Source organism: Enterococcus sp. DIV1375a (genome assembly GCF_051712205.1).
GTDB classification, from domain to species: domain Bacteria; phylum Bacillota; class Bacilli; order Lactobacillales; family Enterococcaceae; genus Enterococcus; species Enterococcus faecalis.
Genome location: NZ_JBIOOM010000001.1, coordinates 2305001 through 2362671, shown reverse-complemented (window position 1 = coordinate 2362671; position 57671 = coordinate 2305001). Strand labels below are relative to the sequence as shown.

The following is a 57671-nucleotide window of genomic DNA, read 5'->3' as shown; positions in this document are numbered from 1 at the left end:
TTTATTGGTGCTGTGGGAAATGATGGCGCTGGAGCTATGATGACTGATTTAATGAGTCAAGATGAAATTAATTTAACTGGGGTCACCACTTTAGAAAAAACAGCTACTGGCCAAGCCTTTATTATGGTAGATAACGCTGGTGAAAATAGCATTATGATTTACGCGGGAGCCAATAACGCCTTTACGCCAAAACAAGTCCAGGAACATCAAGAAATTATTGAAAAAAGTGATTTTGTGATTGCCCAATTTGAAAGTGCGATTGATAGTACGATTGCAGCGTTTAAAATTGCTAAAAAAGCAGGCGTCAAAACGATTTTAAATCCCGCACCTGCGTTAGAACAAGTTCCTGAAGAATTACTAAACGTTACAGATATGATTGTACCAAATGAAACAGAAACCGAAATTTTAACAGGCATTAAAATCACAGATGAAGCGAGTATGCGTAAAGCCGCAGAAGCACTTCATCAATTAGGGATTGAAGCAGTAATTATTACAATAGGTAGTAAAGGCGCCTTTTATGACGTCAATGGACGAAGTGGTATTGTGCCTGCTTTTAAAGTGAAAGCGGTTGATACAACGGCTGCTGGCGATACTTTTATTGGCGCATTAAGTAGTATATTAGAGAAAGACTTTAGCAATTTGGAAGAAGCTATTCGTTATGGAAACAAGGCATCCTCACTGACTGTTCAACGTTTTGGAGCCCAACCTTCGATTCCTTATCAACACGAATTGGCAGACAAATAAAAAGGAGCGAGCGACATGAAAAAAACAAAAGTTATTAATTCAGATATTTCCCGCGTTATCGCACAAATGGGTCATTTTGATAAATTAAGTATTGGCGATGCAGGCATGCCTGTGCCTCGAACTACAGAAAAAATTGATTTAGCAGTTACCAATGGTGTCCCTAGTTTTATGGAAGTTTTAAACAATGTTCTTGAGGAATTGGCAGTTCAACGAATTTATTTAGCAGAAGAAATTAAAACAGAAAATCCTGATATGTTGACAGCAATTGAAACTCGTTTACCAGAAACTCCCATCAGTTTTATTCCTCATACAGAAATGAAACAAGAATTAAACAACTGCCATGCATTTATTCGGACAGGGGAAATGACCCCTTACGCAAATATTTTATTAGAAAGTAACGTTGTCTTTTAAACGAAAGAGGGGAAATAGAGATGAATGCGACTGCATTATTAATCGGTTTAGGACCGCTTCTAGGTTGGGGGCTTTTCCCAACAATCGCTTCAAAAATTGGTGGTCGTCCAGTGAATCAAATTCTCGGTACCAGTTTAGGAACATTAATTTTTGCCGCTATTTTTTCAATGATTAATGGTTTAGCTTTTCCAACGGGCATGGATTTATTCTTTTCAATTTTATCTGGTGTCGGTTGGGCCTGTGCGCAAATCATTACATTTAAATGCTTCACGATGATTGGTTCATCACGTGCCATGCCAGTAACGACCGCGTTCCAACTTTTAGGGGCTTCTCTCTGGGGTGTCTTTTTCTTAGGAAACTGGCCAGGTGCGACAGCCAAATTGTTAGGCGCATTTGCCTTAGTGTTAATCATGATTGGTGCCAAAATGACGGTCTGGTCTGAAACGGAATCCGCTGAGAGTGCTGGAATTATGAAAAAAGCAGTTCTTCTATTAGCTGTTGGTGAAATCGGCTATTGGGCGTACTCTGCAGCACCACAAGCGACGGCAATTGATGGCATGCATGCCTTTTTACCACAAGCAATAGGCATGGTAATTGTGGCAGTTATTTATTCAGCAGTTGTCACTATTAAGGGTGGGGAAACATCCCCATTTATAGAAGCCGTTTCCTACAAACAAATTTTTTCAGGCTTTTTCTTCGCCTTTGCAGCGTTAACTTATTTAATTTCAGCGCAGCCAGATATGAACGGCTTGGCAACGGGCTTTATTCTATCCCAAACATCAGTTGTGCTTGCAACGTTGACAGGTATTTGGTTCTTAGGTCAAAAGAAAACAGCCAAGGAAATGACCGTAACGATTATCGGCTTAGTTTTGATTTTGGCAGCAGCTACGATCACAGTGATGATTTAAAAAAGTATTCAACGACCTATTATTCAGGGCGTTGAATACTTTTTTTTATTTGTTCTAAAAATAATGCAGCAGCTGTGGAAAGAACCGTATTTTTGCGCCAAATTAAATTAATTTTGGCTGTTAAAGCAGGATATAGCGGGATAAAACGTAAATTTGTTTGCTTTGTTTCTAGAATACCATCAATGCTTAGGGCGCTACCTAGACCAGCTTCTACCATCAGTGAAGCGTTGTAAAGTAAGTTGTAGGTCCCAACGATTCGGAACTGATCTAGACTTGCTTCGAGCCAATCAGAGAGTTGGCTCGGAACTTGTGCTTGTCGAGAAATAAATAAAGGTTCTTCTTTTAAATCGGCTGCAGTAATAACATTTTTAGTGGCTAAGGGATGGTCCTTTACAGTAATTAAGCCCCATGTATCTACAACTGGTAATGTTAAATAGCTATATTTTTGTTTAGGTGCAGGCTCAATAATTAAACCAAAATCTAATAATCCTTTGTCTAGCCGTTCTATTACATCATCTGCATTCCCACTGTATAAATGAAGGTGAATATCAGCTGAGTGCTGGCTTGTTATTTGTTGTAGTGCATTCGCTAAAAAAGACATAGCTTTTGTTTCGCCGCCACCAATCGTGATTTCGCCATTAATGAATTCATTTTGCGACAAGTTGGTGACTGTTTTATTCGCTAAGCTTAAAATATCTTGCCCTTGTTTAGCTAAATATTCTCCTTCAGGTGTTAATTGTATTTGTCGATTTCCTCGTATAAATAATGTCACGCCTAATTCTTCCTCTAATTCTTTTAATTGCTTAGATAATGTTGGTTGTGATACATGCAATTGTTTGGCTGCGCCACTAATCGTTTTTTCTTGGACCACTGCTAAGAAATAGTGAATCACTCGTAATTCCATTACTTTCCCTCCTATAACTAAAACGCATACTTATCTATTTATTATAAGTATTAGACAGAGGAGTTGTCACGTATTACGATAAATTTAGCAAAAGGAGGCGATTAGGAATGCTTACAAAAAATCTCCAAGAACTAATTGCAACAGGTAGCATTGATAAAGATGAACCACTATTTCAACTTATTCATCAGATTCAAGAGGAAAATAGTCGCTATTTAATAGAATTAAATCAACAAGCCTATACACATAATGAAGTAAGGAATCTTCTTGCCACGATTATCCAAGACAAAATTGACGAAACCGTTACGATTTTATTGCCTTTTTATACAGATTTTGGACGCAATATACATTTTGGTAAAAATATTTTTATTAATCGGGCAGCTATGTTTGTTGATTTAGGGGGCATTATAATTGAAGACAATGTTTTAATTGGTCCGCGCGTTAATCTCTTAAGTGTCAATCATCCGGAACTACCAATGAAACGGCGAGGCGTATTGCTAGCACCAATTACCATTAAAAAATTTGCGTGGTTAGGCGCGGGTGTCACTGTTTTACCAGGTATTACGATTGGTGAAAATGCTATCGTAGCAGCTAATGCGACTGTAACTAAAGATGTGCCAGCTAACGCTATTGTTGCAGGAACACCAGCTAAAATTATTCGTTGGATTCAGGAAGATAAGGAGGAAATATAATGAAATCATTATCAGAAAAAGTTATTGTTATCATGGGCGCTTCCAGTGGCATCGGTGAGGCAACAGCCCGTTTACTTGCCAGAAAAGGAGCGAAGTTAGTCATTGCAGCACGTCGACAAGAACGTTTAATTGCTATAAAAAAAGAACTTCCTGAAGCAACGATTCTCGTGCAACAAGCAGATGTAACGAAAGAAGAGGAAGTTCAGCGTGTAATCAAGCTTACAATGGAAAAATATGGACGAATTGATGTTCTTTTTAACAATGCAGGAGTTATGCCAACGGCGCCTCTTATTGAAGCACCAAAAGGAGAATGGCGTCAAATGCTAGATATTAATATTATGGGTGTTTTAAATGGCATTGCGGCAGTTCTTCCAATTATGGTTGAACAAAAATCAGGGCAGATTATTGCTACTGATTCTGTGGCAGGACATGTCGTTTATCCAGATTCGGCTGTCTACTGTGGAACAAAGTTTGCTGTTCGAGCAATTATGGAAGGATTGCGACAAGAACAAAGAGAGAATAACATTAAATCAACGATTATTTCACCAGGTGCTGTACAAACAGAACTTTATCAAACAATTTCTAATCGAGTAGTAGCTGAAACGTTACATCTAGAACAGTTAAGTTGGGGCTTAAAGGCGGAAGACATTGCGCAAGCAGTGGTCTTTGCCATAGACACGCCAGATCGTATGTCAATCAGTGAAATGGTTGTTCGCCCGACCACACAAACGATTTAATTTAAAAAGTATTCCTAGAAAGGAATACTTTTTTTAATCGTGATTGTTCGTTTTTTACAGAATTTAGAATTTGATATTTACTTATTTGTTGGTTTATTATATGATTAAACACGTTGTTTCATTAATAAATTGAATATTTTACGAACATTGTAAAATGTTTAGATTTTAGGAGGACGGAACATGAAAGAAAAAATAAGTTCATATTTTGAACTTGAACAATTGAATACGAATATGAAACGAGAAATGTTAGCTGGTTTCACCACATTTATCTCAATGGCGTATATTTTGTTCGTTAATCCAACCGTACTTGGTGCTTCTGGCATGGACGAAGGCGCTGTTTTTACTGCCACCGCTTTAGCGAGTGCCTTAGGTTGTATTTTAATGGGTGTGTTGGCGAAATATCCGATTGCGACAGCACCAGCTTTAGGAATTAATGCATTCTTTGCTTATTCAGTCTCTGTTGGTATGGGGATTCCTTGGCAAACGACATTAGCAGGCGTTTTTGTGGCTTCATTGATATTTATTTTAATTACAATTTTTAAATTACGCGAGCTAATTATTGATGCAATTCCTGCAGACTTGAAATTTGCCATTTCAGGTGGGATCGGGTTGTTTATTGCTTTTCTTGGTTTAAGCCAAGGTGGCTTAATTGTGGCTAATGATGCGACACTCGTTGGCTTAGGACCTTTGAATGTTGGTTCAACGTGGGTTACCATTGTCGGCTTAGTCGTAACTGCAATTTTGTTAGTTCGTCGAGTACCGGGTGGTATTTTTATTGGGATGGCGATTTCAACGATTGTTGGTTTAGCGACAGGCGTTATTCCAATGCCTGATAAGATTATTTCAAGCGCGCCAAGTTTAGAACCAACATTTTTAGTGGCGTTAGGACATGTGAAAGATATCAATACGATTCAAATGTGGGTCGTGGTTTTAACGTTCCTATTAGTAACATTCTTTGATACGGCTGGTACGTTGGTGGGCTTAGCCAATCAAGCAGGTTTTATGAAGGACAATAAAATGCCGCGTGTGGGGAAAGCTTTAGCCGCTGATTCAACAGCGATGTTAGCTGGTTCTCTATTAGGGACATCACCAGTTGGCGCGTATGTCGAATCATCTGCGGGGATTGCTGTGGGTGGTCGTTCAGGAATCACAGCTATTACAACCGGGATTTTATTTATTTTCAGTTTGCTATTTTCTCCTTTGTTAGCAGTTGTCACTTCGCAAGTTACAGCACCAGCGTTGATTATTGTTGGTGTTTTGATGGCACAATCCTTAAGCAAAATTAAATGGAACGAGATGGAAATTGCGATTCCTTCCTTCTTAATCTTGTTAGGAATGCCATTGACATACAGCATTTCAGATGGGATTGCCTTAGGCTTTATCTTCTATCCAATTACAATGATTGCGGCAAAACGCGGGAAAGAAGTTTCGCCAATTATGTATGGCTTGTTCTTTGTTTTTGTCGGATTCATGTGGATCCTGAATGCGCAATAAGCAAGAGAGAAAGTTATCAAATAGTTGATTCATAAGACAATGAACTTATGAATCAACTATTTTTTTCGACTAAGCACTAGAAAAACGCCCCTTATTTGATGTATAATTTGCAAAGACATTGACCTGTGAAGATACAGGAACAGAGAGGAATTAATTGAGTGAAGTATACAGAAATTATGATTTCAGGTAGTAGTTTCTGTTGAAATGTATTGAGAATACTGGTTTTTAAGGTCTTTTTTCGTACAGTAAATAAGTTCAAAAAGCAATGATTGTTAGCTCTTGTGTTAGCAGTTGTTGCTTTTTTTAATTGGAGACAATGTAATCTATGGAAATCAATTACTATTAAAAAAACTTGAAATATGTTAAGTGTTTTTACCGACAAACATTAATAGAAATTCTATCTGATAACATAGAAAATTACGTTGAATTTCAGATAATACAGAGAATTAAGTCTCTGTATAGGAGCAGAATAAAATACAAAAAATACTTCCGTAATTAAGAATGTTTCATTTAATTTATCAAAGAATATTGCCTGTAAATCATCCGTACACGATTGAACAAACATACACCTTGAATGTTTGTTCAATCGTGTATTTTTAGTATGTATAATATTAGGATGTATTAAATATCTTACAAAATTGATAGATGTTTAAATATTTTTATCTATTGTATTAGGACTACGCTTCAAGTATAGTGGTTGATGTTCTAAAATTTTGTTGATTTCCTACTTCGTATTTGAGTCCTATCTTTATTGGAATCTTATTTTTGGTATATACAACTCAAAATATAGATGATAAGAAGGAGGAATTTATATGAAACTAGATAAATTAAAAAATCTTGTATTAAGCCAAACACAATTAAAGAGCTTGGTTGTAGTTTATAATCTGTATCCTAGAGGCAAACAAATGAATGAGCTAGAAAATCTCTGCCAAGTTTCTAAAAATGAATTAAAGAGAGTCCTAAAAGTATTGGATGAAGAAGTCAAAAGCCTTCACTTCTTTGATAAGGTTAACAATATAATAGTAGTTAAAGATAAGTTTGTCTCATTTAATTCTGAAATAAATGAAGCAACTTATACAATGTTGCTTATGCAGTTAAGAAAAAAATATTTACTTTCTTCAAGTGTTTACAAAGCATTGCTATTCGTATTAGAACAACGCTATTTTTGTTTGCAAGAATTAGCTGATCACTTGTTCTATAGTGATTCTTATACGTATAAAATAATAAAAAGATTGAAAAATTTTTTCTATTACTTAGAAACAGATTTAAAATTAGTGAAAGTTAATAAATCTGATCTTTATATTGAGGGGCGTGAATCTTCTAAAATAATTTTTCACTATTTATTAGTCATGTTAGTTTCCCATGGAAATGATTGGGTATTTCAAGACAGTGAAAAAGAAGCGCTGTTATCTTACCAACCCCCAAAAATTTTAGATAGCTTAGAGTTACTCAGCGACTGTAATAGAGATAAAATTTTGAATATTTTAGCAATCTATAAAATAACCTCTCACGTTAAGGACCCTTTACTTTGCCTATCTAAAAATATTATTGAAATAGGTGAACTGATGGATAACGATGGTGAATTTCCATTTTATATAAATCAAACTGTCGACGTATTCAATGATGATCGAAACATTCATTTCTTATTTATGGTTCATTATTTCATACAAGAATTACGTGATAGAAGTCAGAAAATTCTAGTTGGAAAGAATTATACGACACTTGAAGAAAATGAAATCATACAAACGTGTATGTATTTTCTAGAGGATATCAAACAAAACTTTTCGATATCTCAAGATTGTTACTATGAACTGCTATATACGTTATGTAAAAGGTTAGTTATTGTTCATCATTTAGGGTTGCACCAGTTTATGTTTGAGAGACATACTGTAGAATTTAAAGGTGTTGTTGATAGGCGTGTTGAAGTATTATTTGATAAATATTTTTATGGTTATCAAAATGAAAGGTCATACGCAAAATTAAAATATAGCCTAATTCCTTTAGTCACTAGTTATGTGAAGTTAGCTGTGGAACAGCCTCTAAAAATATACGTTGAATTCCAACATCATTCAGAAGACAGAATGATTGTTGTGAATGCATTAAAACACAGATATAGTACAAAAATTTTAGAAATAGTAGAAAGGTATGAATTGGCAGATATTATTATTTCTGATACCCCTTCGACCTCTTTTAAAGAAAAAACTTATTTTTTAATTCGTCATGCTTTAGATCCACATACTTGGTGTTCTTCCATCGTTGAATATGTTAACAGTATTTTAAATACTAAATAAATTTAAGCGAAACCTCAATTAATAAAATTTGAGGTTTTTTTTGTGTATCAATATACAGCTGAACCTTACTAGTTATCACAGAAGACTAGTCTTTCGACTTAGACTATCAGACAGGTTTTTATCCAAAAAGTAACAAAACTAAAAAAAACACGATAAGACTTTGGCGGAAAAAGATGCTATTTTTACGTGGGGTATCAGTATACACATAATCATCTATTTATTCAGGCAACTGTTTGATAAAGGATAAAGATTCATATACCAAGTGGATAATAAGTCAACACTATGATTTTAGATAGTTACTAGCATTAAATACTGTATCTCATAAGGATAAATAGGTGTATACCAAACATATATGTCTGGTGTGTAAGCACAAAATATTACTATATCCATAGTAGATGTATAAGAAAATTCTCCCTATTTTTATTTTGAAGCAAGAACAGACTGACATATGTGTTTGGTTATCTTATTAAAGTAAAGGAGGAAATACAGTAAATTACACACGAAAAAGTCATTATGTGTAGGGAACAGCTATGCTATGACAGACAAGTTATTTTGAGGATAATTCTTGTCCATACAAAGAAAGAGTGGAAACTAGCTAGATTTTTTAACAGACAAACAAAACAGGAGGAGAAATATACGTATGAAAAAACTATTTTTAGGAACCAGTTTAGTTATTACTTCGCTTTTCGTTAGTGCTCAAATCACACACGCGGAAATGAAAAGTGAAGCAGAATCAAAAAGTACAGTAAAGACAGTTGTAGGTGAAACTACTGAACCGACGCCTCCAGTAGATCCCACTGATCCGGAAAAGCCAAATCCAGACCCAGAAGTACCTGGTACAGGAAATACTGGACCTCTTACAATTGATCATGTTTCTAGCATTGATTTCGGAGAACAGGAAATTAAAGAGAAAGAAGCTATTTATAATGCGAAGACAGAACATCCTTATGTACAGGTAACTGACCGGCGAGGCACTGGAGCTGGTTGGACACTAAAAGCATCTATTGATGAATTTAACAATGAAGATAAGACAAAAATATTAAAAGGAGCAGAACTCTCTTTAAAAAACGGTAGCATTAAATCAACAAATGGAAATGTATCTGAAAAACCTCTAGGATATGATGTCAACTTGAACAAAGACATGCAAGTAATTATGCAAGCGGGAACAGATCAAGGCATGGGGACCTGGCTAGATGTATTTTCTGGAACAAAAGATGATAATGCGAATGTACAATTAAAAGTACCAGCTGGTTCAGCGAAAGCTAAACAAAACTATTCAAGCGTTATCCGTTGGGAATTAACCGATGCACCAGCTTAATAAAATAGGTTCTCTAAAGCTGATAACTAGTTATTAGCTTTAGAGAGTAAATTACATACATCATATAGATTAGTTAGAGGTGAATAAATATGAAAAAGTTAGTTGTGCTCTTAGTTATATTAAGTGGATTTTTAATCAAAGAGGACGGATACGCTTCTAATACACAACAAAAATCAAATGCTGAAAGTCAAGTCACAATTACATTTGTAGAAAGCTCAGAGAAGCAAGAACAGGTGGAAAGAAAAGATTCTCAGAATATGGGGTTAGATAAAAATTCAAAAACGCTTTTGCCTAGTACAGGTTCAAAAATGAGTGGGCTATTATTCACATTGGGTATTTTAGCATTTTTTCTAAGTGCTACTATTCTATCGATACTAAGAGCTAATAGGAGGAATAACTAATGAAAAAAATCATCTATTCACTCTGTATCATTTGTTTTATCACAATACTATCGGCTGATAGAGCCTGTGCAGCGGACATGGCGTATAGTGTCAAGGCGAACTTACCAGAAAATCAGCGAAACAACGAACATACGTATTTTGATTTATTCATGAAACCTAAACAAAAGCAAACAATCAGCATTATCTTTGAAAATCATTCGGAAAATCCAATTGAATTAGAAGTGAATTATCACACAGCACAAACGAATGACAATGGTGTCGTTGATTATAAAGGAACAAAAGAAAGAAAAGATAATAGTTTAGCCTACGATTTAAAAGAAATTATCACAGGTGACCAAATCATAAAGCTGAATAGTAAAGAAAAAAAAGAAATACCTTATACTATCACAATGCCTGAAAAAATTTTTGAAGGAGTTCTTTTAGGTGGGTTCCATATTCATAAGAAGGACAAAGAAGCTTCTACGAATCAGAAAGTTCAAATAAAAAATGACTATTCCTATGTTATCGGGTTACAGCTGACAGAAACAGAGAAAAAAGTAACACCAGAATTAAAACTAAACACTGTTGAGCCTGGTTTAAACAATTATCGAACAACATTGTTTGCGAATCTTCAAAATACTACTGCAACAATGATTACAGATATGACTGTTACCGCTGAAGTCTATAAAGAAAATAATGCGGAAGTCCTTCGCAAAACTGTCAAAAAAAATCAATCAATGGCTCCAAATTCAAACTATGACTTTCCAATTTCATGGGATAATCAAGCATTTCAACCAGGTAAATATAGATTGAAATTAAACGCAGTTGATAAGGTAGGGCACAAGTGGTCATTTAATAAAGAATTTGAGATAAAAGATAATGTAAAAAAATATAATGAAGACGCAGTCAATATAAAAGATTCAACTAATAAAAATAATTATATAGTGTGTATTTTAGCGCTCATGCTTATTTTAACTGTAGGGGTTATTATCTACTTACTGTTAAAAATAATAAAGAAAAAGTGAGGTAGAACTATTCATATGAAAAAAAAGTTTATACTACTTCTATTTGTACTGATTTTCTCTATTAAACAAGAAGAGGTGGTTTTTTCGGAAACCAAAACCATATCTACTCAAGCAGAAATGATAGAACCTTATGGCGATACAGTTGGTCAAATGGATATAATAAATCCTTATTATATCGAGGAAGGAGAGTCTTTTAACTACGAAAAGGTTATTTTAAAAGCAGTAGATAACAAGGGTTACGACATTCCTATTTCTGAAATTGAATGGGCATGGATGAATGATCCCCTTGACACAAGCCAAAAGGGCAATAGTGCACTAGTTAAATTTCATTGGAAAAAAGACAAGAATCCTATTCAGTTCTATGTTTCAGATATTAGAGTTGCACATGATTTAGTCTTGGAAACAAAAGATACTACAATATACCAAGGAGTAATATGGAATCCACAGAATAACTTTGTGAAAGCATATGATGAAGATGCAAAGCCTGTTTATTGGTTTGATAGTCGAATTAAGACTAATAATGCATCCATTAATACAAACAGACCCGGTGTCTACTATCAAATATATACTTTGAAAGGACAAAATAAAGAAGTGTTCTCTTCATTTACAGTAACGGTGAAAGAAGACAAAACAAAAGCAGAATTAAAAGACACAAAATTATACGTAGGTAAGAAATGGGACTTAGGAAGTGTCTTTGAGAATGTAGTAGACAAAGATGGGAATCCCATTAAACCAGAAGAAATAAAACACGTTTGGATAGATGGTCAAGAAACAAGAGAAATAGATACCAGTAAGCCGTATAAGCATATTGTACATGGATAGATGTCAATAAAGTAGACACAAAAAGAGAAGATACTTAAAGACATTCAAAGTAAAGAGCCTCCTTTTCATTTGGTGTAAGCATATCTAATGTTCCGTGAGGACGTTTGGTGTTATAGAATCCTTCAATGTAAGCGAAACAAGCCAAACGTACTTCTTCGATTGAATGGAATGAACGGCGATTTAATTCTTCTTTTTTCATATATTTAAAAAAAGCTTCGGTAACGGCGTTATCCCACGGATAACCTGGTTTTGAAAGAGAATGGACAATCGGATGATGCTCTATAAACTTTCTAAATTCAAAAGAGGTATATTGAGACCCTTGATCTGTATGAAAAAGAACAGGATTCATTAATTTTCGAGAATGAAGTGCTTTTTCTAATGTTTGAATGGCTAGTTTTGTATCAATCGTTGATCCTACGGTCCAAGCAATTACTTTTCTAGAAAACAAATCTAAAACGACACACAAATACGCAAATGTTTTCTTCCCGATGGGGATATAAGAAAAATCACTTGTCCAAACTTGATTTGGTGCAGGTGGATTGAACGCTTGGTTTAGATGATTTGGCCGTGTCAAAGAAACCTTGTTTTTCCTTTTTTTGAAAACAGGCTTTACTGTAGACATTTTTGGGAGGTCCATTGCTTTCATCAAGCGATAAACACGACCAATACTAATCGAAATGCCATAATCACGCAAAAGAATCTGGCGGATTTTTGCAGCGCCAAGACGTTTTTGAGAAGAAGTATAAATTTCTAAAATCACTTTTCTTAGGTGTTGATTTTCTTTTGTTCTTGGGGCTACTTTTCCAGAAAAGCGTTTGTAATAAGTGGAACGATTGACTTTGAGTACACGACAGAGTGTAACAATACTGTGTTCATATCGAAGAATGTGTATGGCTTTTAATCGTTCGTCAAGCGAGGCGTGAATATGGCAATCGCTTTTTTTAGGATTAAATTTTCCTCCTCGAGTTGCGCATTTCGTTTTTGTAGCTGTTTGATTTGACGGGCCGTAAGGATCGTGTCATCGTCAATTTTTACTTCGGAATATTGTTTGACCCAACGAGCAATTGAAGAAAGAGCAATGCCGTACTCCTTAGCTAAAGCATTTTGAGTTTTACCACTTTCGTGAAGTTTCACAATGGATTTTTTAAACTCTTCATCAAATTTACGTGGTGATTTTCTGTTGTTTCCCATATTAAAAAGTCCTTTCAAAATTTGTGTCTATTTATTTAAGAGTATACCAAAAAATGTGTCCACTTTATTAGGATACATGCACAATACAGGTATAATTGAAAATCATTTATCTATCTTTAATGAGGTACAGATAAATGCTATTGAAACGGTTGATTTACAAAAATTGATTAATTATTTATCTGGTGAGTATAAAACTAAAACAGGTGAAAGTTTATCTCCAGAGTATATTAATTTGATCATTTGTAATATTCAATCCGTATTTGAGCGAGCTTTTATTTTTGGGTTTATTGATGAAGATATATCAAAAAAAGTAAGTAGAGTTCGTGTTGAAGAGAAAGAAGTTAACATTTGGACTATAGATGATATGCAAAAAGTAATGCTGCTTAGTGATGAAAGCGATAGTTTATTGTTCTTTAAAAAAATGTTTTTTAGATTTTTATTCATGACAGGTCTTCGGCTAGGTGAAGCCTTAGCTTTGAATTGGGAAGATGTTGATTTTGACAGTAAAGTTGTTTATATTAATAAGACGATGCTTGTTAAAAATAAAAGAGAGTTTAGAACTACAACGCCAAAAACAAAAAGTAGTATTAGAACCGTATCTCTTGACGATGAAACGCTACGGCTTTTTGAAATATGGAGAGAACAGCAATCTCCTTTAAAAATAAACCTTATATTTTCTATAGATGGTGGAACATTGGCTAAGTCTACAACGCATGGCTGGCTTAAAAAAATTTGTGACTTAGCAGATGTGCCAGTGATTAAGATACACGCTTTAAGACATTCTCATGCTTCTATGTTAATTGCCCTTAAGGAAGATTCACTGGTTATTAAGGAAAGATTGGGTCATAGTCGTATAACAACTACTTTAGAAAAATATGGGCACCTTTATAATGGAAGAATGAATGATGTTTCTAAGAAATTAACTGATTTAAAAATTTAGAATAGTAATTGTTAGCTTTATTGTTAGCAAATATAATGAAAACTAATTGTAAGCTTTGTTTTAAAGCGATTTAGAAAGGGATTAATAGAAAGTGAAATATACAGAAATTATGGTTCGCTATGGCGAATTATCAACTAAAGGAAAAAATCGTAAAACGTTTATCATGCAGTTAGCACAAAATGTGAAACGTGCGTTAGCTGATTTTCCAGCATTGAAAATCCATGCAGATCGAGATAGAATGCATATTTTATTAAATGGGGAAGATAGTGAAGAAGTGATTCCGAAACTAAGTAAAGTGTTTGGAATTCAAAATTTTTCGCCAAGTATTCGTATTGAAAAAGAAATGCCAGCGATTCGTGCAATGGTTCAAGAGGTTGTTCGGGAAGTTTATACGCCAGGTAAGACGTTTAAAATTACTGCTAAACGTTCGGACCATTCATTTGAACTTGATTCAAATGGCTTGAATCAAGAATTAGGTGGGGCAGTTATTGAAGCCATTCCGGAAATTCAAGTACAAATGAAAAAGCCTGATATTAACTTAAGAATTGAAATTCGTAAAGATGCGGCGTATTTATCTTATGAAACGATTCGCGGTGCGGGTGGATTACCAGTGGGCACCAGTGGTCGTGGTATGTTGATGTTGTCAGGAGGCATTGATTCACCAGTTGCAGGTTATTTAGCTATGAAACGTGGCGTGGAAGTGGAAGCTGTCCATTTTGCTAGTCCACCTTATACAAGTGAACAAGCGTTACAAAAGGCTAAAGATTTAGCTGAAAAATTAGTCCCTTATGTAGGAACTATTCAATTTATTGAAGTGCCCTTTACAGAAATTCAAGAAGAAATAAAACGAGTTGTTCCCCAAGGCTACTTAATGACCATTACACGACGTTTAATGTTACGCTTAACAGATGCAATTCGTGAAATGCGGAAAGGTTTAGTCATTATTAATGGTGAATCGTTAGGACAAGTGGCTTCGCAAACACTTCAAAGTATGGTAGCAATTAATGAGGTTACCTCAACACCGATAATTCGACCCGTTGTTTCAATGGATAAGACAGAAATTATCGAAATTGCCGAAAAAATTGACACGTTTGAATTAGCCATCCAACCCTTCGAAGATTGCTGTACAATTTTTGCGCCACCGCAACCGAAAACACGACCTCGCTTGGATAAAGCGCAAGATTATGAAGCGCGCTTAGACTTGGAAGGTTTAATGGCTCGGGCCTTAGAAGGACTCAAAATTACAGAGATTTCAGCAGAAACAGCGAAAGATAAACAAGAAGACGAATTTGCAGATTTCCTATAAGAAATAAATACAGTGACGGTCGCTTAGACGTCACTGTATTTATTTTGTACTTATTTCACAAACAAGTTGCTCGGAGAGGGGAACCGTGATAAACTGAATATGTGAAGTAGGTAACAAGGAGGACAGAGGATGGAGAAAAAAATGCCTAAAGCAACGGCAAAACGTTTGCCGGTTTATTTACGTTATTTAAAAATGTTAGGGGATTCTGGTGTTAAACGCATTAAATCACGAGAGTTTAGTGAAATGATCCAGATTCCTTCTGCAACGATTCGGCGTGATTTTTCCCACGTTGGTGAACTGGGCCGAAGCGGTTATGGTTACGATGTGCCGTATTTAATTGAGGTATTTAGTAATATTTTAAATACGCAAGAAGAAAAAAGAATTGCTCTGATTGGTTGTGGCAATTTAGGCAAGGCATTATTAAAAAATAATTTTAGACGCAACGAGAATTTGAATATTGTCTGTGCTTTTGATAATGATTCGGCTTTAGTTGGCACCACGATTAATGGATTATTAGTTCATGATATGTCTGAGTTAGAAGCATTCGTTCGACAAGAAGGGGTCACGGTAGCCATTTCTACAGTACCAAGTCACCATGCCCAAAAAGCCATCGACAAAATTGTACAAGCGGGTGTGACTGCGATTTTAAATTTTGCGCCAGACCGTGTCAGTGTGCCAGCCAACGTTAGTGTGCAGTATATTGATTTAACAACGGAACTGCAAACACTAATTTATTTTAATGAAACTTTTTCACTAGCAAATAGCCCAAAGCAATAAAATTGTCTTCATAAAAATCCTCTACTATACTTATTATTGAAAGTGGAAAAGGAGGATTTCAGAATGAATGTTACAAGAAAAGGGCACGTATTAGAATTGACAGGTGAACAGCCTAAAGTTGGCACAAAAGCCCCCGTCTTTTCTTTGAAAAATTTAAACAACCAAGAAATCAACTTGGCAGATTATAAAGGTAAAACGGTTTTAATTAGTGTGGTTCCTGATATCGACACACGTGTTTGTTCACTGCAAACGAAACGTTTCAATCAAGAAGCGGCGAAATTAGACGGTGTTCAGATTATCACGATTTCCAATAACACAGTTGAAGAACAAGCAAATTGGTGTGCCGCTGAGGGTGTCGAAATGGAAATGCTTCATGATACTGAAGACTCATTTGGTGCAGCTTATGGTTTGTATATTCCAGAAATGGGCCGTTTAGCACGTGCTATTTTTGTGATTGACCCAGAAGGAACGTTAGTTTATGAAGAAATCGTCTCAGAAGTTTCGTCGGAACCCGATTATCAACAAGCGTTAGAAGCTGCAAAAAAAGTGTAATCCCTCTAGATTACAAATTGACTTTGCTTGCGCTTCATTGTAGAATGAAGCAAAGACAGCGAACAAGAGGAGTATCATTGGCGTCGTTTTAGAGAAAAAGTCGTTCAGGTGCAAGACTTTTACACAACCAGTGAGAAGGTAGCTTGTGAGTCAATGGTTTGAACACAGTCACAGTACGTTAGTAGAACGATTCGTTTCGTGAACGTTATCTCACGAATGAGTGGCATTTGAATGAATTCAATTCAAATGCAATTTAGGTGGTACCGCGTAAATAAGATGAATCTACGCCCTAAAATACGAAAGTATTTTAGGGCGTATTTTAGTGTTTAGCCCAAAAAAACTCATTTGTAAAATAATTACCGCTCCAAATCGCGTATTTTAAGAAAGAAGGGGAAAAAATGTCAGAAGAAAAAAACTTACCAACGAAATATCAACCGACAGAAATCGAAGCTGGCCGTTATCAAAAATGGCTAGATCAAGATTTATTTAAACCAAGTGGCGACAAAAAAGCGAAGCCCTATTCAATTGTTATTCCACCACCTAATGTAACAGGGAAGCTACACTTAGGGCATGCTTGGGATACAACATTACAAGATATGATTATCCGCCAAAAAAGAATGCAAGGCTTTGATACGTTATGGCTGCCAGGAATGGACCATGCCGGAATTGCCACACAAGCAAAAGTAGAAGAGAAACTAGCACAACAAGGAATTTCACGTTACGACTTAGGTCGTGAAAAATTTGTTGATCAAGTGTGGGAATGGAAAGAAGAATATGCTTCTCACATTCGTGAACAGTGGGCAAAAATGGGCCTTTCTTTAGATTACAGCCGTGAACGTTTTACTTTAGATGAAGGGCTATCTGAGGCCGTTCGTAAAGTGTTTGTCTCTCTTTACGAGAAAGATTTGATTTACCGTGGTGAATATATCATTAACTGGGATCCGAAAGCGAAAACAGCATTGTCTGATATCGAAGTAATCCATAAAGATATTGAAGGAGCTTTTTACCATATGAGCTACCCATTATCAGATGGTTCTGGCGTTGTTGAAATTGCGACAACGCGTCCTGAAACAATGTTGGGAGATACGGCGATTGCGGTCCATCCAGAAGATGAACGGTATCAGGAACTTATTGGTAAGACAGTTGTCTTGCCATTAGTCGATAAAGAAATTCCAATTATTGCAGATGACTATGTAGATATGGAATTTGGAACAGGGGTTGTAAAAATAACACCTGCCCATGATCCAAATGACTTTGAAGTCGGTAATCGTCATGACTTACCTCGAGTAAATGTTATGAACGAAGACGGTACGATGAATGAACTGGCTGGAAAATATGAAGGAATGGATCGTTTTGCTGCACGTAAAGCGATTGTCTCTGACTTGAAAGAATTAGGTCGCTTAATTAAGATCGAAACAATGAATCACAGCGTGGGCCATTCAGAACGAACAGGCGTTGTCGTGGAACCTCGTTTATCGACCCAATGGTTTGTAAAAATGGGACCATTAGCTGAAAAAGCAATAGAAAATCAAAAAACAGAAGACGCTGTTGAATTTTATCCACCACGCTTCAATCAAACATTTTTACGTTGGATGGAAAATGTACATGACTGGGTTATTTCGCGACAATTATGGTGGGGCCATCAAATTCCTGCTTGGTATCACAAAGAAACGGGCGAGATGTATGTTGGGATGGAAGCGCCAGCCGACAGTGAAAATTGGGTTCAAGATAGTGACGTCTTAGATACATGGTTTAGTTCTGCTTTATGGCCATTTTCAACGATGGGTTGGCCAGATGAAGCAAGCGAAGATTATCAACGTTACTTCCCAACAAGCACATTAGTTACTGGCTATGATATTATTGCCTTTTGGGTAAGTCGTATGATTTTCCAAAGCTTAGAGTTTACAGGCGAACGTCCCTTCCAAAATGTCTTAATTCACGGCTTAATTCGTGATGAGCAAGGACGCAAAATGAGTAAATCATTGGGGAATGGGATTGACCCAATGGATGTCATCGAAAAATATGGCGCAGATGCGTTACGTTGGTTCTTATCAAATGGTTCAGCACCTGGTCAAGATGTTCGTTTTAGTTATGAAAAAATGGATGCTTCTTGGAACTTTATCAATAAGATTTGGAATGCAAGTCGTTTCGTTATCATGAATGTAGAAGGTATGACTGCTGCAGATATTGACTTTAGTGGTGAAAAGACTGTCGCTGATCGTTGGATTTTAACGCGCTTAAACGAAACAGTCGCCCGTGTCACAGAATTATTTGATCGTTTTGAATTCGGTGAAGCAGGTCGCCAATTATACAACTTCATCTGGGATGATTTCTGTGATTGGTATATTGAAATGAGTAAAGAAATTCTTTACGGAGACAATGAAGCAGCTAAACAAACAACACGGAGCATCTTGGTGTACACATTGGATCAAATCTTACGCTTATTGCATCCAATTATGCCGTTTGTAACAGAAGAAATTTGGGAAAAAATTCCGCATCAAGGTGAGTCATTGGTTGTGGCAGAGTACCCAGTTGTTCATGAAGAATTTAACGATGAAGCAGCAGCTCGAGGAATGGAAGTTCTGAAAGAAGTTATTCGTTCGGTTCGGAATATTCGAGCAGAAGTGAATACACCACTTTCTAAACCAATTACTTTGTTAATTAAAACAAACGATACAGAAGTAGAAGAATTTTTAACAGCTAATACTAGCTACTTGGAACGCTTCTGTAACCCAGAGGAATTAGTCATCAGTCGTGAAATAGAAGCACCAGAATTAGCCATGTCCGCTGTTTTAACAGGCGCAGAACTATTCCTACCATTAGCTGGGTTGATTAATATCGAGGAAGAAATTGCTCGGTTAGAAAAAGAATTAGACAAATGGACAAAAGAAGTCAAACGTGTGCAAGGCAAACTTTCAAATGAACGTTTTGTGTCAAATGCACCAGATGAGGTCGTGGAAGCAGAACGTGCAAAAGAAAAAGACTACCTTGAAAAACAAGAGGCTGTCAAAGAACGGATTGCCCAATTACGTTCAATCTAAAAAAGAAAAGACAACAAAACCAAACGTTGGTTTTGTTGTCTTTTTGTTATAATTTGCCAAATAATTGAAACAAATACAACATTAAGTAGCTGTAAGTAGCCACAGACCAGAATTTCAATAAAAGAACAATTTTCATGAATTCTTTTAAAGAAATATCTGTAATTCCCGCCACTAAACAAACAATATCATCTGGAGCGAAGGGGACTAACATAGTAAAGATTAAGAGCTTTTTGACATTGTGTTCATTTTTGTCTAAAATCTCTTCAAATTTTTTGTATTTATTGGGTGAAAGGATTATTTTTACAAAGCTACGTCCATAGTAACGAACCAGTAAAAAGCCAATAAACTCACCAATAATCAATCCAAGATAGCTATACAAAAGGCCTTGCAAATTGCCAAACATCAACATTCCTGCAACAGAAGAGATTCCTCCAGGTAGAATAGGAATAATCACTTGGACGATTTGTAAAAGAATGAAACACAGAACCGCATAGTTACCAAACTGTTTAATAAAAGCTTGCAAGGAAGCAACAGAATGAAAAATTCCTCTGGAATATCCCCATAGAATTAAGCCGAAGAAAAGCACCAGTCCAACTAGGGGTAACCACCGAATGAGTCCATTTAAAAATTTTTTCTGATTAGTCATGAGTGGCCTCCTGACGTTTTCGACGGTATTTTTTAAACCCAAGATAACCAGCCGTTCCCAGTAAAATCGTTCCGCTGACGGCAGTGCCGAGATAAATCATTCTTGGATGATAGGCAAAGGTTAACTGCTGTTTGCCAGCTGGGACTTCAACAGCTAAAAAGCCACCTAGAATGCGTTGTGTTTTTAAGGGTTCTTTTTGTAGCGACGATTTGACTTGCCAATCTTGGTCATAAGGAATGGACGTATACAGTAACTGAGTGTCATTTCCAGGTACATTCAGTGCGCCATTTAAATGGCCTTTTTTAGTTGCATTCACGTGAAGAGCTTGTTGGCGTAATTTGTCAACCGCACGATTAAAGGCTGTTTGGTCTAAAGTTTGAAGTTGCCAATTGGTTAAATCAACCACTTGTTCAGCAGTTAGTGACAGGGTCACGGTAGTTCCTTTTTCAAAATGCCCTAAATTGAACAGTTGATTGGTTGCAATATAAATCGGCGTCGAGATAACTTGTTGGTTTACCTTCAATTGTGTAACTTTTTTCCATTTTAAATTCGGAATATAAAGATGCAAGTCACCAGTGCTATTCACTTTAAAGGTTGCTTCAATTGTTTCGTTGGTATGATGAGGTTCATTTATCAACGAAGCTGTTTTAAAGTAAGGTTTATCCGTCGGCACGAGCGTTTGCAGGAGTTCTTCTTGGGCATCTAAAGGATTATTTTTTGCTAATTTTAACTTGGTTAATGCGGTTGGCGCCAAAAAGCCCATACCAATCGCTTCATCATTTTCCATGATTTTCGTGGAACCAACTGTTTTTAGCAATTTTTCACTCGTAGGTTTTTCAATTGGTAAAAAGTCATATTTCACATTTAAAAGTAAATTGGTTAGTTGTGAATTATCCACATAGGCAATCCGGCGATCATTTTTTCGATATAAACCTAGCGCACTTAATGTGTCTTGGGTAGTGGCAGTTAAAGTCGAAGTATAGCTAGAAACGCCAGCATAGCCATAAAGTAAAGGATTATTGTAGCCGTTATTGATTTCACGGAACCCTGTTTCTTTGGAAGGAATGACTTGTTTCATGCGATAAAGTTCTGGTGCTGAGGCCATTTTTTCATCGATTAATTGGCTGTGTTTTCGGTAATCTTGGGCAAATGTTGCTTGGCTACCAAAGGGCATATGTTTAAAAGAAATCCAGAAATTCGTTGTTAATTCTGTGCTGACCAGTAAGAATAAAGCCACGACTACATAGTTTCTTAAGGCCTTTTTGTGTGCTAAACGCAAGCAAAAGAAAATCAACCAAATAAAAAGTAAACTTAGCCATAAATAATTGATCGAAATTAAGAGATTTTTTTGTGGACCATAATACAAAGATCCGTAGCCAATGACTAACAGCAGACTAAAAATAATAGGTGCGGTCCAAGGAATGGTCACTTTTTTAAGCCAAACTTCATAGGCAAAGACAATCAATAAAAAGCTAAAGATAAAGACATTTCGGTAAGGGAACCCAGCTGGGCTTTGAAACATGTGCCAGACAGTGTTAAAGGCTTCTAACCAAAAGCTTAAAAAGAGAATGAATAAAAGAATTGCTGAAGCTATTCTTTCTTTTAACGCAATTTGTTTCGTTTGAAAATAGGCAACACAGAGGAGTGTCACAAATAATCCAGCAAAAACGGTTGGTAAATGGTCTAAACGCAACTCATAATTAATAGAACCTAAGCCTAATTGCGAGAAGAACGAAGTGTTGAACTTAGGCGTTAAAAAGAACGTCGAGACATCAAAATCTGCTTTTTTTGTATAGAGCATTCCTTCTGCTGCAGGTAATAATAAAAAGCTAGTTGCGGTTCCTGTTAAAAAAGAAACGAGGATGAATAACGGACTTTGTTTAAAAAATTGCCGAATAGCATGGGCTTGGGTATTCTTTTTAAAGAACCAATAGATACTGTACAAAACAGCAAAGAGACAAATCATATAACCCATGTAGTAATTCGTCACAATCGCTAAAAACAGGGTTATACTGTATAAGCCCCATTTGCGTTGATCCCATAAACGTTGGAGTCCCAATATGATAAGCGGGAATAGAATCAGTGCATCCAACCACATAAAGTTTTGGCTATAGACGGTGACAAAGCCACAGAAACTATAGGACGTTGAAAAAAGTAACGTGGTGCCATCAACTTTTTGATAGGTGTATTTTAAATAGCTAAACATCGTAGTGCCCATCAAGGCAAGTTTTAAGGTAATAATCCATAAAATTGCTATAGGTAATTGTTCATAAGGAAAAAAGAAAGCCAACACATTAAAAGGGCTCAGTAAGTAATAGGCTGCCAAAGGAACAATCGATTCACCAATCTCATTGGAAAAAGAGTAGAATGTAGTTATTCCCTCGTGAAAAGAGCGTTTTAAAAAACTCAAGAAAGGCATGTATTGTGTGCCTAAATCACTAACTAATAAGTTGTTGTCACCAAAAGGCGCAAGTTGTAATGTCATCCATACAAGCAACAGAAGTAAAAACGGCAAGAAAAAACTTCCTAACCATAAAAGCTTCGATTTGTTTTTCATCAAAATAAGTCCACCTTTATAAAAAAATCATGAATAAGCGTGTTGAACGCTCTAAAAATAGTTTTTAATTGGCTGGCTGGAATGAACCATCCAGAATGTTAGTTTACCATAAGTTCATTAATGTATCCGCTAATAACGCAAAATTATGAAAAATGCAAAAAGTTTTCAAGAAAAAGTTTCAATTGGTTATTAGTGAAAAAGTCACCTAACTTAGTTATAATGTAGAAGAAGACAAGGAGTTGGACAAGATGCAATTAACAATAGAAGAAGCCATTGAATGGATTCATAGCCGGTTACCCTTTGGTTCAAGACCTGGTTTGGATCGGATTAATGCGTTATTAGAAAAAATTGATCATCCAGAAAACAAAGTGCCAACGATTCATATCGCAGGAACCAATGGTAAAGGCTCAACCGTGACATATTTACGCTGTCTATTAGAAGAAATGGGCTTGAAAGTCGGAACCTTTACCTCTCCTTATATTGAATCATTTAATGAAAGAATTGCGATAAATGGTCAACCAATTTCAGACGAACAATTGATTACCTATGTGGAAAAGTATCAACCAATCATTAAAGAATTAGACCAAATCACTGAAGTGGCTGGAATTACAGAATTCGAAACATTGACAGGAATGGCCTTGGACTATTTCGTGAATGAACAAGTGGATATCGCCGTTGTTGAAGTTGGCTTAGGTGGATTACTTGATAGCACCAATGTCGTGAAGCCATTATTGACGGGAATTACGACAATTGGGAAGGATCACACAGAAATTTTAGGTGAAACAATTGCTGAAATTGCCTATCAAAAAGCGGGTATTATTAAAGAAAAAGTCCCAGTAGTAACAGGCAACATTTGTGCTGATGCGCTAGCAGTCATTGAAAAAGTCGCACAAGAAAAACAGAGTCCAATTTTTCGTTTTGGCAAAGAGTATCAAGTGGAATATCTACATCCTGATACACAATGGGGGGAAGTATTTAATTTCTATGGAGAAATGGGCAAACTGACAAAGATTAAAGTTCCCTTGTTGGGGCGTCACCAAGTAGAAAACGCGGCGGTAGCTATTCAATTATTTGACAAGTATTGCCAACTACAACATTTGCCGTTTAAAGAACGAGACATTACTCAAGGGTTAGCTAAAGCGCAATGGCCAGCTCGAATGGAACGTCTTAGTGATGAACCGTTGATTGTTTTAGATGGTGCCCACAATGATCATGCAGTAAAACGCTTAGTTGAAAACTTGCGCAAAGAGTTTCCACAACACACGATTCATATTTTATTTTCAGCTTTAGCAACTAAAGATGTGGATGAGATGATTCAGGACTTAAAGCAAGTACCGAATGCGCATCTTTACTTAACTAGCTTTGATTACCCTAAAGCTATTGCACTTACAGAAATGGAAAAATATGAAGACGATTTAACAGAAATTGTGTCTTTATGGCAATTTGGCTTAGGCGAAATTTTAGAAAAAATGTCGACAGATGATTTATTATTAGTAACAGGTTCATTATATTTTGTTTCTCAAGTAAGAGAATTACTTTTAACTATAGGAGGAAATGATGAAGAAATTTGATGGCGTAATTTTTGATATGGATGGGTTGCTTTTTGATACGGAGTTGATTTACTATACATCTACTCAAAAAGTAGCAGATGCAATGGGGTTACCATATAGTAAAGAAGTCTATTTAGACTATGTTGGGATTTCCGATGAAGAAGTACAAGAGAATTACCGACGTATTTATGCATCCTATGGTCACGACACAGTGGAAGAATTTATCCGCCGTTCTTATGATGATACCCTGCAAGAGTTTCGATCTGGTAACGTCCCTTTAAAACCAGGGGTGGTGGAATTCCTCGACTTTTTAGATGATCAAAAAATTCCTCGATTAGTTGCTTCAAGTAACGTCCGTCCAGCAATTGAAATGTTATTAAGCCATGCTGGGATTCAGGATCGTTTTGTAGGGATCGTTTCAGCAGAGGATGTTAAACGAGCAAAACCGGACCCAGAAATTTTTCAAAAAGCTCGTCAACTTTTAGGAACAGAAGCCCCGAAAACCTTGATTTTCGAAGACTCATTTCATGGGGTAAGTGCGGCTCATAGTGCGGGCATTCCAGTGATCATGGTACCTGATTTATTGCAACCAACTAAAGTTATCCAAGAGAAAACATTACATGTCTTGGAGAGTTTACATCAAGCGCCACATTATTTAAAATAATAAAAACAATACTCCTTTGCGTAGTTTATTAATGACTAGCAAAGGAGGTTTTTTATGCAAGTATCGGATCTGTTTATTCGTGAGATGCCGAGTGATTGTTTACCACGAGAACGGCTCTTAGCGATAGGAGAAAAAGCATTATCGAATCAAGAGTTGTTGGCGATTCTGTTACGTACTGGCTCAAAAGAAGCAGACGTGATGACTGTTGCCGCAACGCTGTTAAAACAGTTTAAGCAACTTTCTTATTTGCAGCAAGCCACGTTGAACGAGTTAATGGCTATTAAAGGCATTGGCCAAGTGAAAGCCATTGAATTACGTGCGGCTATTGAATTGGGGTGTCGAATTTATCAAAGTAGTCAAATCAAATTTGGCAAAGTTACGTCCAGTCAACAAGTCGCTCAACGATTACTCCAAGAGATGAAGGGGCTGCAACAAGAACATTTAATTTGTATTTACTTGAATACCAAGAATGACATTATCCAACAGAAAACGATTTTCAAAGGTTCACTGAATCAAAGTATTGCTCATCCACGCGAAATTTTTCGGGAAGCGGTTAAATATTCTTCTGCTCGCATACTATTAGCTCATAATCATCCATCTGGCAATCCGACACCGTCTCCACAAGATATTCAATTTACCAAACGAATGGAAGAATGTGGCGAAATGATGGGGATTCAATTGTTGGATCATATTATTGTTGGTGATAGCGGATACATTAGTTTGAGAGAAGAGAATTTTTTTGCTTCAGAATGAGGACAATTCTTGCAAAAATATTTTATCACGTGTAAAATGAAAGGGTAATCTTGTTTGGAATTATGTAGACTTTTTAAATTTTTTTAAATATTCTATTGGAAGCGAGCAAAGTTACGACTATTTATGTGCAAATGCACGAGGAGGAACAAAAGAATGGAACAAGGAACAGTAAAATGGTTTAACGCAGAAAAAGGTTTTGGGTTTATCTCACGCGAAGACGGAAGCGACGTATTCGTACACTTCTCAGCTATCCAAGGTGATGGTTTCAAAACTTTAGAAGAAGGTCAAGCAGTGACTTTTGATGTTGAAGATTCAGACCGTGGCCCTCAAGCAGTTAACGTAGAAAAAAACTAATAAAAAATAATCCAAAAACACCTAACGCATGTTAGGTGTTTTTTTGTTAGAAAAAATAGAGAAGAAAAATGGACAAACATTTTTCTTCTCTATTAAATGAGAGCTTTATTGATCACTAACTGTGGCAGTCATAATCATTGGCAGAATCATTGGATGACGTTCTGTTTGTTCAAACAAGAAAGGCTGTAAAGCGGTCGTCATGGCTTCGCCTAATTTTGCTTCGGTACAGTTTTTATCTTTCATTGCTTCACGTAGAGCATTGAATAAAAGACGTTGGCCTTCATGAATCATATCACCAGACTCACGCATGTAGACAAAACCACGGGAAAGAATGTCTGGACCAGCCATAATTTCTTTATTTTTAATATCAACCGTTGCTACCGCTAAAACTAAACCTTCTTCAGATAAGATACGACGATCCCGTAAAACAACATTCCCGATATCGCCGACACCATTTCCATCAACGTACACGTCATTAGCATTGAAGTGACCAGCAGGACGTGCGCTATCAGCCGTTAAAGCTAAGACATCGCCGTTGCCCATGATAAAGCAATTTTCTTCAGGAACCCCTGTATCTTGAGCGAGCGAAGCATGGATTTTTAACATTCTAAATTCACCATGAACAGGCATGAAATATTTAGGCTTCATCAAGCGAAGCATTAATTTTTGCTCTTCTTGTCCACCGTGACCAGAAGTATGGATATTATTGATTTTTCCGTGGATAACTTCTGCACCGGCTTCAGATAATAAGTTGATTAAACGGTTAACGCTTGTCGTATTCCCAGGAATTGGTGAACTTGAGAAAACAACCGTATCGCCTGGTTGAATACTAATTTGGCGATGTGTACCGTTAGCAATCCGACTAAGCGCGGCCATAGGTTCTCCTTGAGAGCCAGTACATAAAATCATTGTTTCATTTGCTGGCAATTGGTTCAGTTCCGCTGCATCGACAAACGTTCCTTTTGGCACTTTGATGTAGCCTAAGCGTTCGCCATTGACAATGGCATTTTCCATGCTACGACCAAAAACAGCAATTTTGCGACCGGTTTTCACAGCTGCATCAGCAGCTTGTTGTAAACGGAAAATGTTTGAAGCGAAACTGGCAAAGATAATCCGACCATCAATTTTTTCAAAGATTTTTAAAATAGAGGTCCCGATTGTTTTTTCGGATTTTGTAAAGGTGGGTATTTCAGCATTGGTACTGTCTGAAAGAAGACAAAGGACGCCTTCTTCACCTAATTTCGCCATTCTGTGTAAGTTGGCTGGCTCACCAACGGGTGTAAAGTCAAACTTAAAGTCACCTGTTGCGACAATGTTACCAGAAGGCGTTTTAACCACAACGCCCAAGGCATCAGGAATACTGTGAGTCGTCCGGAAAAAGCTAATCGCTGTTTTTCTAAAACGAATCACCGTATCTTCATTAATTTCGTGTAATTCCGCTTCTCGCAATAAACCATGTTCATCTAGTTTGTTGGTAATTAAAGCCAAGGCTAGTGGTCCCGCATAGATTGGGATATTCGCTTGACGTAAAAGATAAGGAACGCCACCAATATGGTCTTCGTGACCGTGGGTAATAACGAGTGCTTTGACTTTATGCAAATTTTGAACGATGTAGCTATAATCTGGAATCACGTAGTCAATCCCAAGTAAATCATCTTCTGGGAATTTGATCCCAGCATCAATAATGATAATTTCATCTTGGAATTGTACCCCATATGTGTTTTTTCCAATTTCGCCTAAACCACCGATTGCAAAAACGCCAGTTTCGTTATTTTTTATGTTTACTTTCATGTTAAAACTCCGTTAGAGTGAAGTCCGCATGTTCTTGCTCGTAAGCAAGATGTTTTTCGTCTAATAATTGAACGTATTCAATATTGTATGGGGTATTTTCTTCAACTAATTGGCGCACGATTACATCGCTATCGGCTTCCATGTAAAGAGATTTTGTGTCTTCTCTTTTTGGGTTTCTGATTTTTGTTTCTTGATAGTATACTTTGTAAATCATCGATTCATTTCTCCTTCAGCTACTAATAGTAGCAATTTATAGTTTTTTTCATTTTAAGACAGAAAATTAAACACAACAAAACGAGGTGCTGATCACCTAAAAAAGAATGCTCATCAAAAACATCTGTTAATGATGAAATGAAGCCTCGACTTTGCTTCATTCTGGGTATTTGATTTTATGTGTTCTTTTTTCAAACGTCCCGTGTGTTGTGAATAACAACAATTAAGCTTATTTTATCATAGAATGATAAGGAAGTATAGAAACACTCACTGGACTTTTAAAAAAAACAAACTTCTTGTTTCGCCTTATTCTTGATCAAGTTCGAGTGCCTTTTTTTTAGGACGCCAATACCAACTTAAGCCAATCACGTGGGCTAAATAAACAATCGCTAAAGTCGTAGTCATCAACGTATTTCGGACAATTAAACACGGAATGGCAAATAAAAGAAACATGGAAATAAATAGTTTCCATTTGCCTTTACGAGTAATTTTTTTCTCAAAGAAGGCTTCTTGGATATATTTTTGATAATAAGAAGAAGCTAAAAATTTGTTATAAAGTTTATCTGAACTACGCATCCAAAAAAAGGCCGTTAATAAATAAAAACCAGTGGTGGGTAAAAGCGGCAAAAAGATTCCTAACGTGCCTAAAGCAAACGTACAGGAACCGAGAAAAATGAAGAATAATTTTTTCATTCAAAGGGTCCTTTCAGTTTTTCCCAATTATGGCACAATCAAAAGGAAGTAGCAATTTTAATCGTATAAGTAAATCATTAAAATTATCTATTTTTTAGAAAATCTAAAAGGGAAAGGATAGAAAGAGAAAGGCTGTTTTTTCTAGCCAGACAGCTTGTATTACCGATTTCTTTTTGATACAGTGGGAGTACTAGAAAATTTAAAGTAAGATAAGAAGGAGATGATTAATTGAAGTTAATGTGGCGTTACACAATGCGTTATAAGAAATTACTTTTTGCTGATTTTATTTGTGTGTTTGGTTTTATTTTGATTGAATTAGGCTTGCCGACCATTTTAGCGCGAATGATTGACAAAGGAATTATTCCTAGAGATATGGACTATATTTATCAGCAAGGGATTTGGATGGTTGTAATTACGATTATTGGTGTCGCAATGAATATTTTGCTGGGGTACTTTGGTGCCAGAATTACAACAAACATTGTTCGTGATATTCGTGATGATTTATTTGAAAAGATTCAAACTTTCTCACACAGTGAATATGAAAGTATTGGGGTTTCTTCCTTAATTACGCGAACTACCAATGATGCATACCAAATTATGCTCTTCATGGGAAATATTTTACGTCTTGGCTTTATGACGCCAGTGATGTTTATTGCCAGTCTTTACATGGTGATGCGAACGAGTCCGTCGTTAGGAATGTACGTTTTAGGTGCCTTGCCTTTTCTGCTGCTAGCAGTTGTCGGAATTGCTCGTTTGTCAGAACCGTTATCTAAAAAGCAACAAAAGAACTTAGATGGAATCAATGGGATTTTAAGAGAAAATCTTTCTGGATTGCGGGTAATACGTGCATTTGTTAATGAAAAATTTGAAGAATCTCGTTTTAATAAAGTCAATGAAACTTACACTAAAAGTTCAAAAAGCCTGTTTCGTTTAATGGCAGCAGCCCAACCAGGGTTCTTTTTCTTATTTAATATTGTAATGGTCTTAATCATTTGGAGCGGGACTGTTCAAATCAGCCATGGGGATTTAGAAGTTGGGAATTTAATTGCTTTTATTGAATATATTTTCCATGCGCTGTTCTCGTTTATGTTATTTGCCAGTGTCTTTATGATGTATCCACGGGCTGCGGTTTCGGCTTCACGGATTCAAGAAGCCTTAGACATGGAACCAGCTATTCGTGAAGAAGAAGGCGTAACAGAAACAGCTACTAAAGGCTATCTAGAGTTTAAAAATGTAACCTTTGCCTATCCTGGACATGCGGAAAGCCCAGTAATTCGCAATGTAAGTTTTAAGGCGTCACCTGGTGAAACAGTGGCCTTTATTGGGAGCACAGGTAGTGGGAAATCAACATTAATTCAATTGATTCCACGGTTTTATGATGTATCAGAAGGTGAAATTTTAATCGATGGAGTGAACGTAAAAGAGTACCAACTTAGTGCATTACGCAATAAGATTGGCTATATTCCACAAAAAGCGTTACTTTTTACTGGTACAATTGCTGATAACCTTCGCTACGGTAAGGAAGATGCGACGTTAGAAGAAATGGAACGAGCAATTGACATTGCTCAAGCCACAGAATTTGTTTCACAAAAACCGCAAGGCTATGATGAACCTCTTTCAGAAGGTGGCACGAACTTTTCTGGTGGTCAAAAACAACGTTTAGCTATCGCACGGGCGATTATTCGCAATCCGGAAATTTATATATTTGATGATAGTTTTTCTGCGTTAGATTATCAAACAGATGCAAATTTACGAGCGCGTCTGAAAAAAGAAACAACAGAATCCACTGTTTTAATTGTGGCACAACGTGTTGGAACAATTATGCATGCGGACCGCATTGTTGTTTTAAACGAAGGCGACGTAGTCGGAATTGGCACACATCGTGAATTACTTGAGACTTGTCCAATTTACTATGATATTGCGGCTTCTCAATTGTCAGAGGAGGAATTAGCATGAAACACGCCTTTTCTTCTATGAAACGAATCGGTCGCTATATTAAACCGTACCGAGTGACGTTTTATTTAGTTATTTTATTTACAATATTAACCGTTGCCTTTAATGCAGCGTTGCCTTATTTGACTGGATTACCAACGACAGAAATTAGCCGTAATATTGCGGCTGGCGAATCCATTAATTTTGATTATGTAATCCAATGTTTAATTTGGATTTTAGTTGTGGGAACAGGTTATTGTGTGGCACAATTTTTGTCAGGCTTTTTAATGACGAATGTCGTTCAACAATCCATGCGCGATTTACGTCGCGATATTGAAGAAAAAATCAATCGTTTGCCAGTTTCTTATTTTGATAAGAACCAACAAGGAAATATTTTGTCACGGGTGACGAACGATGTGGATGCTGTCAGCAATGCGATGCAACAAAGTTTTATCAATATTGTTTCAGCAGTCTTAGGTATTGTGATGGCGGTAGTGATGATGTTCTTAATCAATCCGCTGATGGCGATTTTTTCAGTGATTATGATTCCGTTGTCTCTGATTATTTCCAGAACAATTGTTAAAATCTCCCAGAAATATTTCCAAGGAATGCAAAATTCTTTAGGAGACTTAAATGGTTATGTTCAAGAAAATATGACTGGGTTCAGTGTCTTAAAACTATATGGTCGGGAAAAAGAAACCCTTGAAGGCTTTAAACAAGTCAATCATCGTTTAAATGGTTTTGGTTTCAAAGCATCCTTTATCTCAGGATTAATGTTGCCATTGGTTCAAATGACCGCTTATGGGACCTATATCGGGGTAGCTGTCCTTGGTAGTTACTATGTGGTTGCTGGTGTGATCGTAGTGGGGCAGTTACAAGCGTTTATTCAATATATTTGGCAAATTAGCCAACCAATGGGGAATATTACGCAGTTGTCTGCAGCTTTACAAAGCGCTTCAGCTTCGACCATACGGATTTTTGAAATCCTAGATGAGCCAGAAGAAGAACTTAACGAACAAGATGTTCCTTTACCAGAACCTATTTTAGGCTCTGTTGAATTTGAAAATGTCAGCTTTAGTTATGACCCAGAAAAACCGTTAATTCGTAATTTGAACTTTAAAGTTGATGCGGGCCAAATGGTTGCGATTGTGGGACCAACTGGCGCTGGGAAAACAACCTTAATCAACTTACTGATGCGTTTTTATGATGTAACAGAAGGCGCCATTAAAATTGATGGCATTGACACGAAAAAAATGAACCGTAGTGATGTCCGATCTGTATTTGGAATGGTATTGCAAGATGCTTGGTTGTATAAAGGTACCATTGCAGATAACATTCGTTTTGGGAAGTTAGATGCCACGGATTATGAAGTTGTCGATGCAGCGAAAACGGCCAATGTGGATCACTTCATTCGGACAATGCCAGACGGGTATGAAATGGAAATCAATTCTGAGGGAGATAACGTTTCCCTTGGTCAAAAACAATTGTTGACCATTGCCCGAGCGGTAATTTCTGATCCGAAAATTTTGATTTTAGATGAGGCGACTAGTTCAGTCGATACACGCTTGGAAGCCTTAATTCAAAAAGCAATGGATCGTGTTATGGAAGGACGAACGAGTTTCGTTATTGCCCACCGCCTATCAACTATTCGTGAAGCTGATTTAATTCTTGTTATGAAACAAGGAGAAATCATTGAAAAAGGTACGCATCATGAGTTGCTGGAACAAGGTGGCTTCTATGAAAAACTATACAATAGTCAATTTGCTGAAGAAGGCGACTATGAGGAATAAAAAGAGGTCGGGACAGAAGCGTTTAACTCCGAGAAATAAGAAGGAATTTCCGAAAATTGTTCTGTAATTTTTGGAGAATTCCGGCTTATTTCCGAAGGAGTTGCTTTTGTTCCCGCCGTTTATCAGTTTTTGAGCGTGGAGCAAAAATCCAAAGTGATTTTTGTCCCACGCTCTTTTCTTGTCTTTTTTACTATGAAAGTGAGGAATTCTTGTCTATACTTAATGAAAAGAGGTGACAGCGTTTGAAAAAAGAATATTTTATTGCTGCTAGTGCAGATGTCTATGGAAACGTACAACTAGCAAAGGATAGTAATATTTGGTTTCAGTCGGTCTTAAGAGGTGACAGTAACACAATTACCATTGGTGAAGGTAGTAATATTCAAGATGGCACGATTATTCATGTTGATGAAGATGCCCCGACAATTGTAGGCAAGTATGTAACGGTGGGCCATCAATGCATGTTACACGGTTGTAAAATCGGTGATGGTGCTTTGATTGGCATGGGTTCAACGATTCTAAATAACGCTATTATTGGAGAAAACAGCCTGATTGGTGCGGGCTCTTTAGTGACAGAAGGCAAAATTATCCCGCCAAATGTTTTAGCATTTGGTCGACCCGCGAAGGTTATCCGTCCGTTAACGGCAGCAGAAATAGCCAGTAATCATATGAACGCCTTACATTATGTTCAACGAGCAGAAGAATTTCGCCAACATAAATACCCGAAACTAACATAGAATTAGGAGGAAAATGATGAAGAAAATTAAAGTAATGACGGTTTTTGGAACACGGCCAGAAGCAATCAAAATGGCTCCCTTAATCAAAGTTTTAGAAGAGCAAAGTCAAGGATTTGACTCTGTAGTAGTCGTAACAGCGCAACATCGCCAAATGTTGGATCAAGTGTTAGAAGATTTTCAAATTACACCGAATCATGATTTAAATATCATGAAAGATGGGCAAACCTTAACAGATATTACAAGTCGTGTTTTGAATTTATTAACTGAGGTTCTTGTGACAGAACAGCCGGATATTGTCTTGGTTCATGGCGATACAACCACGTCATTTGCGGCTGCATTGGCTGCTTTTTATCAACAGATTCCAGTGGGACATGTGGAAGCAGGATTGCGGACCTGGCAAAAATATTCTCCGTTTCCAGAAGAAATGAATCGTCAACTGGTAGACGTGTTAACTGATATTTATTTTGCCCCAACCACTCAAAGTAAGGACAATTTAATCAAAGAAAATCATCCAGAAGAACATATTTATGTAACTGGCAATACAGCGATTGACGCGATGGCGTACACTGTTGATGCCCACTATCAAAATGATTTATTGGAAAAAATCCCTACAGACCAGCGCATCGTGCTAATTACAATGCATCGTCGTGAAAATTTAGGCCTGCCAATGGCAAATGTGTTTAAAGCTGTTCGTCGACTTGTAATGGAACATCCAGAAATTGAAGTCATTTTCCCCATGCACAAAAATCCCAAAGTCCGTGAAATAGTAGCGGAACACTTAGGTGAATTAGCTCGTGTGCATTTAATTGAACCATTGGATGTCAAAGATTTTCAAAATTTTGCAGCGAAAAGTGCTTTAATTTTAACTGATTCTGGCGGTGTGCAAGAAGAAGCTCCTTCCTTAGGTGTGCCAGTTTTAGTTTTACGAGATACAACGGAACGTCCAGAAGGCGTAGCGGCAGGAACATTGAAATTGGTTGGTACAGACGAACAAGTAGTCTATCAAGAGGCGAAAACATTATTGACTGATTCTGATGCTTACCACGCGATGGCGCATGCACAAAATCCGTATGGGGATGGTCAAGCTAGCCGCCGAATCGTTGAAGCCATTGCCTATGAAATGCAGCAATCAGATAAAAAACCAGATACGTTTACAGCAAAATAAATAAAAAGGCAGAGAAGCGCTGAAAAATGTGCTTCTTTTGCGTATCTTATTTTGAAGAATCAATTAGACAAAAAATGCTAGAAAGTAGTGAAGTGAAGATGTATCAAACGATTTTATTTGATTTAGATGGCACAATTACGGATTCTGGTAGCGGCATTATGCGTTCTATTTTATACGCAACAGAACAATTAGGCTGGCCAGCTCCTAGCGAGGAGACGTTACGTTCTTTCATAGGGCCGCCTTTATATGAATCATTTTTGCACATGGCGCCTTCAGCTGAAGCAGCGCAACAAGCCGTGGGTCATTATCGAGCGTATTATCAGAGAAAAGGTATGTTTGAAAACCATGTGTATCCAGGGATCCCAGAGGTACTAATAAGGTTAAAGGAAGCGGGAGCAAAGTTATACATTGCGACTTCCAAGCCAGAAGAATTTGCTAAAAAGATTATTACTCATTTTGATTTAGATCGTTATTTTACAGGCATCTATGGAGCGAGCATGGACGGTCATCGTTCTAAAAAAGCAGATGTGATTCAGTATGCATTAACGGAAGCTCAATTAGACCCAACCAAAGAAGCAATTATCATGGTTGGTGATCGTAATCATGACATTCTTGGTGCTCAACAAAATGGCTTAGATAGTATAGGTGTCTTGTATGGATTTGGTGAAGAAACAGAATTACAAGAGGCGGGAGCGACATTCCTAGTACAATCGCCTAAAGACTTAGGTGCTATTTTGCTACAAAATTCTTAATAGAAAATGGATTTTCGATAAATTTAGGAGGATTTTAAGATTTATTATCGTTTCAATAGAAAAGCGCCATCATAGGCTTTAAACGTTGTCAATGATGAATTTTTTATCAGGGAATGACGGTCTTTTTATTAAAAACATTTAATTTTAAAGAGGTTTCATGTATAATAGTTTCAGTCATAAACGATAGAATAGTAAGGAGGGTTAGTTTTGGCTAATGATAACCAAAATAACCAAGATCCCAAATCTTCGCTTAGAGATCAAGTAACTGGGTCTTTAAAAGGTAGAAATGATGGCGATCAACCTGATTCCTCTGAAAAAAATGATAGGTCTCCCCAACCTTCATCTGATGAATCACAAGAAACAGCGAGCCGCACAACACAAACACGTGCAGGTTCTAGAGCTGCTCGAAGACGTGGGAAAGACAAGACGACACAGACAGTCGAAGAGCCAACCCCGATTGAAACAGACGAAAAGCCAACAAATACAAAAAAACAAACACGTAAAAAAGAAGATCGTTTAGTCGGTCGTATCGTGTTAATTGTAGTTTCTGTATTGGTTTTAATGATGGCAATCTTTGGGTTTACTTTTTATAAATATGTAGACGCTGGGCTACAACCACTAGACAAGAACAATAAGAAGCTTGTTCAAGTGCATATCCCAGAAGGATCTTCTAATAAGCAAATTGCTGCGGTTTTAGAAGAAAGCAACGTCATTAAAAGCGGAATGGTTTTTAACTACTACGTAAAATTTAAAAACTTAACAGATTTTCAAGCGGGCTATTATCAAATGTCTCCAAGCATGACACTCGATGAAATTGGTGAAATGCTAAAAGAAGGGGGCACGCCAGAACCAACTAAAATCGCAGATGGCAAAGTAACGATTCCTGAAGGCTACGATATAGATAAAATTGGCGAAGCTATTGAAAAAAATACAGATTTCAAGAAAGCAGATTTCATTGCATTAATGAAAAACGAAGACTTCTTCAATCAAATGAAAGCTAAGTATCCTGATTTACTTGAAAGTGCTGCAACTGCAGAAGGTGTTCGTTATCGCTTAGAAGGCTATTTGTTCCCGGCAACTTATGATTACTACAAAAAAGCAACACTTCCTGAATTTGTCGAACAGATGGTTGCTAAAATGAACACAGTAATGGAACAATATACGCCGACAATTCATGCAAAGAATTTAACCAATCAGCAAGTCTTAACGTTAGCTTCATTGGTTGAAAAAGAAGGAGTCAAAGAAGCAGACCGCAAACAAATTGCGCAAGTATTCTTTAACCGCTTGGCTGCCGATATGCCGATCCAATCAGATATTTCTATTTTGTATGCTCTAGGAGAACACAAAGAAACTGTAACGTATGCTGACTTGGAAGTGGACTCGTCTTATAACTTGTATAAAAATACTGGTTATGGACCAGGACCATTAGATAGCCCAAGTGAGGAGTCAATTAAAGCAGTCTTGAATCCGACACCAAGTGACTATTTATACTTTGTAGCAGATATTTCTACAGGAAAAGTATACTTCTCAAAAACATATGAAGAACATCAAGTATTAGTAGATCAGTATGTCAATAATTCAAGTAGTGAATAAAATGAAAACATAAAAGAGCTTGGTGAATCAATTTTGTATGATTCACCAAGCTTTTAGATACTCAAAAAGTAATCTGTTTAACAGAGGGAAAGAGTAGCAACTAGAAATTTATATAAATAAAATTTAGCAAAATCACAAAAATTCAATAATTATATTTACAATTTAGAAAAAGCGTGGTACTCTTTTGTGGATTGAAAGCGGAATTTTTTTCAATAACCAACCAAGAACTACGTATCGTTAAGCGAAAAAGGAGAATTAACATGGTAGAAAAAGTATATCCAATGACTCTTGAAGGAAAAGAAAAATTAGAACAAGAGCTAGAAGAATTAAAAACAATTAAACGTAAAGAAATCGTAGAGCGTATTAAAATCGCTCGTAGCTTTGGGGATCTTTCAGAGAACTCAGAGTATGAATCAGCTAAAGATGAACAAGCTTTCGTTGAAGGACGTATTACAACGTTAGAAAATATGATTCGTTTTGCAGAAATCATCGATAATGATGGCGTGGACCAAGACGAAGTTTCCATCGGTAAAACAGTTACTTTCCAAGAATTGCCTGATGGAGAAGAAGAGGAATACACAATCGTAGGAAGTGCCGAAGCCGATCCATTTTCTGGTAAAATTTCTAACGATTCACCGATTGCGCAAGCCTTAATTGGTAAACAATTAGGCGACCAAGTGATTATTGCAACACCTGGTGGCGACATGACAGTTAAAATTACAAAAGTTGAAGCAAACTAAATAATTGAGTAGGGCAGGCAGCTTCCAAGGCCTGTCCTTTCGCAATCTATGACATTTAGGGCTAAAGTCCTATGGTAACCTGAGGCGCAAACCACTATGATTAAATAAAATAAACGAGTAAAATAAATGACAGAGGGAGGAGGCAAATCTATGAATAACCCTTGGCGCTTTTTTATCGTCGCAGAAGCATTACTTTTTATTCTGGCGTTATGGCAAATTGTACATAATCCTGGATTAGCTGTTTTATTAACAATTGGCGTTTTACTTGTGGCCTACGTTTCCAGGAAAGCATCTAAAACACATTTTAACAACTTTCAATTCGTCCTCGGCGTTGTTTTTATTGTCATTGGTGCAATGAATAGCACGGCTGTTTGGTTTATGTTGATTTTTGGCGTACTCTTTATCGGCTTAAAAGGCTTTGAGATTTCAGGCGTGGATATAGCTGAGCGAGCACCTTGGCGAAAAAAACAAATGATTATGGTGGAGACGGCGGCAAAAGAACCTAAAAATGGCAAACGGTTTAAACGCCGCTGGTTTGCCAACGAACGCATTGGTAACAATATCTATGAATGGGACGATATCAATATTGATTTAATCTCTGGGGACACCATTATTGATTTAGGTAATACGCTACTACCGAAAGAAGACAATATTATTATTATTCGTAAAGGTTTTGGCCGCACGCGAATTCTAGTGCCGTTAGGTGTAGCTATTTTGTTAGAACATTCAACTTTTTACGGAACGGTACGTTTTGAAGAAGAAAAATATCAATTGAAAAACGAATCATTAAAAATTTACAGCAATGATTATGATACCAATCTTCGTCGTTTGAAAATTATGACGAACACTTTAGTAGGAGATGTTGAGGTGATCCGTGTATGACCGATCGGATTTCAAGACGCATGATTTCATTATATGCGTCCCTTAGCACCTTTATTGTTATCTTAATTACATTGTTTTCATATTTTCATTCGATTAAACAAAACCGGTGGTTATTAGAGCTTCTTCAGAGAAAAGTCTTTTATTTACCACTAATTGTGCACATTGTTCTCATATCCTTACTAATAGGCTTATTGACCTTTTTACTGATTTCATTGGTTCAAAAAGGGCAATATGGACGGATTGAAGAAAAACTTCGGTTATTGGCCAACGGTAATTATGAAAGTCCAGTCTTAAACAAACCAACGACCAGTGAAAATCAAGACCATTATCTAACCGAAGTCGAACAAGATATTTGGTCGATTAAAAATAAATTATTAGAGATGTCTAAAGAATTGCAATTATTAAACAGTCGACCGCAATTAATGGATGGGCAAACAAAAGAAGAAATTTTAGAGAACGAGCGGCATCGTTTGGCGCGGGAGTTGCATGATTCAGTCAGTCAACAACTTTTTGCAGCCATGATGATGTTGTCTGCATTAAATGAACAAGCACAACGAACAGAAACCCCGGAACCATATCGTAAACAACTAGCCATGGTGGCAGAAATCATTAATGCCTCCCAATCGGAAATGCGCGCGCTACTATTGCACTTGCGTCCTATCAGTCTAGAAGGAAAAAGTTTGCGTAAAGGTATTGAACAATTACTGAAAGAACTACAAACAAAAATTAAAATTGAATTGATTTGGGATGTTGAAGATGTTCATTTAAATAGCAGCATTGAGGATCATCTTTTCCGAATTGTGCAGGAGTTACTTTCAAATACCTTAAGACATGCCAAAGCAAAGGAATTAGAGGTATACTTACACCAAGTCGATAAAAACGTGTTATTGCGTATTGTTGATGATGGTGTCGGCTTTGATATGAAGGAACAAAGTAATAAAGCCGGTAGTTATGGCTTAAATAATATTCGAGAACGTGTTGTCGGCATGGGCGGTACAGTTAAAATTATTAGTTTTAAAGGGCAGGGAACCAGCGTTGAAATTAAAGTTCCTGTCATAAAGGAGGAAACTGCAAGTGATCAAAGTAATGTTAGTGGATGACCATGAAATGGTCCGTTTAGGCGTTTCATCATATTTATCTATTCAAGAGGATATAGAAGTCGTAGGCGAAGCAGAAAACGGTAAGATTGGCTATGAAAAAGCATTGGAACTACGTCCAGATGTTATTTTGATGGATTTGGTAATGGAAGAAATGGACGGCATTGATTCAACAAAAGCGATCTTGAAAGATTGGCCAGAAGCCAAGATTATTATTGTGACGAGTTTTATTGATGATGAAAAAGTGTATCCGGCGATTGAAGCTGGTGCAGCGGGCTACCTATTAAAGACATCAACAGCACATGAGATTGCTGATGCAATTCGGGCGACTTATCGCGGAGAGCGTGTGTTGGAACCTGAAGTGACGCATAAGATGATGGAACGGTTAACAAAAAAACAAGAGCCGGTGTTGCACGAAGATTTGACAAACCGGGAACACGAAATTTTAATGTTGATTGCACAAGGTAAAAGTAATCAGGAAATAGCTGATGAACTCTTTATCACTTTGAAAACAGTTAAAACACATGTTTCAAACATTTTAGCAAAACTAGATGTGGATGATCGGACCCAAGCGGCGATTTATGCTTTTCAACATGGTTTAGCCAAATAAATATCAGATAAATCCATAAATAAATTCTAGGAAATCCTTCTAGGAATTTATTTATGGATTTGTTATACTAATTTTAACGAACAGACAGGAGCGGTCAGAAGAAATGAAACAAAATTTTGCAATTATTGGTTTAGGACGTTTTGGCGGCAGCATATGCCAAACTTTGGTGGAAGCTGGTCAAGAAGTTTTGGCCATTGACAGCAGTGAAGACCGTGTCAATGAATATATGAATATTGCAACGCATGCAGTGGTGGCTAACGCCCAAGATGAAATGACGTTGCGTTCTTTAGGGATTCGGAATTTTGATCACGTAGTGGTGGCAATTGGTGAAGATATTCAAGCGAGTATTTTAGTGACACTAATGGTTAAAGAGATGGGGGTTCCCAATGTCTTGGCCAAAGCAGTCAATGAATATCATGCCCGTGTCTTAGATAAAATTGGGGCAGACATGGTCGTTCACCCAGAGCGGGATATGGGCATTCGAATTGCTCACAAACTTGTTTCACGCAATATTTTAGATTATATTGAATTATCTAGCGAATTTTCATTAGCTGAGGTTCGGGTCACCAATCCTAAATTTTACAATAAAACCTTAGCAGAATTAAATTTCCGTCAGCGATTTGGTTTAACTGTGGTAGCGATTCGCCGCTCGAAAACAGAAGTAATTGCTTCGCCAGATGCTTCTGAAATTGTTCGAGAAAACGACAATTTATTAGTTATCGGTGATACCGCAGACGTGGATTTATTAGATGAAAAAATGAATGGCTAAGCACTTTATTCTCTAAAAGCACTGCGCTGTGCTACAATAAATGGCGACAGAGATGTGAAGGAGGAACAAAGAATGAAATTAGAAGTGACACCGAAAGCCCAACAATGGTTTAAAGAAGAAACCGGGGTTCAGCCTGAGACAGGCATTCGTTTTTTCGGAAAAATTTACGGAAAAACACCTGTTCATGATGGTTTTTCCATTGCGATGTCTGTAGAAGCGCCAGATGAGCCAATGATTAAAGAGAACCTAGATGGGATTACCTATTTTATTGAAGAAACAGATGATTGGTTCTTTAAAGGGTATGATTTGATTGTTGATTATGATGAAAAGAATGATGAACCGCGTTATCAATTTGAAGCAAACCAAGAAGATTTAACAAAATAATTTTAGTGCTAAACAAAAGAGGCTGAAGTAGTGCGTAGGACTATTTCTGTTGCTTTCGTTTAACCGCTAGTCAGCCTGAGAAAAAATCGTTTTGGATTTTTTCTCAGGTTCTTTCTATTTAAGTTATTTTAGTTGGATATCGTTATTTAATAAGGCTATTATATGGTATAATGATAATTAACTGAAGTGTGGAGGAAATAAAATGTTATCAATTGTTGTCCCTTGTTATAATGAGGAAGCAGCGATTCCGCTGTTTTTTGAAGAAGTAGAAAAAATTAGCCAGAAACTGTCTCATTCAGTAGAATATATATTTGTGAATGATGGCTCAAAAGACAATACGTTAGCTGTTTTAAGACAGCTTTATCGCGAACATCCAGAGAAGGTCCGTTATCTTTCTTTTTCACGAAATTTTGGGAAAGAAGCGGGCTTATACGCTGGTTTAAAAGAAGCAACAGGTGACTTAGTGACAGTCATGGACGTTGATTTACAAGACCCGCCTGAGTTATTACCTCAAATGATTGAGATGATTGAAACCAGTACAGATTTAGATTGTGTTGGCACACGACGCATAACAAGAGACGGCGAACCGCCCATTCGTAGCTTTTTTGCACGGATGTTCTATAAACTCATTAATCGAATTGCTGAGACGGAAATGGTGGATGGTGCCCGTGACTTTCGTGTCATGACCCGGCAAATGGTCGATGCGATTTTAGAGTTATCTGAGTATAATCGTTTCTCAAAAGGGATTTTTAGTTGGGTCGGCTTTAAAACAGAATATATTGAATTTAAAAATCGAGAACGAATTGCTGGAGAAACCTCTTGGTCTTTCTGGAGTCTATTAAGTTATTCAATTGACGGGATTGTCAATTTTTCAGAAACACCATTGAATATTGCTTCATACGTTGGCGCCTTTTCGTGTATTGGTTCTGCACTAGCAATGTTAGTGATTATCTTTCGAACATTAGTTAATGGTGATCCAACGAGCGGCTGGCCTTCAATGGTTTGTATTGTACTTTTTGTAGGTGGTTTGCAACTATTATGTTTAGGAATTATTGGCAAATATATCGGTAAAATTTTCTTAGAAACGAAAAAACGACCAATTTATATTGTAAAGGAATCAGAAAAAGATTCTAAAAAATAACCAAAAAAGCAGAGAAAAATTCTCTGTTTTTTTGTTGTGCATTAAAAAAAGTGTGAATAGACTTTTCAGAAAAACAACATTTTTTACATAAAAAATACATTAACTTTACCTATTTTTATCTTAATGAAACAGCTTTGCTCTCGCGGTTGCAAGAAATAAATGTTAAAATCAAAAGGTATGCTATTAAATGTTTTTTTGGAGGTTGGGTCATGATAGAAGTTATCGACTTGAAAAAAGTATTCGATAATGGGTTTGAAGCGTTAAAATCGGTCAATTTTACGATTGAGCAAGGGGACTTGGTTTGTTTGTTAGGACCAAGTGGGTGTGGGAAATCCACAATTTTAAACTTAATTGCAGGTTTATTGCATCCAAGTGATGGAGATATTCAGTTTCGACAGCAATCGGTTGTCAAAACAGCACCAAAAGATCGGAACATCGGGTTCGTTTTTCAAAACTATGCCTTATATCCACATATGACTGTTCTAGAAAACGTAATGTTTCCTTTGACGGTAGGAAGTAAGAAAGTTCCCAAGGCAGAGGCACAAGCTATTGCCGAAGAATATATGAAACTAACGAATATTGAAGAGTTAAGCCATAAAAAGCCAGGCACACTTTCTGGTGGTCAACAACAGCGTGTTGCGATTACCCGGGCGTTAGTTCAAAAACCAGATGTTTTATTATTAGATGAGCCTTTAAGTAACTTGGATGCACGTTTGCGTTTGAAAATTCGTGAAGAAATCCGCCGCTTGGTGAAAGAAGTAGGGATTACAACAATCTTTGTAACGCACGACCAAGAGGAAGCGCTATCAATCAGTGATAAAATTATTTTATTAAACGAAGGGGTTATTCAACAAAATGATGAACCTCAAAACCTTTACTTAGAACCAAATAACTTATTTGTTGCTCAGTTCATAGGTAACCCAATTATTAATTTATTGTCTGTTGAAGTGAAAGACGGCAAAATGTACCACAAAAGTTTTGAAATTCCGCTTGAGCGTTTTGAGCAAGCACGCTTTAAAATGCCAATGACTGATGGGAAATATACGTTTGCTTCTCGTCCGGAAGATGTGGTACCAGCTGAAACAGGTCTCTTTACCACAACGACAGATTTAGTGGAATTGATTGGTCGAGAACGTATTTTACGATTTACATTAGGAAATGAACAAGTGAAATCAATTGTAAGTGTAGAAGAAGCGATTGAAGAAGGAGACACTTTATCTTTTGATTTTTCATATAAAAAAGTATTTATCTTTAACGAAGCGGGAGACCGGGTTTACTAATGAAAAAATACAATCCAGAAAATCAACCAAAAGCATGGCTCTTCCTTCTGCCATCATTAGGAATCATTTTACTGTTTAGCGTTTATCCACTGTTTCGTTCTTTGTGGATGAGTTTCCAAAAAGGTTCCTTAATTAACCAACGCTACGCTGGTTTAGAAAATTATCAACGTGTATTGAATGATCCAATCTTCTATAAAGCGTTAAAAAATACAGCGCTCTATGCATTTGCTGTGGTACCGATTGCCTTGATAATTTCCCTAGCAATTGCTTGGATTATCTTTGAAAAAGTTAAACATAAGAGTTTCTTTGAAACGATTTTCTTTATGCCTTATGTAACGAGTACGATTGCCATTGGGATTGTCTTCCGTTACTTCTTTAATGGCGATTATGGAATTGTCAATTACGTCTTAGGCTTTTTCGGCATTCCTTCTGTCAACTGGCTAGATAATGTTCAAATGAGTATGCCAACATTGATTATTTTTGGGGTTTGGACGAGTTTAGCATTTAATATTATTATTTTGTTGGCTGGGTTGAGAAATATTGATGAAGAACATTTTAAAATTGCAAAAATGTTTGGCGCCTCAGACGGCGAAATTTTCCGACGTATTACGTTTCCGCAGCTAGTCCCGACCATTGCCTTTTTATTAACGGTCAACTTAATTGGCGCCTTTAAAGTTTATACACAAGTTTATGCTTTATTCGGTGGCCGTGCGGGGATTGCCAATAGTGCCACAACCGCAGTGTACTATATTTATGACAAATTCCACATTGTAGGACGTCCCGGAATTGCGATGGCCGCCACAGTGATTTTATTTGTGATTATTTTAGTGGTCACTTTCTTACAAAATAAACTCTTAAAGAAAGTGGGGCAATAAGCCAATGAAAAAAGTTTTAACGATTATCGCATTTGTTTTCTTAGGCATTTTAGCCGTTATTACGTTATTTCCATTTGTCTATATGATTTTAGCTGGTTTAATGAGTTACTCTGAAGCGACCAGCATGCCGCCAACCATGTTTCCGAAACAACCACAATGGCAAAACTACACAGAGGTCTTTCAAAAAGCACCCTTTCTTCGGTATTTCTTGAACACAGTCTTTGTTTCAGGCGTTACAACGATTGCTACGGTAGTCACCGCCGTGTTAGCTTCATTCGCATTAACGAGTTTGAAGTTCCGTTTTAAAAATGTGGTCATTGCTTTGATGATTTCGTTGTTAATGGTTCCGTATGAATCTATTATTTTTACCAATTATCAAACGATTGCGCAATTAGGTTTGTTAAATACTTACAGCGCCTTAATTATTCCATTTTTAACTAGTATTTTTTATATTTACTATTTAAACGGTTATTTAAAAGGTATTCCTGATACTTTTTACAAGGCTGCCAAAATTGATGGCGCTAGTGATTTAGAATATATTTGGCGTATTTTAGTACCAATGTCAAAACCAGCGTTGGTAACAGTAGGGATTTTAACATTTATTTCTAGTTGGAATTCTTTCTTGTGGCCATTGTTGGTGACGAACGAGAAAAAATACCGTCTATTGAATAATGGACTATCGGCCTTTGCGACAGAGAGCGGTAGTGACGTACATTTACAAATGGCTGCTGCAACATTAACCGTTATTCCAATTTTAATTATTTACTTGATTTTCAGAAAAGAAATTATCAGAGGAGTTGCAAAAAATGGAATCAAAGGCTAAAACAACTGTGACTTTTCACAGTGGCATTTTAACAATTGGAGGAACCGTGATTGAAGTGGCGTATAAAGATGCCCACATCTTCTTTGATTTTGGTACAGAATTTCGACCAGAATTAGATTTGCCTGATGATCACATTGAAACCTTAATTAATAATCGTTTAGTGCCAGAATTAAAAGACTTATATGATCCACGTTTAGGTTATGAATATCATGGTGCAGAAGACAAAGACTATCAACACACCGCTGTTTTCTTATCTCATGCCCATTTAGATCATTCACGCATGATTAATTATTTAGACCCAGCTGTTCCGTTGTACACCCTAAAAGAAACGAAAATGATTCTAAATAGTTTAAATCGAAAAGGTGATTTTTTGATTCCATCACCGTTTGAAGAAAAGAATTTTACCCGAGAAATGATTGGTCTTAATAAAAACGATGTGATTAAAGTTGGCGAAATTTCAGTGGAAATCGTGCCTGTTGATCATGATGCGTACGGTGCTTCGGCATTACTGATTCGCACGCCTGACCATTTCATCACATACACAGGTGATTTGCGCTTACATGGCCATAATCGTGAAGAGACTTTAGCTTTTTGTGAAAAAGCCAAACATACTGAATTATTAATGATGGAAGGCGTAAGCATTAGCTTCCCAGAACGTGAACCAGATCCAGCCCAAATAGCGGTTGTCAGTGAAGAAGATCTTGTTCAGCACTTGGTTCGTTTAGAACTAGAAAACCCGAATCGACAAATTACCTTTAATGGTTATCCAGCAAACGTGGAACGTTTTGCTAAGATTATTGAAAAGTCACCACGTACAGTCGTTTTAGAAGCAAATATGGCTGCGTTGTTACTTGAAGTATTTGGAATAGAAGTTCGTTATTATTATGCTGAATCTGGTAAAATACCAGAATTGAATCCAGCGTTAGAAATTCCGTATGACACGTTACTAAAGGACAAAACAGACTATTTGTGGCAAGTTGTGAACCAGTTTGACAACCTCCAAGAAGGTAGTTTATACATTCACAGTGATGCACAACCGTTAGGGGACTTTGATCCACAGTATCGCGTGTTTTTAGATTTGTTGGCTAAAAAAGACATTACTTTTGTCCGCTTAGCTTGTTCAGGACATGCAATTCCAGAAGATCTGGATAAAATTATTGCATTGATTGAACCTCAAGTATTGGTTCCAATCCATACGTTAAAACCAGAAAAACTGGAAAACCCGTATGGTGAAAGAATATTGCCAGAACGTGGCGAGCAAATTGTTTTATAAATTTTTTTAAGGGAGAGAAAAAAATGAAGTTCAAAACTCTAGCAACAACAGTGTTAGCAACCGCAGCTATTTTCGCATTGGGGGCTTGTGGTAACGGTAATGGGGCCAAAGAATCAAACGATATTGTGAAAGAAGTGAAGGAAGATACGACAATCACTTTCTGGCATGCAATGAATGGGGTTCAAGAAGAAGCGTTAACAAAATTAACGAAAGACTTCATGAAAGAAAATCCAAAAATTAAAGTGGAATTACAAAATCAATCTGCTTACCCTGATTTACAAGCCAAAATCAATTCGACTTTAACTTCACCAAAAGATTTACCAACAATTACGCAAGCGTACCCAGGCTGGTTATGGAATGCTGCACAAGATGAAATGTTAGTGGACTTAAAACCATATATGGATGATGACACAATCGGCTGGAAAGATGCAGAGCCAATTCGTGAAGTATTGTTAGACGGCGCCAAAATCGACGGCAAACAATACGGCATTCCATTTAATAAATCGACAGAAATGTTATTCTATAATGCTGATTTGTTGAAAGAATATGGTGTTGAAGTACCGAAAACATTAGAGGAATTAAAAGAAGCTTCTAAAACAATTTACGAAAAATCCAACAAAGAAGTCGTTGGTGCTGGTTTTGACTCGTTAAATAACTATTACGCAATTGGAATGAAAAACAAAGGCGTTGATTTTAATAAAGACTTAGATTTAACAAGCAAAGATTCACAAGAAGTCGTGGACTATTACCGTGATGGTATCGAAGCAGGTTACTTCCGCACAGCTGGTTCAGATAAATATTTATCTGGCCCATTTGCAAACAAAAAGGTAGCAATGTTTGTCGGTAGTATTGCTGGTGCTGGTTTTGTTCAAAAAGATGCTGAAGCTGGTGGCTATGAATACGGTGTTGCACCACGTCCTGAAAAAATCAACTTACAACAAGGAACAGATATTTATATGTTCGATAGTGCTACGCCAGAACAACGGACAGCGGCATTTGAATTCATGAAATTCTTAGCTACTCCTGATTCACAATTGTACTGGGCACAACAAACAGGTTATATGCCAATTTTAGAATCTGTTTTACACAGTGATGAGTACAAAAATTCTAAGACAACCAAAGTACCTGCACAACTTGAAAACGCAGTAAAAGATTTATTCGCTATCCCAGTAGAAGAAAATGCTGATTCAGCCTATAATGAAATGCGGACAATTATGGAAAGTATTTTTGCTTCATCAAATAAAGACACGAGAAAATTATTGAAAGATGCAACATCACAATTTGAACAAGCATGGAACCAATAATCAATAAATAAACAGACGTGGGAGGTTGGGATCTGAGTCGTTATGGCTCGTGTTCTAACCTTCCTGTTCTTTTGGGCGGAAGAAGGAGAGAAACAAAATGCAAATAAAAATTTTAGCAACAAGTGATATGCATGGGTACATTATGCCAACAAGTTATAGTGAAAAAAAGATGGATTTACCTTTTGGAACCGCAAAAGCAGCAACCATGCTGAAAAAGTTACGGGCGTCTGCCAAAGGACCAGTTTTTCAAATTGAAAATGGGGATTTTATTCAAGGTTCGCCGCTTAGTTACTACGTAAGAAAAGCAGAAACACATTCAGTGGCTGCCATCACTAAAATCATTAATCAAATGAATTATGATGTTAGCATTTTAGGTAACCATGAATTTAATTACGGTTTAGATTATTTAAAGGAAACGATTGCCAGTTATCAACAGCCAGTTTTAGCTGCCAATATTCTTGGTAAAGATGGACAACCTTATTTCGGTCAGCCGTATGTCATCATAGAAAAACAAGGGGTTAAAGTAGCCATCCTTGGCGTGACGACTCAATATATTCCTCATTGGGAACAGCCGGCAACAGTCAAAGATTTAACGTTTAAAAGTGTCGTTGAAACAGCGGCGGAATACGTGCCAAAACTGCGGGAAGAAGCGGATCTAGTTGTTGTCGCTTACCATGGCGGTTTTGAAAAAGATTTAGAAACAGGGGAACCCACGGAATTACTAACAGGAGAAAATGAAGGCTACGATTTATTGGAAAAAGTTCCTGGGATTGATGCCTTAGTCACTGGTCACCAACATCGAGAAATTGCTACAAAACTGAATGGAATACCTGTGATTCAACCAGGTTTTCGAGGAGCTTTCGTTGGAGAAATTACTTTAGAAATTGAACCTATGGCTAAAGGCTATCACGTTATTGGAAGTGACGCAGCTATTCATCCTGTTGGAAACGAACAACCAGATACAGAAGTTTTAGCTTTGACAACAGCGTTACATGACGAGGTAGAAGAGTGGCTTGATCAACCAGTGGGAAATGTGGAAGGGGATATGACGATTCAAAATCCGAATGCCGTACGCCTCAAAGAACATCCATATATAGAATTTATTAATAACGTCCAAATGGCTTCAAGCGGAACGGATATTTCAGGGACTGCACTTTTTAACAATGAAGGCAAAGGGTTTAATAACCAAATTACGATGCGCGATATCATTACCAACTACATTTATCCAAATACCTTGGCTGTATTGCGTGTCACTGGACAAGACCTCCGTGAAGCGTTAGAACAAAGCGCTACTTATTTTGTGTTAGAAAAAGGCCAACCAATTTTCAACCCGAAATATGTCGATCCAAAACCACAATACTATAATTATGATATGTATGAAGGCATTGAGTATACGCTTGATTTAAGACAACCGTTTGGTGAAAGAGTGACGAAACTTAATTATCATGGCAAAGCAGTGCAAGCAGAAGATGTTTTGGAAATCGTGACAAATCAATACCGAGCAGTCGGTGGCGGAAACTATCAAATGTTCCAACCTGAAAAAATTATTCGAGAAATTCAAATTGATATGACGGAACTGATTGCAGAATATTTAAAAAAACATCCAATCATTCAAGCGTCGACAAATGATAACTTCAAGGTTATCTGGTAAAAAATAGCAAAAAAAGCCTTCAACCATACAATTACTTGAAAGATGGTTGAAGGCCTTTTTTGAGTTAATAGCCTTTTTTTAAGGAAACTTGGTTTTTGACGAGGGTCTGATCCGTCACAAATTGATTTAAGTTTGGAATAAAAATCGCCAGTAATTTTGATTTGAACTTCGGTGTCATGCCAGAAATATGAGGTGTTAATAAAACATTCTGCATCTCCCATAAAGGGCTATCTTCGGGAAGAGGTTCTTCTTCAAAGACATCTAAGGCAGCAAAAGCAATGGTTTTATTGTTTAAGGCAGTTATCAAATCGTTCGTTGCTACTGAGGCGCCTCGACCAACATTTACGAAAATTGTTTCAGGAGCCATTTTTTCAAAAAGTGCCTGATTGTATAAATGTTTTGTTGTTTCAGTCAAAGGAAGAATGTTCACAACAATGGACATTTCATGGATAATTTTACTCATATTCTTCTGTGAATAGCATTCAATGAAGCCTTCCGTCACATGTCCAGAGGTATTCACGCCATAAACTTGAAGATTTAAACCTTTAGCAAATTTAGCTAATTGTTGTCCGATTTGCCCGGTGCCTACGATTAACATTTTTTGCCCAGAAAGTTGTTGATAGGAAGGGGCTGTTTGATTCCATGTGTGTTGCATTTGTTGTTGGATACTTTCTTGCAGTCCGCGGGTATGTGCTAATAAAACGCCTAAAACATGTTCTGAGATAGAAACACTATGGATTCCGCTACCATTAGACAACAGAATGCCTTTTTCTCTTAATTTATCAAAATCCATATAATCAGCACCAGCAGAAATGAGCTGAATCCATTTTAGGTGACTAGTATCAGATGCTAATAAACGCGGACCAATTTCTTTATGCCAGCCTAACATAATTTCGATGGCCTCTTCTTCAGCAGATGATAAATGATCGGTAGATGTTTTAACTAGATAATTGGGTGCCACAGCTTTCACTTGTTCCAGTTGTTCTTCGTTGAATACTTCATTTAAATAAATAATTGGTTGGTTCATCTTTCTTCCTCCTAGCACTTTTTATTGTATCAAAAATAAATTTAAAAGAGAAAAAGAAAGGCTTTTCAGTAAAGCAGAAAGCCAAGGACAAAAATCCGATTTAGATTTTTGTCCTTGGCTTAAAAACTGCTAAAGTCCAGTGCTAACCTTATTTAGGTACGCCGTTTTCAAATAAACTTGTACTATGAACTGGTTGACGTCGAGCATCGGGCCGTAAGTAATGTAAAGCATTATTTACGGCAGTAGGTGCCTCACCAAAGCCTGTAGCGATTAATTTCACTTTTCCCTCATAGGAACAGATATCCCCTACAGCGTATACACCAGGAATGTTAGTTGACATATCGGAATGAACATTAATAGCATTTCTAGAAACGTCTAATCCCCATTCTTTGAGGTGTGTTAAAGAAGAAGTGAAGCCATAATTGATAATTAAATCATCCAGAGGGAGATCCAATGTTTGGTCACCTTTTGTCTCCGTTAATTGGATGCCTGTGAACGTTTCGTTTTCCTTTAAAATATCACTAATGATATAGGGAGTTCTGATAGAAACACTAGATTTTTCCAGTTGTTCCACGCTATGTTCGTGGCCGCGAAATTGTGGGCGACGATGGATAATAGATACTTCTTCTGCGACGTTTTCTAGCATTAAAGCCCAGTCAATTGCGGAATCGCCGCCACCAGCAATCGCAACTTTTTTGCCAGCGAATTTTTTCATGTCAGTCACATAATAATGGATTGACTCACCTTCAAAGGCTTCAACATTTTCGATAGCTAAACGTCGAGGTTGGAAAGCGCCGTTACCAATCGCAAAGATAACCGTTTTAGAATAATGTGTGCCTTTAGTTGTGTCTAAGCGCAAAAGTCCATCTGCTTCCTGTGCAAGGTGTGTGACCTCTTCTTCCAAGCAAACATCGTGCTGAAATGGCTGCATCTGTTTTTCCAAATTGGCAATTAACTCACCGGCTTTAATAGCAGGGAATCCAGGAATATCATAAATATATTTTTCGGGATACAGCATTGTTAGCTGACCACCTAATTGCGGCAGGCTATCAATGATTTTCGTTTTCGCTTTACGAATTCCCGCATAAAAAGCGGCAAATAATCCAACAGGACCGCCGCCGATAATCGTTAAATCATAAATATCTTTTTCATCAGACATTTGAAAATTCCTCCTAATTCATTTAGGGTTGAGACAACTATTGATCGTTTTGCGAACACTTCACAAAATAGCACGGCTTTTCGAAAAAAGCAAGTTTGGCTAACGAATCAAAGCATTCTTTAATCATTGGAAAAAGATCATAGCAATTTTCAGCATTTTTCGATATGATGGAACTATAAAATAATTATCTAGGAGGACATTCTCATGTCACAATTTCCACAATTAGATTTAGAAAATGCTAAAGGCCCAAAAGCGGTCATTAAAACAAACCGAGGCGACATCACTGTTCAATTATTCCCAGAACAAGCGCCTAAAACGGTTAAAAATTTTGTTGAATTAGCGAAAAAGGGCTACTATGATGGCGTTATTTTCCATCGTGTGATTCCTGATTTTATGATTCAAGGCGGTGACCCAACCGGAACAGGAATGGGCGGCGAAAGTATTTATGGAGAAGCATTTGAGGATGAATTTTCTCGGGATGTTTTCAATTTGCGTGGCGCATTGTCAATGGCAAATGCTGGTCCTAACACAAATGGTAGCCAATTCTTTGTTGTTACTAATCAAAATGTTCCAGCTCAAATGATGAGTCAGTTAGAAGATGCTGGTTTTCCAGAAGAAATTATTGAAGCTTACAAACAAGGCGGAACACCTTGGTTAGACTTCCGTCATACTGTTTTTGGTCATGTTGTTGATGGTATGGATGTAGTGGATGAAATTGGTGGAGTCCAACGGGATGCCCAAGACCGTCCAACATTTGACGTCGTGATGGACACAGTTGAAATCATTGGTGAATAAGTTTAACCAATTGAAAAAGAGAGTACCAACGAGGGACAAATTCGTTGGTACTCTTTATTTTTTTCTTAAAACGACTAACTTTTTTTTAAAAGCATCCAAATCTCTTCTTTTAATGAAGTCTTTATAGGATACTGAGTTAAAGAATAGAAGGAGAGGAAGCAAATTTGTTAGAAAAATACAGATATCCAATGGCCTTGGCTTTGTTTGCAGTAATACTCCCATTTATAGGAACGTTTTTTACGTATGTAGATCAGCAAGGAATCGTTCATGAACCAGGATTTTATACAATCATAATTGGAGAAATTTTACTTCTATTTTCAGGTATCTGGTTCGTCAGAGTTTATTTAGCTAAACGCAAAAGAAAGAATTAAAAACAGCTGTCCTAAAAACTAGGACAGCTGTTTTTAATTAAAGGCTTTTTTGATACGTAAAAGGCCTTCTTCGAGAGTTTCTTTTGAACAAGCTAAGTTTAAACGCATGTGTTGAGAACCTTGGGGACCAAAACTAATTCCTGGATTTAGAACCACTTTCCCCTTATGAATTAAGGTATCGCGAAGTTCTCGATCCGTTAGTGAATAAGAACTAAAGTCTAACCATAAAAGATAGGTCCCTTCAGGCTCCATTACACGAACGCTAGGCAGCTCTTCACGGAAAAAAGAAAGGGCAAAATCAATATTTTCTTTTAAATAATCAAGTAATGCCGTTAGCCATTCCTCCCCTGTTTGATAGGCAGCTGCCGTTCCAACGTAGCCAAAAGTATTGATGCCGCCTTGATGATTTTTGTCTTGTAAAGATACGAAAGATTGCCGTAGTTTTTCATTAGGAATGAACAGCATTGAATTTTTAATCCCCGCTAAATTAAAGGTTTTCGTTGCTGCGGTTAAGGTAACAGTGAATTCCTTAAATGCATCATCAGCGACAGTGAAGGAAGTGAAGGTATGCGGTTTGAAAATCAAATCCTGATGAATTTCATCGCTAACCACAGTTACTTGGTGTTTTTGGCATAAACGGCCAATTGCCAGCAATTCTTCTTTTGTCCAAACACGTCCACCAGGATTATGGGGATTACAAAAAAGTAACAGTTTCACCTTTTCTTCGATTATCTGTTGTTCCATTTTAACCAAATCAACTTCATAATGTCCGTTAACTTCTAGTAAAGAATGGCGCACGAGTCTACGCTCATTTTGTTTTACCACATCTGCAAAAGGGGGGTAGACTGGATCACAAATCATGACAGAATCAGCAGGTGCTGTATACGCTTGAACGGTTGTGGCCAAACTGGGTACCACGCCACTATTAAACAAAATTTCTTCTTTTTCAACAATCAATTGATGGTGTTGCCGTTGCCAATCTTGAATTGCTTGATACAGTTCATTAGGTGCAACTGCATATCCTAGAATGCCCTGTTCAATAACTTGTGACAAGGCATCAAGAATAGGCTGATGTACTTTGAAATCCATATCAGCAACCCATAAAGGTAGTAAATCTTTTTCGTGGTAACTCGCTTCAACGGTGTCCCATTTAACACAATTCGTGTGGCGACGCTCAATGGTTTCATTAAAATTAAACATAAGATAACTCCTTTTCTTCTATATAAAGTCTTACTTCCTATAGTATAGTAGATTTTGCTTAAAAGATGAAACAATAGTTTTAACAACTAGGGAAGAAATAATGCACAAACGTTGAAAAAATGCTATTATTTTAAATGAGTAGAAACGGAAAAAGAAATTTATCGTATGAAAAGAGGAAATTTGATGAAGTACAAAATTGGTATGGTACTTTCTGGCACAATTACCGGACTTCAACCATATGGCGCATTTGTTTCTTTAGACGAAGAAACACAAGGACTGATTCATGTTTCGGAAGTACAAGCTGGCTTTACCAAAAATATCCATGGACTCTTAACCGTTGGACAAAAAGTAACCGTTCAAGTTATTGATGTTGATGAATATTCTCAAAAGATTAGCTTATCTTTACGAACCCTTGAAGACAAAGTTCATTCAGTGAACCATCGACGCAAAAAATATTTTACGGATAAGAATAAAAAAATTGGCTTTGCAACCTTAGACAAAGAACTTCCAGAATGGATTGATGAAGCAATGGATAAGTTGCTTGAAAAATAATTCTGTATTTTTTCAGAAAGTGTGTTACAATTTCTTTTGTTAGTGAATCTAAAAATTAATTGAGGTGGATGTCGTGTCTAACAAAAAAGTCGCTGGAACAATCATACTGAACTTAAACGATGGTAGTAAAAAATTTTTGATGCATCCAATAGGTGAAGCGATTGAGTTTGCGATGGCAAAAGTTTCTGATGAGATGACGGGTTTAGCTAGTATGCTACAATGGTTCAAAGAAGAGGTTCAATTGGACGTTACTTCAATTAGCTTAGTAGAATTAACTAACGCGCATATCAATAAAGAAAATGTTCCGCTGTTTGTCTTCGAGATGGATGAACAAGCACTTAAAAATGAAATGGATAAAGACTATACATGGGTAGCACCTGCAGAATTAAAAACGATTTGGTCAAAATATCATATTGAAGGTGTCCCAATGTTTTAAACAAAAAAGAAAGAATCTGTCGATAATCGAACAGATTCTTTCTTTTTTTATGTTGGACGTAAAAAAGTTAATCGAACTATTTCAAATATATGATTCAAATTGTTCGATTTTTAGTAAGGAATTAAACTGTTTTGATAGACAATTAGGATTTAAAAAGTTTAAAAACGAAATAATTGAAAAGAATGAAAACAGATTGAAAACTTCTTTTAATTTTTTTGAAAAAAGTGTTGACCAAACATCAAAATCTTGATATATTATTACATGTCGCAAGGCGAGTCACACAGCTGAGCGATTCAGAAATCAATAATTAAATAACAATTCTTGATTTCAAATCTCTCGAAAAAAGTTTGAAAAAACAACAAAAAAGTTGTTGACAAATAACAAACGAGATGATAAGATATAGAAGTTGTCACAACAGACAACAACAACCAAGCAAAACAACTTAAAAAACTTTTTCAAAAAAAGTTCTTGACATTCAAACGAAAGTTTGTTATGATATAAAAGTTGCTGCGAGGTAACGTAGACCTTTGAAAACTGAACAAAGAATAGACGAACCAAATGTGTAGGGCGTCTTGATTCAATTCAAGACAACAAACATTTTTAACAAGCAAGCAATATGCTAGCAAACAAATTGAGCTTAACAATCGAAAGATTGTTCTAACTTTTATTATGAGAGTTTGATCCTGGCTCAGGACGAACGCTGGCGGCGTGCCTAATACATGCAAGTCGAACGCTTCTTTCCTCCCGAGTGCTTGCACTCAATTGGAAAGAGGAGTGGCGGACGGGTGAGTAACACGTGGGTAACCTACCCATCAGAGGGGGATAACACTTGGAAACAGGTGCTAATACCGCATAACAGTTTATGCCGCATGGCATAAGAGTGAAAGGCGCTTTCGGGTGTCGCTGATGGATGGACCCGCGGTGCATTAGCTAGTTGGTGAGGTAACGGCTCACCAAGGCCACGATGCATAGCCGACCTGAGAGGGTGATCGGCCACACTGGGACTGAGACACGGCCCAGACTCCTACGGGAGGCAGCAGTAGGGAATCTTCGGCAATGGACGAAAGTCTGACCGAGCAACGCCGCGTGAGTGAAGAAGGTTTTCGGATCGTAAAACTCTGTTGTTAGAGAAGAACAAGGACGTTAGTAACTGAACGTCCCCTGACGGTATCTAACCAGAAAGCCACGGCTAACTACGTGCCAGCAGCCGCGGTAATACGTAGGTGGCAAGCGTTGTCCGGATTTATTGGGCGTAAAGCGAGCGCAGGCGGTTTCTTAAGTCTGATGTGAAAGCCCCCGGCTCAACCGGGGAGGGTCATTGGAAACTGGGAGACTTGAGTGCAGAAGAGGAGAGTGGAATTCCATGTGTAGCGGTGAAATGCGTAGATATATGGAGGAACACCAGTGGCGAAGGCGGCTCTCTGGTCTGTAACTGACGCTGAGGCTCGAAAGCGTGGGGAGCAAACAGGATTAGATACCCTGGTAGTCCACGCCGTAAACGATGAGTGCTAAGTGTTGGAGGGTTTCCGCCCTTCAGTGCTGCAGCAAACGCATTAAGCACTCCGCCTGGGGAGTACGACCGCAAGGTTGAAACTCAAAGGAATTGACGGGGGCCCGCACAAGCGGTGGAGCATGTGGTTTAATTCGAAGCAACGCGAAGAACCTTACCAGGTCTTGACATCCTTTGGCCACTCTAGAGATAGAGCTTTCCCTTCGGGGACAAAGTGACAGGTGGTGCATGGTTGTCGTCAGCTCGTGTCGTGAGATGTTGGGTTAAGTCCCGCAACGAGCGCAACCCTTATTGTTAGTTGCCATCATTTAGTTGGGCACTCTAGCGAGACTGCCGGTGACAAACCGGAGGAAGGTGGGGATGACGTCAAATCATCATGCCCCTTATGACCTGGGCTACACACGTGCTACAATGGGAAGTACAACGAGTCGCTAGACCGCGAGGTCATGCAAATCTCTTAAAGCTTCTCTCAGTTCGGATTGCAGGCTGCAACTCGCCTGCATGAAGCCGGAATCGCTAGTAATCGCGGATCAGCACGCCGCGGTGAATACGTTCCCGGGCCTTGTACACACCGCCCGTCACACCACGAGAGTTTGTAACACCCGAAGTCGGTGAGGTAACCTTTTTGGAGCCAGCCGCCTAAGGTGGGATAGATGATTGGGGTGAAGTCGTAACAAGGTAGCCGTATCGGAAGGTGCGGCTGGATCACCTCCTTTCTAAGGAATATTACGGAAATACACATTTCGTCTTTACTTTGTTCAGTTTTGAGAGGTCTACTCTCAATCAAATAAATTCGGGGCCTTAGCTCAGCTGGGAGAGCGCCTGCTTTGCACGCAGGAGGTCAGCGGTTCGATCCCGCTAGGCTCCATTGATAGCTTTTGCTATCAGATTCGTTCATTGAAAACTGGATATTGAAGTAAAAAGAATCAAAATAAACCGAGAACACCGCGTTGAATGAGTTTTTTATAAGTTCAATTGCTTATTTATTGATTAACCTTCTATCGCTAGAAGAAGTGATCAAGACCCAACCGTAAGGTTGATAAGGTTAAGTGAATAAGGGCGCACGGTGGATGCC

General features: G+C 37.3%; 54 protein-coding genes, 1 tRNA gene, 2 rRNA genes and 1 other annotated feature (2 of these 58 running past the window's edge). Of the genes, 47 read left to right on the top strand and 10 right to left on the bottom strand.

The features are described from left to right. The 3 genes in view from rbsK to rbsU are tightly spaced (at most 20 nt apart) and all read left to right on the top strand, a layout consistent with a single transcriptional unit that may run on beyond the window. Positions 1-744, top strand: the 3' portion of a protein-coding gene (rbsK, locus tag IGJ63_RS11525) for a ribokinase (protein ID WP_173962162.1). 174 nt of this gene lie to the left of the window's left edge; 744 of the gene's 918 nt are visible here — the last part of the coding sequence; its start codon lies beyond the left edge, outside the window; the stop codon is at positions 742-744. A gap of 15 nt (positions 745-759) precedes the next feature. After that, positions 760-1155 carry a D-ribose pyranase gene (gene rbsD, locus IGJ63_RS11520; RefSeq protein ID WP_002375705.1) on the top strand — a complete coding sequence of 132 codons (396 nt, stop codon included), beginning with the start codon at positions 760-762 and terminating at the stop codon, positions 1153-1155. A gap of 20 nt (positions 1156-1175) precedes the next feature. After that, positions 1176-2063, top strand: a complete 888-nt coding sequence (gene rbsU / locus IGJ63_RS11515; RefSeq protein WP_002359154.1) for a ribose/proton symporter RbsU — start codon at positions 1176-1178, stop codon at positions 2061-2063. Positions 2064-2082: 19 nt separating this feature from the next. Here rbsU and IGJ63_RS11510 read toward each other — a convergent pair whose 3' ends face one another. After that, positions 2083-2967 carry a LysR family transcriptional regulator gene (locus IGJ63_RS11510; protein WP_438746502.1) on the bottom strand — a complete coding sequence of 295 codons (885 nt, stop codon included), beginning with the start codon at positions 2965-2967 and terminating at the stop codon, positions 2083-2085. 107 nt (positions 2968-3074) lie between these two features. Here IGJ63_RS11510 and IGJ63_RS11505 point away from each other — a divergent pair, with 107 nt between their 5' ends. The 8 genes from IGJ63_RS11505 to IGJ63_RS11470 all read left to right on the top strand — a co-directional run bounded on the left by IGJ63_RS11505 (position 3075) and on the right by IGJ63_RS11470 (position 11723). Further along, a complete protein-coding gene (locus tag IGJ63_RS11505) occupies positions 3075-3656 on the top strand; it encodes a DapH/DapD/GlmU-related protein (protein ID WP_002355105.1) in 582 nt (193 codons plus the stop codon). Then, positions 3656-4393 (top strand): SDR family oxidoreductase, encoded by a 738-nt coding sequence (locus IGJ63_RS11500; RefSeq protein ID WP_002359155.1) that lies wholly within the window; start codon positions 3656-3658, stop codon positions 4391-4393. Before IGJ63_RS11505 ends, IGJ63_RS11500 begins: the two co-directional genes overlap by 1 nt. 180 nt (positions 4394-4573) lie before the next feature. Beyond that, the gene (locus IGJ63_RS11495; RefSeq protein ID WP_002355107.1) at positions 4574-5887 is read left to right on the top strand and encodes an NCS2 family permease; all 1314 of its coding nucleotides are present in this window, start codon (positions 4574-4576) and stop codon (positions 5885-5887) included. Positions 5888-6699: 812 nt separating this feature from the next. Then, a complete protein-coding gene (locus tag IGJ63_RS11490; protein ID WP_438746500.1) occupies positions 6700-8178 on the top strand; it encodes a helix-turn-helix domain-containing protein in 1479 nt (492 codons plus the stop codon). Between the two features lie 640 nt (positions 8179-8818). After that, positions 8819-9496 carry a WxL domain-containing protein gene (locus IGJ63_RS11485; protein ID WP_438746497.1) on the top strand — a complete coding sequence of 226 codons (678 nt, stop codon included), beginning with the start codon at positions 8819-8821 and terminating at the stop codon, positions 9494-9496. A gap of 89 nt (positions 9497-9585) precedes the next feature. After that, positions 9586-9897: an LPXTG cell wall anchor domain-containing protein gene (locus tag IGJ63_RS11480; RefSeq protein WP_438746495.1), complete on the top strand. Its 312-nt coding sequence runs from the start codon at positions 9586-9588 to the stop codon at positions 9895-9897. Beyond that, positions 9897-10901 (top strand): DUF916 and DUF3324 domain-containing protein, encoded by a 1005-nt coding sequence (locus IGJ63_RS11475; RefSeq protein ID WP_438746494.1) that lies wholly within the window; start codon positions 9897-9899, stop codon positions 10899-10901. The genes IGJ63_RS11480 and IGJ63_RS11475 overlap by 1 nt, the downstream gene beginning before the upstream one ends. Positions 10902-10916: 15 nt before the next feature. Continuing rightward, complete coding sequence (locus IGJ63_RS11470; protein ID WP_438746492.1) at positions 10917-11723, top strand: bacterial Ig-like domain-containing protein; 807 nt, start codon at positions 10917-10919, stop codon at positions 11721-11723. 34 nt (positions 11724-11757) lie between these two features. Here the strand turns inward: IGJ63_RS11470 and IGJ63_RS11465 are convergent. After that, a protein-coding gene (locus IGJ63_RS11465) for an IS3 family transposase (protein WP_438746138.1) occupies positions 11758-12914 on the bottom strand; the annotation gives its coding sequence in 2 pieces (ribosomal slippage) (positions 11758-12656 and positions 12656-12914; 1158 coding nt in all). A gap of 55 nt (positions 12915-12969) precedes the next feature. Here IGJ63_RS11465 and IGJ63_RS11460 point away from each other — a divergent pair. From IGJ63_RS11460 to IGJ63_RS11440, 5 genes are all read left to right on the top strand, one after another. Continuing rightward, positions 12970-13854: a tyrosine-type recombinase/integrase gene (locus tag IGJ63_RS11460; protein WP_438746490.1), complete on the top strand. Its 885-nt coding sequence runs from the start codon at positions 12970-12972 to the stop codon at positions 13852-13854. Positions 13855-13945: 91 nt separating this feature from the next. After that, entirely contained in the window at positions 13946-15160 is a 1215-nt protein-coding gene (gene thiI / locus IGJ63_RS11455; protein ID WP_002359156.1) for a tRNA uracil 4-sulfurtransferase ThiI, read from the top strand. A 129-nt stretch (positions 15161-15289) separates the two neighbouring features. Then, entirely contained in the window at positions 15290-15937 is a 648-nt protein-coding gene (locus IGJ63_RS11450) for a redox-sensing transcriptional repressor Rex (protein ID WP_002365189.1), read from the top strand. A 63-nt stretch (positions 15938-16000) separates the two neighbouring features. Next, positions 16001-16489 carry a thiol peroxidase gene (gene tpx, locus IGJ63_RS11445; RefSeq protein WP_002355111.1) on the top strand — a complete coding sequence of 163 codons (489 nt, stop codon included), beginning with the start codon at positions 16001-16003 and terminating at the stop codon, positions 16487-16489. A 49-nt stretch (positions 16490-16538) separates the two neighbouring features. After that, positions 16539-16784 (top strand) — a binding site (T-box leader). A 103-nt stretch (positions 16785-16887) separates the two neighbouring features. Next, entirely contained in the window at positions 16888-19530 is a 2643-nt protein-coding gene (locus IGJ63_RS11440; RefSeq protein ID WP_016627222.1) for a valine--tRNA ligase, read from the top strand. A 46-nt stretch (positions 19531-19576) separates the two neighbouring features. Here the strand turns inward: IGJ63_RS11440 and IGJ63_RS11435 are convergent, their stop codons facing one another. After that, on the bottom strand, positions 19577-20176 hold the full coding sequence (locus tag IGJ63_RS11435; protein WP_002355114.1) for a TVP38/TMEM64 family protein: 600 nt from the start codon (positions 20174-20176) through the stop codon (positions 19577-19579). Then, a complete protein-coding gene (locus IGJ63_RS11430) occupies positions 20169-22733 on the bottom strand; it encodes a YfhO family protein (protein WP_010823194.1) in 2565 nt (854 codons plus the stop codon). Before IGJ63_RS11430 ends, IGJ63_RS11435 begins: the two co-directional genes overlap by 8 nt. Before the next feature lie 248 nt (positions 22734-22981). Between IGJ63_RS11430 and IGJ63_RS11425 the strand changes: the two genes are divergently transcribed. From IGJ63_RS11425 to IGJ63_RS11410, 4 genes are all read left to right on the top strand, one after another. Then, the gene (locus IGJ63_RS11425; RefSeq protein ID WP_002355117.1) at positions 22982-24304 is read left to right on the top strand and encodes a bifunctional folylpolyglutamate synthase/dihydrofolate synthase; all 1323 of its coding nucleotides are present in this window, start codon (positions 22982-22984) and stop codon (positions 24302-24304) included. After that, positions 24288-24947, top strand: coding sequence for an HAD family hydrolase (locus IGJ63_RS11420; protein WP_438746487.1), 660 nt, complete (start codon positions 24288-24290; stop codon positions 24945-24947). The genes IGJ63_RS11425 and IGJ63_RS11420 overlap by 17 nt, the downstream gene beginning before the upstream one ends. 54 nt (positions 24948-25001) lie before the next feature. Further along, the gene (gene radC, locus IGJ63_RS11415; protein WP_002365188.1) at positions 25002-25700 is read left to right on the top strand and encodes a RadC family protein; all 699 of its coding nucleotides are present in this window, start codon (positions 25002-25004) and stop codon (positions 25698-25700) included. Between the two features lie 153 nt (positions 25701-25853). Further along, positions 25854-26054 (top strand): cold-shock protein, encoded by a 201-nt coding sequence (locus IGJ63_RS11410; protein WP_002355121.1) that lies wholly within the window; start codon positions 25854-25856, stop codon positions 26052-26054. A gap of 105 nt (positions 26055-26159) precedes the next feature. Here IGJ63_RS11410 and rnjA read toward each other — a convergent pair whose 3' ends face one another. The 3 genes from rnjA to IGJ63_RS11395 form a co-directional block, all read right to left on the bottom strand. Continuing rightward, positions 26160-27845: a ribonuclease J1 gene (gene rnjA, locus IGJ63_RS11405; RefSeq protein WP_002355122.1), complete on the bottom strand. Its 1686-nt coding sequence runs from the start codon at positions 27843-27845 to the stop codon at positions 26160-26162. 1 nt (position 27846) lies between these two features. Then, the gene (locus IGJ63_RS11400; RefSeq protein WP_002355123.1) at positions 27847-28059 is read right to left on the bottom strand and encodes a DNA-directed RNA polymerase subunit epsilon; all 213 of its coding nucleotides are present in this window, start codon (positions 28057-28059) and stop codon (positions 27847-27849) included. A gap of 305 nt (positions 28060-28364) precedes the next feature. Next, entirely contained in the window at positions 28365-28751 is a 387-nt protein-coding gene (locus IGJ63_RS11395; RefSeq protein WP_002355126.1) for a YbaN family protein, read from the bottom strand. A gap of 228 nt (positions 28752-28979) precedes the next feature. Between IGJ63_RS11395 and efrA the strand changes: the two genes are divergently transcribed. The 19 genes from efrA (at position 28980) to IGJ63_RS11300 (ending at position 49546) form a co-directional block, all read left to right on the top strand. Further along, entirely contained in the window at positions 28980-30707 is a 1728-nt protein-coding gene (efrA, locus tag IGJ63_RS11390; protein WP_010818536.1) for a multidrug efflux ABC transporter subunit EfrA, read from the top strand. Next, positions 30704-32473, top strand: a complete 1770-nt coding sequence (gene efrB, locus IGJ63_RS11385) for a multidrug efflux ABC transporter subunit EfrB (RefSeq protein ID WP_010823192.1) — start codon at positions 30704-30706, stop codon at positions 32471-32473. The genes efrA and efrB overlap by 4 nt, the downstream gene beginning before the upstream one ends. Before the next feature lie 242 nt (positions 32474-32715). Beyond that, on the top strand, positions 32716-33207 hold the full coding sequence (locus IGJ63_RS11380) for a gamma carbonic anhydrase family protein (RefSeq protein WP_284955345.1): 492 nt from the start codon (positions 32716-32718) through the stop codon (positions 33205-33207). 13 nt (positions 33208-33220) lie between these two features. Continuing rightward, a complete protein-coding gene (gene wecB / locus IGJ63_RS11375; RefSeq protein WP_002402063.1) occupies positions 33221-34372 on the top strand; it encodes a non-hydrolyzing UDP-N-acetylglucosamine 2-epimerase in 1152 nt (383 codons plus the stop codon). A gap of 74 nt (positions 34373-34446) precedes the next feature. Beyond that, positions 34447-35124: an HAD family hydrolase gene (locus tag IGJ63_RS11370; protein ID WP_002403105.1), complete on the top strand. Its 678-nt coding sequence runs from the start codon at positions 34447-34449 to the stop codon at positions 35122-35124. Between the two features lie 207 nt (positions 35125-35331). Beyond that, the gene (gene mltG / locus IGJ63_RS11365) at positions 35332-36717 is read left to right on the top strand and encodes an endolytic transglycosylase MltG (protein WP_002415850.1); all 1386 of its coding nucleotides are present in this window, start codon (positions 35332-35334) and stop codon (positions 36715-36717) included. 260 nt (positions 36718-36977) lie between these two features. Next, positions 36978-37457, top strand: a complete 480-nt coding sequence (gene greA / locus IGJ63_RS11360) for a transcription elongation factor GreA (RefSeq protein ID WP_002355133.1) — start codon at positions 36978-36980, stop codon at positions 37455-37457. A gap of 150 nt (positions 37458-37607) precedes the next feature. Then, the gene (gene liaF, locus IGJ63_RS11355; protein WP_002381168.1) at positions 37608-38339 is read left to right on the top strand and encodes a cell wall-active antibiotics response protein LiaF; all 732 of its coding nucleotides are present in this window, start codon (positions 37608-37610) and stop codon (positions 38337-38339) included. Then, positions 38336-39439: a sensor histidine kinase gene (locus tag IGJ63_RS11350; RefSeq protein ID WP_002365182.1), complete on the top strand. Its 1104-nt coding sequence runs from the start codon at positions 38336-38338 to the stop codon at positions 39437-39439. The genes liaF and IGJ63_RS11350 overlap by 4 nt, the downstream gene beginning before the upstream one ends. Then, positions 39414-40046 carry a response regulator gene (locus IGJ63_RS11345; RefSeq protein ID WP_002355137.1) on the top strand — a complete coding sequence of 211 codons (633 nt, stop codon included), beginning with the start codon at positions 39414-39416 and terminating at the stop codon, positions 40044-40046. The genes IGJ63_RS11350 and IGJ63_RS11345 overlap by 26 nt, the downstream gene beginning before the upstream one ends. Positions 40047-40149: 103 nt before the next feature. Next, the gene (locus IGJ63_RS11340) at positions 40150-40815 is read left to right on the top strand and encodes a potassium channel family protein (protein ID WP_002355139.1); all 666 of its coding nucleotides are present in this window, start codon (positions 40150-40152) and stop codon (positions 40813-40815) included. A 54-nt stretch (positions 40816-40869) separates the two neighbouring features. Further along, on the top strand, positions 40870-41199 hold the full coding sequence (locus tag IGJ63_RS11335; protein ID WP_002355140.1) for a HesB/YadR/YfhF family protein: 330 nt from the start codon (positions 40870-40872) through the stop codon (positions 41197-41199). Positions 41200-41401: 202 nt separating this feature from the next. Beyond that, positions 41402-42340 (top strand): glycosyltransferase family 2 protein, encoded by a 939-nt coding sequence (locus IGJ63_RS11330; RefSeq protein ID WP_002378890.1) that lies wholly within the window; start codon positions 41402-41404, stop codon positions 42338-42340. Between the two features lie 146 nt (positions 42341-42486). Further along, positions 42487-43620, top strand: a complete 1134-nt coding sequence (locus IGJ63_RS11325) for an ABC transporter ATP-binding protein (protein WP_016633962.1) — start codon at positions 42487-42489, stop codon at positions 43618-43620. Then, on the top strand, positions 43620-44495 hold the full coding sequence (locus tag IGJ63_RS11320) for a carbohydrate ABC transporter permease (protein WP_284955344.1): 876 nt from the start codon (positions 43620-43622) through the stop codon (positions 44493-44495). Before IGJ63_RS11325 ends, IGJ63_RS11320 begins: the two co-directional genes overlap by 1 nt. Before the next feature lie 4 nt (positions 44496-44499). Then, entirely contained in the window at positions 44500-45318 is an 819-nt protein-coding gene (locus IGJ63_RS11315) for a carbohydrate ABC transporter permease (RefSeq protein ID WP_002355144.1), read from the top strand. Next, positions 45302-46591, top strand: a complete 1290-nt coding sequence (locus IGJ63_RS11310; RefSeq protein ID WP_002378887.1) for an MBL fold metallo-hydrolase — start codon at positions 45302-45304, stop codon at positions 46589-46591. The genes IGJ63_RS11315 and IGJ63_RS11310 overlap by 17 nt, the downstream gene beginning before the upstream one ends. A gap of 23 nt (positions 46592-46614) precedes the next feature. Further along, positions 46615-47895, top strand: a complete 1281-nt coding sequence (locus tag IGJ63_RS11305; RefSeq protein WP_002355146.1) for an extracellular solute-binding protein — start codon at positions 46615-46617, stop codon at positions 47893-47895. A 97-nt stretch (positions 47896-47992) separates the two neighbouring features. Beyond that, entirely contained in the window at positions 47993-49546 is a 1554-nt protein-coding gene (locus IGJ63_RS11300) for a bifunctional metallophosphatase/5'-nucleotidase (RefSeq protein WP_002378886.1), read from the top strand. A gap of 64 nt (positions 49547-49610) precedes the next feature. Here IGJ63_RS11300 and IGJ63_RS11295 read toward each other — a convergent pair whose 3' ends face one another. Both IGJ63_RS11295 and IGJ63_RS11290 read right to left on the bottom strand, forming a co-directional pair. Continuing rightward, positions 49611-50573, bottom strand: a complete 963-nt coding sequence (locus tag IGJ63_RS11295; protein ID WP_002355148.1) for a phosphoglycerate dehydrogenase — start codon at positions 50571-50573, stop codon at positions 49611-49613. 148 nt (positions 50574-50721) lie between these two features. Beyond that, the gene (locus IGJ63_RS11290) at positions 50722-51732 is read right to left on the bottom strand and encodes an NAD(P)/FAD-dependent oxidoreductase (RefSeq protein ID WP_002368301.1); all 1011 of its coding nucleotides are present in this window, start codon (positions 51730-51732) and stop codon (positions 50722-50724) included. A 204-nt stretch (positions 51733-51936) separates the two neighbouring features. Here IGJ63_RS11290 and IGJ63_RS11285 point away from each other — a divergent pair, with 204 nt between their 5' ends. Both IGJ63_RS11285 and IGJ63_RS11280 read left to right on the top strand, forming a co-directional pair. Next, positions 51937-52527, top strand: coding sequence for a peptidylprolyl isomerase (locus IGJ63_RS11285; RefSeq protein WP_002355150.1), 591 nt, complete (start codon positions 51937-51939; stop codon positions 52525-52527). Positions 52528-52691: 164 nt separating this feature from the next. Beyond that, on the top strand, positions 52692-52898 hold the full coding sequence (locus IGJ63_RS11280) for a DUF3955 domain-containing protein (protein WP_002355151.1): 207 nt from the start codon (positions 52692-52694) through the stop codon (positions 52896-52898). A gap of 33 nt (positions 52899-52931) precedes the next feature. Here IGJ63_RS11280 and IGJ63_RS11275 read toward each other — a convergent pair whose 3' ends face one another. Beyond that, the gene (locus IGJ63_RS11275; protein WP_002378885.1) at positions 52932-54098 is read right to left on the bottom strand and encodes a MalY/PatB family protein; all 1167 of its coding nucleotides are present in this window, start codon (positions 54096-54098) and stop codon (positions 52932-52934) included. Between the two features lie 183 nt (positions 54099-54281). On the opposite strand from IGJ63_RS11275, the gene IGJ63_RS11270 reads away from it, so the two are divergent. The 6 genes from IGJ63_RS11270 to IGJ63_RS11245 form a co-directional block, all read left to right on the top strand. Further along, complete coding sequence (locus IGJ63_RS11270; RefSeq protein WP_002365178.1) at positions 54282-54650, top strand: CvfD/Ygs/GSP13 family RNA-binding post-transcriptional regulator; 369 nt, start codon at positions 54282-54284, stop codon at positions 54648-54650. A gap of 64 nt (positions 54651-54714) precedes the next feature. After that, on the top strand, positions 54715-55086 hold the full coding sequence (locus IGJ63_RS11265) for a hypothetical protein (protein ID WP_002385270.1): 372 nt from the start codon (positions 54715-54717) through the stop codon (positions 55084-55086). Then, complete coding sequence (locus IGJ63_RS11260; RefSeq protein WP_438746641.1) at positions 55070-55336, top strand: hypothetical protein; 267 nt, start codon at positions 55070-55072, stop codon at positions 55334-55336. Before IGJ63_RS11265 ends, IGJ63_RS11260 begins: the two co-directional genes overlap by 17 nt. Before the next feature lie 415 nt (positions 55337-55751). Continuing rightward, positions 55752-57312 (top strand): 16S ribosomal RNA (locus IGJ63_RS11255). Between the two features lie 79 nt (positions 57313-57391). Then, positions 57392-57464, top strand: a tRNA-Ala gene (locus tag IGJ63_RS11250). A gap of 175 nt (positions 57465-57639) precedes the next feature. After that, positions 57640-57671, top strand: a 23S ribosomal RNA gene (locus IGJ63_RS11245) (it continues 2881 nt past the right edge of the window). Together the 16S and 23S rRNA genes with 1 tRNA gene alongside form the textbook arrangement of a ribosomal RNA operon.

Excerpts from the sequence above, each read along its gene's own strand:
- rbsD (WP_002375705.1), top strand. The coding sequence starts at position 760 with ATGAAAAAAACAAAAGTTATTAATTCAGATATTTCCCGCGTTATCGCA.
- rbsU (WP_002359154.1), top strand. The coding sequence starts at position 1,176 with ATGAATGCGACTGCATTATTAATCGGTTTAGGACCGCTTCTAGGTTGG.
- IGJ63_RS11510 (WP_438746502.1), bottom strand. The coding sequence starts at position 2,967 with ATGGAATTACGAGTGATTCACTATTTCTTAGCAGTGGTCCAAGAAAAA.
- IGJ63_RS11505 (WP_002355105.1), top strand. The coding sequence starts at position 3,075 with ATGCTTACAAAAAATCTCCAAGAACTAATTGCAACAGGTAGCATTGAT.
- IGJ63_RS11500 (WP_002359155.1), top strand. The coding sequence starts at position 3,656 with ATGAAATCATTATCAGAAAAAGTTATTGTTATCATGGGCGCTTCCAGT.
- IGJ63_RS11495 (WP_002355107.1), top strand. The coding sequence starts at position 4,574 with ATGAAAGAAAAAATAAGTTCATATTTTGAACTTGAACAATTGAATACG.
- IGJ63_RS11490 (WP_438746500.1), top strand. The coding sequence starts at position 6,700 with ATGAAACTAGATAAATTAAAAAATCTTGTATTAAGCCAAACACAATTA.
- IGJ63_RS11485 (WP_438746497.1), top strand. The coding sequence starts at position 8,819 with ATGAAAAAACTATTTTTAGGAACCAGTTTAGTTATTACTTCGCTTTTC.
- IGJ63_RS11480 (WP_438746495.1), top strand. The coding sequence starts at position 9,586 with ATGAAAAAGTTAGTTGTGCTCTTAGTTATATTAAGTGGATTTTTAATC.
- IGJ63_RS11475 (WP_438746494.1), top strand. The coding sequence starts at position 9,897 with ATGAAAAAAATCATCTATTCACTCTGTATCATTTGTTTTATCACAATA.
- IGJ63_RS11470 (WP_438746492.1), top strand. The coding sequence starts at position 10,917 with ATGAAAAAAAAGTTTATACTACTTCTATTTGTACTGATTTTCTCTATT.
- IGJ63_RS11450 (WP_002365189.1), top strand. The coding sequence starts at position 15,290 with ATGGAGAAAAAAATGCCTAAAGCAACGGCAAAACGTTTGCCGGTTTAT.
- tpx (WP_002355111.1), top strand. The coding sequence starts at position 16,001 with ATGAATGTTACAAGAAAAGGGCACGTATTAGAATTGACAGGTGAACAG.
- IGJ63_RS11440 (WP_016627222.1), top strand. The coding sequence starts at position 16,888 with ATGTCAGAAGAAAAAAACTTACCAACGAAATATCAACCGACAGAAATC.
- IGJ63_RS11435 (WP_002355114.1), bottom strand. The coding sequence starts at position 20,176 with ATGACTAATCAGAAAAAATTTTTAAATGGACTCATTCGGTGGTTACCC.
- IGJ63_RS11430 (WP_010823194.1), bottom strand. The coding sequence starts at position 22,733 with ATGAAAAACAAATCGAAGCTTTTATGGTTAGGAAGTTTTTTCTTGCCG.
- IGJ63_RS11425 (WP_002355117.1), top strand. The coding sequence starts at position 22,982 with ATGCAATTAACAATAGAAGAAGCCATTGAATGGATTCATAGCCGGTTA.
- IGJ63_RS11420 (WP_438746487.1), top strand. The coding sequence starts at position 24,288 with ATGATGAAGAAATTTGATGGCGTAATTTTTGATATGGATGGGTTGCTT.
- radC (WP_002365188.1), top strand. The coding sequence starts at position 25,002 with ATGCAAGTATCGGATCTGTTTATTCGTGAGATGCCGAGTGATTGTTTA.
- IGJ63_RS11410 (WP_002355121.1), top strand. The coding sequence starts at position 25,854 with ATGGAACAAGGAACAGTAAAATGGTTTAACGCAGAAAAAGGTTTTGGG.
- rnjA (WP_002355122.1), bottom strand. The coding sequence starts at position 27,845 with ATGAAAGTAAACATAAAAAATAACGAAACTGGCGTTTTTGCAATCGGT.
- IGJ63_RS11400 (WP_002355123.1), bottom strand. The coding sequence starts at position 28,059 with ATGATTTACAAAGTATACTATCAAGAAACAAAAATCAGAAACCCAAAA.
- IGJ63_RS11395 (WP_002355126.1), bottom strand. The coding sequence starts at position 28,751 with ATGAAAAAATTATTCTTCATTTTTCTCGGTTCCTGTACGTTTGCTTTA.
- efrB (WP_010823192.1), top strand. The coding sequence starts at position 30,704 with ATGAAACACGCCTTTTCTTCTATGAAACGAATCGGTCGCTATATTAAA.
- wecB (WP_002402063.1), top strand. The coding sequence starts at position 33,221 with ATGATGAAGAAAATTAAAGTAATGACGGTTTTTGGAACACGGCCAGAA.
- IGJ63_RS11370 (WP_002403105.1), top strand. The coding sequence starts at position 34,447 with ATGCTAGAAAGTAGTGAAGTGAAGATGTATCAAACGATTTTATTTGAT.
- greA (WP_002355133.1), top strand. The coding sequence starts at position 36,978 with ATGGTAGAAAAAGTATATCCAATGACTCTTGAAGGAAAAGAAAAATTA.
- liaF (WP_002381168.1), top strand. The coding sequence starts at position 37,608 with ATGAATAACCCTTGGCGCTTTTTTATCGTCGCAGAAGCATTACTTTTT.
- IGJ63_RS11350 (WP_002365182.1), top strand. The coding sequence starts at position 38,336 with ATGACCGATCGGATTTCAAGACGCATGATTTCATTATATGCGTCCCTT.
- IGJ63_RS11340 (WP_002355139.1), top strand. The coding sequence starts at position 40,150 with ATGAAACAAAATTTTGCAATTATTGGTTTAGGACGTTTTGGCGGCAGC.
- IGJ63_RS11330 (WP_002378890.1), top strand. The coding sequence starts at position 41,402 with ATGTTATCAATTGTTGTCCCTTGTTATAATGAGGAAGCAGCGATTCCG.
- IGJ63_RS11320 (WP_284955344.1), top strand. The coding sequence starts at position 43,620 with ATGAAAAAATACAATCCAGAAAATCAACCAAAAGCATGGCTCTTCCTT.
- IGJ63_RS11315 (WP_002355144.1), top strand. The coding sequence starts at position 44,500 with ATGAAAAAAGTTTTAACGATTATCGCATTTGTTTTCTTAGGCATTTTA.
- IGJ63_RS11310 (WP_002378887.1), top strand. The coding sequence starts at position 45,302 with ATGGAATCAAAGGCTAAAACAACTGTGACTTTTCACAGTGGCATTTTA.
- IGJ63_RS11305 (WP_002355146.1), top strand. The coding sequence starts at position 46,615 with ATGAAGTTCAAAACTCTAGCAACAACAGTGTTAGCAACCGCAGCTATT.
- IGJ63_RS11300 (WP_002378886.1), top strand. The coding sequence starts at position 47,993 with ATGCAAATAAAAATTTTAGCAACAAGTGATATGCATGGGTACATTATG.
- IGJ63_RS11295 (WP_002355148.1), bottom strand. The coding sequence starts at position 50,573 with ATGAACCAACCAATTATTTATTTAAATGAAGTATTCAACGAAGAACAA.
- IGJ63_RS11290 (WP_002368301.1), bottom strand. The coding sequence starts at position 51,732 with ATGTCTGATGAAAAAGATATTTATGATTTAACGATTATCGGCGGCGGT.
- IGJ63_RS11285 (WP_002355150.1), top strand. The coding sequence starts at position 51,937 with ATGTCACAATTTCCACAATTAGATTTAGAAAATGCTAAAGGCCCAAAA.
- IGJ63_RS11275 (WP_002378885.1), bottom strand. The coding sequence starts at position 54,098 with ATGTTTAATTTTAATGAAACCATTGAGCGTCGCCACACGAATTGTGTT.
- IGJ63_RS11270 (WP_002365178.1), top strand. The coding sequence starts at position 54,282 with ATGAAGTACAAAATTGGTATGGTACTTTCTGGCACAATTACCGGACTT.